Genomic DNA, 53,914 nt, shown 5'->3' with positions numbered 1-53,914 from the left:
CCTCCGATGTTAGTACTTTTTAAAAGTGTACCACTCCGAAGGTGTTTTATATTGTCTCAAAATTTTAGGTTAGCCCACTCTCTATTCAAGAGAAGAATCGCCATATATCACATGCATGAAACCGACGCAATCGCGTCGGTTTTTTGATTCTCTAGCACTTGACCCCTTACCTCTTACGACTCTGATCGGACCCCGTTGATCCCAAGGTCACACTGCACTAAATCCGCATACGTTTGACGGCGGACGACTTCGCGGGATTCCCCGTCCCGGACGAAGACAAGTGCCGGACGTAAAAATTGGTTATAGTTGCTTGCCATCGAAAAGTTATATGCTCCTGTTCCAAACACAGCAAGCGTATCGCCACCATTCGGTTCGACCAACTGTGCTTTTTCAGCGACCAAATCACCTGATTCACAAGCTGCTCCGACGACCGTCACTTCCGTCGTTTTACCCTTCATCCGGTTCGCGATGACCGTTTCATAGACTGCCCCGTAAAGTGCCGGACGGATGTTATCCGTCATCCCACCGTCGACGGAGAGATACGTCCGGACGCCTTCGATTTCTTTGATTGCGCCAACCGTATAGAGGGTCGTGCCTGCATTCGCGACGACCCAACGTCCTGGCTCGATCCCGATTCGTGGTCGTTCGATACCAAGTCGCTCCGTTTCCGTCTCGATCACGTCCATGACACGTGCAATCGTCGCTTCAAAATCAAGCGGTTGATCGTCCTGTGTATAGGCAATTCCGAAGCCACCGCCCACATTGACTTCGCTGACCGTAAAACCATGCTGGGCACGAATCGTTTCGACGAAGCCCATCATCGTCCGAGCTGTCTGTTCGAATAGTGACGGATCTTGGATTTGCGAACCGACATGACAATGGATGCCGAGTAACGACAGATGTTCTGATGCCAAAATCGCTTCGATCGCGTCCAAGTAATCGGATGCATGTGTCGAGAAACCGAATTTTGTATCGACACCACCCGTCTGGATTTTCGCATGTGCTCCCCCGATGACTTGTGGCACGATCCGGATCAGGACATGCACCGTTTGATCAGCTTGCGCTGCGATGGCTTCGAGTTGTGCGATTTCGGCAAAGTGATCGATGACGATTCGTCCGACACCTTCCTCAACGGCATATTGAAGATCAGCCGTTGATTTATTCGAACCATGGAAATAGATTCGTTCTGCCGGGACACCGGATTGACGAGCGATGAAGAGTTCTCCTCCCGTAACGACATCGATGCCGAGACCATGACGCACGACTTGTTCGTACACCGCACTGACGGTCAGTGCTTTTGAAGCAAACGATGCATACGTATTCGGATACTTATCAAGGAAGTGTTCCCGGACGGTCGCCAGTCGATCTGTCAGCTCCCGCTCCGCCATCACGTACAACGGTGTTCCGTAATGTGTCGCAAGATCGGTCGCTGCGACACCATCGATGTGCAACGTATTGTTTTCTTCTGTCAGGTACTGACTTCCATACATAATAAGTTCCTCCTTATAGATACTGATGCGTCAAACGCCACGACCGGGCACACATCTGCTCTGAATTGTTCGCTGCTCCTGTCCGGGTAATATCGTCAATTTCGACGCCATCCCCGTATAGCACGACTTCGTCTCCGAGCTCAACCGTTCCATCGACAGCAACGAACGTATGACTCATGAATAGTTTATTAATGACTGGATAAGGCTTTCCTTTAATGTGAACAGGCAGCGCGGCACGCCCACGAACGACACCGTCTCCATAGCCGACGGGTAAAATAGCAATTCGCATCGGTTCTGTACTCGTAAAGTTCGTACCGTATCCCACATGCTCACCTGGTCCGATTTCACGAATTTCAATGACTTCTGTCGTCATCCGAAGTGACGGCACGAGCCAGTCCATCTTCTCAATCGGCGAATAACCGAATAAGAAAATTCCAGGGCGGACATAGTTACAAAACGCGAGACGCGGATCGTGTTTGACGATCGTCGCACTGTTTTCCGAATGGATATACGTAAACGTATGGCGCTTTCGTAATGCATCGGCAATGGCGACGAAACGTTCGACTTGTCCGTCATGATCCGCATCCGGCTCATCGGCAAGCGGAAAGTGTGTATATAAACCTGTTAAATCAAGCGAATCTGCTTGCGCAAGCGCAAGGACAGCTTCCGCCTCTTGAAGCGAACTGACACCAAAACGGTTCATCCCGACGTTGATCTTCAGATGTAACTCGATTCCCTGCAGCTGTTCACTGTGTAGGGCGAGCCATTCTAGCGATGAGACACCGAGCGCGATTCCGAAACGTCGTGCTGTTTCAAAATCCTCCGTCGGATTCATCACCAGTACATAACTGTCTGGAAAATTCGTTTTGATTTCAATGGCTTCGTACAACTCGGCGACAGCAAAATGTTGCACATCAGATGCCATCAGCGTCTCGACCATCTCGAGCATACCTAAGTTATACGCATTGTTCTTGACCACGGCAAAAATACGTTTACGTGACCGAGCGAAGACCGATGCGACGTTCTGTCGCACCGCCTTCCGATCGATCGTGACGAGTGTACGTGTCGTCATTCCGCGACAGCTGGTGTCACATGCGTCAACCAATCCGCATATTGCGGCAATTGACCTGTGACGGCTTGACGGTAAAGGTCGAGCAACTCATCTGCGACGTTCCGTGTTCCGCCGTTGATTGAGATATGATCGATTTCACCGACACTCGTGATTTCAGCAGCTGTTCCTGTTAAGAAGATCTCATCTGCGACATACAACTCATCGCGTCCGATGTGACGTTCGACGACAGGATAGCCTTGATCTTGTGCCAAACGGATGATGACTTGGCGTGTGATCCCGTCGAGTACTGAACAATCGAGCGACGGGGTATGAATCGTTCCGTTTTTAAGAAGGAAGAGGTTCGCGACACTCGCTTCACTGACGTTTCCGTTCATGTCGAGTGCGATGGCTTCATCAAAACCATCACGGATTGCTTCACCTTTTAAGAGTTGTGAGTTCATATAGTTCGCAGCCGCTTTCGCCTGCATCGGCATCATTGTTGATGAGACGCGGCGGTATGATGCGACTTTGGCACGGATGCCAGCGCCTTTATCGAAGTATTCCCCAAGTTCCCAGCAAGAGATCCCGACGTGAACCGTCGTATCTTTCGCCATCAATGCTTGCCATGGCGTACCGAGGAACACGAATGGACGGATATAACAAGATTCGAATCCGTTTTTCGCAACGAGATCAATCGTCGCTTGGACGAGTTCCTCAACCGTATACGGAATCGTGACGTGGTAATACGCACAACTGCGGAAGAGACGTTCGATATGTTCCTTCAATTGGAAAATCGCCGGTCCGTCCGGTGTCGCGTAAGCACGAATTCCTTCAAAGAATCCACTACCATAGTGAATCGCATGTGACATGACGCTTGTATTCGCATCTTTCGGATCATGAAAGACTCCATCTAACCAAATTGCTTCTCCATACTGTGTATCCACTGCCATGTGTTTTCCTCCTCTTCGACGTCAATCAGAGTGAACGTAAATCATCCACCAATTGCGTCTTCTCTTCTGTTTTCGCATCTTTCTGTTTGATGACACGTGCAGGTGTTCCAGCAACGACACTTCCAGCAGGTACGTCTTCTGTGACGACACTACCAGCAGCGACGACGGCATCTTTACCGACTTTGACGCCTTCAAGGATGACTGCATTTGCACCAATCAAGACACCGTCTTCAATGATGACAGGTGTTTTTGAAGGTGGTTCGAGGACACCCGCGACCACGGCACCTGCGCCAACATGAACGTTTTTCCCGATCGTCCCACGTGCACCGACGACAGCGTTCATATCAATCATTGTACCATCTCCGATTGATGCACCGATATTGATGATCGCACCCATCATGACGACTGCGTTATCACCGATGACGACATGATCACGAATCCATGAACCTGGCTCGATGCGCGCATTCAAGTGACGTGTATCAAGCATTGGTACCGCACTGTTGCGACGGTCATACTCCACGTGAACATCCGTGATGCGATCTGAATACTTTTCTAAGAAAGTAGCCGCAAGTCCTGCATCCGCGAAGAAAATCTTTGATTCATCTGATCCGAACGCTGTTGCGCCTTCGATCGTCAAGCCCGCCAAGTCACCATTCACGTAGAGTTTAACCGGTGTTTGTTTTTTAGCATCTTTAATGAATTTAGCAATTTCGTAAGCATCAGTGAGTAACATGTGAATCCTCCTGTGTGTAGAGCGTCTCTAATGTATAGAGTCCCGCTGTTTTTTGAATGAGTGCCTCAGCTGCTTTGATCGCACCAGAAGCAAATACTTTTTTCGATAATGCCGTATGTTTGATTTCAATCAATTCGTCGACACCGGCGAATAAGACTTCGTGTTCTCCGAAGATTGTTCCACCGCGCATCGCGTGCATCCCGATCTCGTTCGTCTCTCGCTTCTGCCGCGTTTGAGACCGGTCATACACCGGTGTGACGTCACGTGCCGTCTGAATCGTTTGCAATAACAACTCCGCCGTTCCGCTTGGCGCATCGACTTTTTGGTTGTGATGTTTCTCGAGCAATTCGATGTCATACGCTCCTGCTAGTGGTACGAGTGTCTTCAGCAGTTGCTGCACCATCGCGATGCCGTACGACATGTTGTACGACTGGAAGATCGGAATTTCTTTTGCGGCGTCCTTGATCGATGCCAGTTCTGCCTCCGAAAAACCAGTCGTCGCGATGACGAGTGGTGTTTTGGTCGCCAGCCCATATGCGAGCAGATCCGGTAACAAACTCGGATGTGAGAAGTCGATGATTGCATCGACTTCCTCTGCCATCTCCGTTAGTTCTGCGTATGATGCAATCGTATCCGACGACTTCGTCCGGTCAACGATTGCCACGACACTTTGTGGTGCGAGTTCGACGACGTATTGTCCTGTCGCCCCATAACCGTGTAACGCGAGTTTCATCGAACCACTCCTTTGTAAGCCCGCATCGTTTCGAGTAAGTGCGCGTGACCGGCTTCCGATTGACGGACGAGCGGCAAGCGCGGCGCACCGACTGCAAAGCCGAGTTCTTCAAGCGATGCTTTGACTGGAATCGGATTGACGTCGCTGAACAAGGCACCGATGACCGGTAACAAGTCTGCCTGAATCCGGCGCGCCGTCACGAGATCTTGTGCCAGTAAGGATTCAGCCAGTGCTTGTGTCTCTGCCGGGTACGGATTCGAGAGGACCGAGATGACACCTTGTGCGCCCCATGCCATATAAGGCAGGATTTGATCGTCATTTCCACAGAAGACCGCGAAGTCTTCCGGAATCGCTGCCATCAGTTCGCCCATGAAGCTGACGTCTCCACTCGCTTCCTTAAACGCTTGGATGCGTGGATGACGTGCTAACGTCACTGCGGTTTCGACTGCGATTGCAACGCCTGTCCGCGACGGAACGTTGTACAGCATGATCGGTAATTCGGTTGCATCAGCGACCGCCGTGAAGTGCGCGACGAGACCGGCTTGTGATGTTTTATTGTAGTACGGTGTGACGAGCATCGCTGCATCCGCACCAAGGCGTTCTGCGAGTAACGTCTTCTCGATTGTTACTGCCGTGTTGTTCGAACCCGTTCCGGCAATGACGGGTACTCGTCCTGCTGTGACTTGAACGGCAGTCGTCAGGAGTTGTTCGAATTCCGCATTCGTTAAGGTCGAACCTTCTCCTGTCGTCCCTCCGACGACAAGTGCCTGAATCCCCGCTGCGAGTTGTTGCTCGATCAAGCGTTCGAATACGTGTAGATCCAACTCGCCTGCTTCATTAAATGGTGTGACGAGCGCTGTACCTGCTCCTTTGAACATGAAGAACTCCTCCTTTGTTATGAATGAATCGACTGTTCGATGGCTTGGCGTGCGACTTGTACGGCGTTTGACGCGGCACCTTTTCGGATGTTGTCGGCTACACACCAGAGATGGAATGTGTTCGCGAGACTATCATCTTGTCGAATCCGACCGACGTAGACGTCGTCCGTCCCGCTTGCGTCGAGCGGCATCGGATAACGTGTATTCGCGACATCATCGATGAGGACGACGCCCGGTGCGCCTTCCAGTGCTTCACGGATTGCTGTAACCGTCGTCGGTTGTGTAAACGTGACGTTGATTGCAACCGAGTGAGAATTCGTGACCGGCACCCGGACGCACGTCGCACTGACTGGTAATGCTGGAAGATTGAAGATTTTCCGTGTTTCATCAATCATCTTCTGCTCTTCTTTCGTATAGCCGTTCTCAAGGAACACATCGATATGCGGCAAGATGTTATCGTGAATCGGATGTGGATAATTGACGGGCTCTTCTCCGCGTGCCCCGCGTGCCAGATCCTCGATTCCTTTTTGACCAGAACCGGATACGGCCTGATACGTCGTATAGTTGATCCGTTCGAATCCCAGTGACTGGAGCGGTGCTAACGCGACGACGGATTGAATCGTCGAACAGTTCGGATTTGCGATCAAGCGGTTCGTTGCTTGAATCGCTTGCGGATTGACTTCTGGCACGACGAGTGGAATCGTCTCCTGCATCCGGAAGGCACTTGAATTATCGACGACGAGTGTTCCGTTTTCAGCTAGTAACGGGGCATATTGCTCACTGATCGTTCCGCCTGCTGCGAACAACGCGACATCGATTCCGTCTTCCGTGATGTTTGGCGTCAGCGCTTGGATCGTAATATCTTCTCCTTTGAACTGCACCGTGTTGCCTGCTGAACGAGCAGAAGCGTAAGCGGACAAGCGGCTGACCGGGAAGTCCAGTTCTGCGAGTACTTGTAACATTTTTTGACCGACGGCGCCGGTTGCTCCGATGACGGCTACGTGATACATCCTGTTTTCCTCCTTATAACTCGAACGCGTTTGCAATCGCTGCAACCGTCCGTTCAATATCGTCTTGTGCAATCGTGTATGAGATGCTGATTTCTGACGTCGTGACTTGATAGAACGGGATGTTCTCTGCTCGGAAGATTGCGAACAATTTCGAAGCAACACCTGTCGCATCGCGCATTCCGATTCCGACGACAGACAATTTCGCGTGTTGATTATGGCGATCGACCTTCGCTGTCGTGAAGCGATCCATGATGTCTTTTAAGGCTTCATCGAGGAACTCTTCCTCATCGAGTGGACATGAGAACGATAAGAAGATGTCGCTGTCGAACGTCGTTTGACTGATCATGTCGATGTTGACGTGGCGGTTCGATAACAGTTCGAAGATATCGGCTACTGCCGCGTTCGTTTGTGGTACGTGCTTGATCGACACCGTCAAGACGTTCTTCGTCACGCTGACACTCGTGACCGCTTTTTGTTCCATTGTTTCCGTCGCTTCCATGATCCATGTTCCCCTTTTCGATTCAAGTGTTTTCCCGACGAAGATGTGTACGCCGTATTTTTTCCCGAGCTCGACACTCCGCATTTCCATGACCTTCGACCCGAGGGCGCTCATCTCCATCATCTCATCATATGAAATGTGCGGAATTGGTTGAGCAGCGGCATGGATTCGTGGATCAGCCGTGTAGACACCGTCGACATCGGTATAGATTTCACAGCGTTTATCAAGGACTGCAGCTAAGGCAACTGCTGTCGTATCCGATCCGCCCCGTCCGAGTGTCGTGACGTCCCCGAGTTCATTAACCCCTTGGAAACCGGCGACGATGACGACATCGTACGTTTCGAGTTTTTGCCGTAACAGATCTCCATCAATCTGTTTGATCTTACTTTTCGTATGCAATCCCATCGTACTGATTCCCGCTTGTGCGCCCGTTTGCGATAACGCTTTGACGCCGAGCGAGTTGAGGGCGATGCTGAGTAATGAAATCGTCTGTTCTTCTCCGATGGCAAGCAGTCGATCGAGTTCCCGTCGCTCAGGGCGGTCCGTGATGGCTTGCGCCTGTGCGATCAAAGAATCCGTCATCTTGCCCATCGCCGAAACGACGACGACGAGTTTTTCACCTTCGGCTGCGCGACTCTTCAAATAATTCGCAATAGACTGAATCTGTTCGACAGTCGCAACCGAGCTTCCACCAAATTTAAGTACAGTTGTCACAATCCTATCTCCTTTGTCCCGATACAGAAAAAAACGACGGGCCGGTAGGAGCGTTCCTACGGCCCGTCGTTATCACGATCGGACAAACGAAGACAAAGTCGTTCGTTCTTTTACGTAAGATAGCGCTCCGAAACATCGGTTTCGGCAGTACAACGGATCTTAACCGTTGTACCAGCAAATAAGAAGAAGCATCTTCTCGTTCACTTCGGCGGACTTCCCCTTTCACATCATTCGGCATGCTTGCCTTCAAGAATGATGCTACTCATGTCGTCCGCGCCTCTATCTGTCGGTTGTTAGTTACAGTTATAGCAGACATCTTTTGTTAAATCCAGTCATTTGACTGATTTTTTTCAAAATCCGTCAATTCGCAAGATGCTGTTTTGCGAGTTCGAGTTGCTCCGAAACGGCAGCAAACCCTGTACCGCCGTAACTTGTCCGGCGGGCTACTGCTTGAACCGGATCGAGGAGCGGATAGACTTCTTCCGTGATATCCGGATGGAAGGTTTGATACGTCTCGAGGTTCAAATCTTTCAGGAAACAGCCCTTCTGTACACAGTAAAGGACAGCCTTCCCGACGATTTCGTGCGCTTCCCGGAATGGTATGCCTTTCGTTACGAGGTAGTCGGCGAGTTCCGTTGCATTCGAGAAGTCTTGCATTGTCGCCTTCTTGAGCGCTTCGGTCTTAAACGTCGCGGATTCAATCATTCCGGTGAAGATTTGGACGGACTGAAGGACGGTATCTGCTGTATCAAAGACCCCTTCCTTATCCTCTTGCATGTCTTTATTGTAAGCGAGTGGTAATGCCTTCATCGTCGTCAGGAAGCCCATCAGGTTGCCGTAGACACGACCCGTTTTCCCGCGAATCAATTCAGCGAAATCCGGATTTTTCTTCTGTGGCATCATGCTCGACCCTGTCGAGAAGGCATCGGACAACTCGATGAAGCCGAATTCCTGTGACGCCCAAATGATGATTTCTTCACAAAAACGCGAGAGATGCATCATGACGGTCGAAGCGATCCCGAGGTATTCGATGACGAAGTCGCGGTCGGAGACCGCATCGAGGCTGTTCGGATAGATCGACTCGAAACCGAGCAACTCGGCAGACCGGAAACGGTCGATCGGGAACGTCGTCCCAGCGAGCGCGCCCGCACCAAGCGGTGATTTCCGGATCCGTTTTTGATTGTCCGTCAACCGTTCGACGTCCCGTTCGAACATCCAGAAGTACGCAAGCAAGTGATGCGCGAGCGAGATCGGTTGTGCCCGTTGTAAATGCGTATACCCCGGCATGACCGTCTCGATATGTTGCTCGGCCTGTTCCGTGATGACAGATTGAAGTTCGCGTAATGCCGTCGTCAACGCTTCGACGTGCTGCTCCATCCATAGATGCAAATCGGTTGCGACCTGGTCGTTTCGACTCCGTGCCGTATGCAGTTTCCCTGCGACCGGACCGATCTGTTCCGTCAACAAACGCTCAAGGTTCATATGAATGTCCTCATCCGCTAACGTGTAGGAATGGTCGGCTAACGTCACTTCCAGTTGCTTTAGTCCTTGCTCGATGTGCGACCACTCGTCTTGGTCAAGAATTCCTTGTTCGAACAACATCTGTGCATGTGCGAGACTGCCTTTTAAATCGACGCTCGCTAATTTTTGATCGAATGCAATCGATGCTCCGAAGGCTTCCGCTTGAGCGGAAGCACTTTCCGTAAAACGTCCGCCCCAGAGTTTGGTCATTTCGTCACACCCGCCTGACGATGAACGCTCGCATGCGTCGAAACGGCAAGCCCGTGCAATTTGATGAAGCCTTTTGCTGCTTCATGATCAAACGCATCTTCTTTTGTATACGTCGCAAGTTTCTCATCATAGAGTGAGACAGCCGACTGACGACCCGTCACGGTTGCGTTTCCTTTGAACAGTTTGACCCGAACTTCTCCCGTGACATCCTGCTGTGTTGCCGTCAAGAAAGCTTTCAGACCTTTCGTCAACGGTGCGTGGAAGAGACCGTTGTAGATCGTTTCTGCATATTGTTTGCTGAGTAACGGTTTAAAATGAGCGACGTCCTTCGTCAATGTGATCGTCTCGAGTGCAGCATGTGCTTTCAGTAAAACTGTTGCCCCTGGGCACTCGTAGACTTCCCGCGATTTGATGCCGACGAGACGGTTCTCAACGTGGTCAATCCGTCCGACGCCATGCGCTCCAGCGATGATGTTCAGTTCCGTGATCAGTTTTGCGAGTGGATACGTCGTTCCGTTAATCGAGACCGGAACGCCTGCTTCAAAACCGATGATGACTTCTTCCGCCTGATCCGGAGCGTCTTCCGGTGCTACCGTCAACGCGTAAGCGTCTTGCGGTGGCTCTGTCCATGGGTTTTCTAAGACACCACATTCGTTACTCCGTCCCCACAGGTTCATATCGATCGAATATGGGCTGTCGAGGTTGATTGGAATCGGCACGTTGTTTTCTTTCGCATAGGCGATCTCTTCTTCCCGTGACCATTTCCATTCCCGAACCGGTGCGATGACTTCGAGTGATGGATCAAGCGCTGCAACCGAAACTTCGAACCGGACTTGGTCATTCCCTTTTCCGGTACAGCCGTGTGCGACAGCCGTTGCACCATGCTGATGCGCGACTTCGACGAGCTTCTCTGCGATCAACGGACGTGAGAGCGCTGAAATCAACGGATAGGCATTTTCGTAATGGGCGCCATATTGAAGGGCCGGCAAGACGAACTCTTGGGCGAATTCTTCTTTGACATCGAGGACGATCGATTCGATTGCTCCGACGAGAAGTGCTTTTTCTTTGATGACGGATAAATCTTTTCCTTCCCCGACATCCATGCACAAGGCAATGACATCATAGTCCTTGCTCAACCATTTGATGGCTACCGATGTATCGAGTCCCCCAGAGTACGCTAAGATCAATTTTTGTTTCGACATGTATAATTCCCTCCTGGTTTTTAATTCATCTGTCTGTATAAAAATTCATTATGAATTATATATATACATAGAAAACAAAAAAAAGAAACCCTTTTTGCAGGATTTCTTTCAAAATGATTTACATTTTTTTCTCCATCGTCCGGTGCGGGATACCTGCATCGTCGAATTCATCAGAGACGATCGTATATCCGAGTCCTTGGTAGAACGGGATTGCTTGGACTTGTGCACCGAGCGTCAACAGTTGTTTCCCTTCACGTCGTGCGACACGTTCCATTGCTTGCATCAACTCGCCACCGTATCCTTTTCCTCGGGCTGTCGACAGCGTCGCGACACGTTCCACTTTCATCCGTTGATCGTCATACGGACGTGTACGACCTGTCGCGACCGGACGGCTCTGTTCATCGAGGACAAGCAGATGAATCGCTGTCTCATCGTGTGTATCGTATTCAAGATGGCGTGGTACGCCCTGTTCCTCGACGAAGACACGTTCCCGGATCATCCGGACGGCTTGATGTTGTTCTGCTGTACGTACTTGAATGACTGTCATGACTGATATTCCTCCCGTAATCGATCGACATATGCCATCGCATCATCCCGATTCGTAAATTGTGCTTGTGCCTGGATCGCGTTACCGCCACCGCGTCCATTGAAAGATTGGACATGTGCTTTTGCGAATTTGCCGAGATGTAGTTCCCCGTTTCCGCTCATTAGCAGTTTTGTCGTCGTTGCGTTGAAGACGACACCTGTCCGATTTGCCTCCTGAATCGCTTTAGCAAGTCGTTCAGAGAGTCGAATTTCTTCTTGCTCGTGTTCGATCACGAGTAATCCCTCATGTTGCTGAAGAGCGTTAATCAGTTCGAGAGTGACGAGTTGTCCCTCTGTTTGTTCGATTTGTTTCGCTAAACGTTTCTGTTCATCCTGTAACGCATGGACGGCTTCTATAATCTGAACCGGTTTAATCGATAAAGCTTGTGCTGCTTCACGTAAGGCTTGCCGTTCTGCTTGCACGAGTCGATACGCCCGCTCTTTTGCGACGTAGGAGAGACGAATGTTTCCTCGAATCCGTTCGACACCCGTAAAGAGTATTAGCTCGAGCTGTGCCGTTGAATCAAGGTGCGTCCCACCACAGGCGCTATAATCGAGTGTCCCGATTTGAACGACACGAATGCGGCCCTCGACTTGTGGTGTTTTCCGTAATGGTAATTGAAGGACTTCTGCCTCATCATATTCGGTCGCCGTGATCGGCAATCCTTGTTCGATCACGTGACGTAACCGTCGTTCCAACTGTTCTTGTTGCAGAGCTGTCCATTCGGGTGTCTCGATATCAAGCGTCGAGACCTCACTTCCCGTCCGAAAGCTGAGTGTTTTGATCTGAGCCTCATCTTGTAAGATCGCAGAGATGACATGTTGCGCTGTATGCTGAGCGGCATGATCCATCCGGACCGCATCATCTACGATACCTGTAACCTCACCAGTAATCGGTGCAGCCAGTTGATGCCAAACGATGCCTTCCTCAATTTGAACATCGAGGACCGGTTGGTCGTTCAATGTTCCGCAATCTGCTGGTTGTCCACCACTTTCAGGATAGAAGTAACTTTTTTCCAAAGCAACCCAATATCCTTCTGTTTCTTTCGTTGACTGAATGGATGTCTGAAACGTTCGGACACCGGATTCAAGTTGTTCAGGGCGCATGCCTCGACCACCTTTCTCTGTCAGTTTCACTTTGTATTATGTCATATTTCATCCAGAATCGTTTGTCGACTTGCCCTTTTCCTAGTACACTAGACGAAAGACTACCGATCGCGAAGGGACGAAATGCCGTGATTCAGCACATCAATAAAAATTCACCACTCCCCATCTACTATCAAATCGAAGCTGCCTTAAAACAACAAATTGAAAGCGGAGTCCTGCAACCGGGCGATTTAATTCCGTCCGAGCGTGAGTTCGCCGAAGCGCATCAAATCAGCCGGATGACCGTTCGTCAAGCGATTTCAAACTTAGTGAATGCTGGTTACTTAATTCGTCAAAAGGGCCGTGGAACATTCGTCGCAAATAAAAAAATCGTCATGCAATTATCTGGACTGACGAGTTTTTCGGAAGAGATGGAACATCTTGGACTAGAACCGACGAGTGCTCTGCTCTCTTATCAAGTCATCGAGGCATCGATGACGATTGCAAATAAGTTAGGAATTCGCGAAGGCGCATCGGTCTACGAACTGAAACGGTTACGGATTGCCGATGAACAAGCACTTGCGCTCGAGACTGTCTATATCCCAGAACAGTTGCTGCCCGGACTGGATCAAGACGTCGCGACAGCATCGCTGTATGCATTCGCCGAAGCAAGCGGTCTGAACCTCGGACGTGCCAGTCAAACGTTTGAATCGCGCTTGGCAACAAAAGAGGAAGCCGCACATCTCGGCTTGTCGACAGCCTCACCTGTCTTATCAGTGGAACAACTGACATATCTCGCAACAGAACAGCCGTTTGAATATGTCACTTCCGCTTACCGAGGTGATCGTTATACCTTTACAGTCGAAATGCAACGCCAGCGTTAAAACCCCCTCGAATCGCCGTATCGTGACGGTGGCTCGAGGGGGTTTTACTCTTATTGGGCAGGAACGGCGTCTGTTGCAGGCGCCTGCTCTGTCGTGCCTTGTGCAGGGTCCGTCTCATCCTTGATCGGTTCGACTTCCTGTCCTTTCATCGCTTGTGCCAAGTTCTTTTTCACCTGTTCCAGTTGAGTTGGATCAAGGTGATACTCCCATTTTCCGCTGATACCGATATAGCCTTCTCCAGCGAGTTGATACTCTGTCGTATTACGAAGTGCAGTCGTAAAATCTGCTAAACGCGTATAATCATTCGGTCCAAGATTCGTTTCGACATTGTCTCCAACAGCATCGAGAATATCACGATATGCACCAAGTGAACGGAAACTAGCCGCTTCCTTCGCGACCGCTTGAATGACCTGCATCTGCTTTTGACCTCGTCCGATATCACCGAGTGGATCATCATGACGGTTCCGGACATACGCTAGCGCCTGTTCGCCCGTCAGATGTTGCATCCCTTTATCGACGGTGACGGTTCCGGCTTTACGTGCTGAATCCTGCTCCTTGAACGCATAGCGGACATCGATGTCCACCCCATCCAAAGCATCGATCAATTGGACGAACCCTTGGAAGTTGACCTTAACGACGTGATCGATTTGGATGCCGAGCAGATTTTCTGTCGTTTCACGTGCCAGCTTGATTCCGTTGTACGAGTTCGATTTATCCATCGATCCGAAATAGTGGGCATGTGTGATTTTATCCTGCTCCACCCCTGTCTTACCGTAAGGAATATCGTATTTCGAATAATCGATGTTGACGAGTGAATCCCGTGGAATACTCGTCAGCACGAGTTGCTCGGTCTTTTTGTTCAAGATTCCGACGATCATGACATCCGAACGGGCCGGTTCATGACGTTCTTTACTTTTTTTCGTTTCATCCGTTCCAAGAATCAAGAATGATTCTGACGGAACGTCATCATATTTAGAACTCACTTTCGAGCCGGGAATATTAATTTGTGTCTTTGCCAATGTTTCTTGCGTTTTAATAAAAACAGCTCCAGCGTAACCAGAACCGATGACTGTGACAAGCAGGACGAGTGCAGCGATGACTTTCAAGAACATCTTGCCGGCACTAGGCTGCCTCTTTCGTGCAGATCGTGTTTCCATCATGTAAACCCTCATTTTCATGTAAATTTTCCGTAAAGTTCGCTAATCTCCATTATCCGTACATTTAATGAAATGTCAATTTACGTTTCAATTAAAAGAACTGCCAACACACCATTCTATTCCCTACTGCTCAAGCGCACTGCCAGATTATCGCTCGATTTAATCGTCTTGTCGATTCTTATCCCCGTATTAGTGGAGTGTTTTGATTGAAAATATAAAATCGCATGATGCTAGTCCTTCGTCTTCTATTGCTTAAACGAAAAAAGGACGAAAACGATCCATCGACCGTTTTCGTCCCTTGTCTTGTTTGATACTAAATCTCCAATCGACCGTCACGCTTTCATGAAATTCAGATATGCTGCACGTCCTGTACGTTTAGCGTCATCTGACAATAAAGATGCAGCTTCTTCGTCTAAGATCACCATGACGTCCGCGTGACGTTTGAGTACGGTCGCTGGACAATCCATTGTCGCGATGCCTTCCATCATGTCGCGGACCGCTACTGCCTTTCGTTCACTAGAAGCGACGAGAAGAATCTTTTTAGCTTCCATGATCGTTCCGATACCCATCGTGATTGCTTTTGTTGGTACCTCTTCTAGTCGATCAAAGAAACGCTGGTTTGCTTCCCGTGTCGATTCCGTCAATGCCGTCACGTGTGTTTTCGCATCAAATGGCGTACCTGGTTCGTTAAACGCGATGTGTCCGTTCGCACCGATACCGAGCAATTGAATATCGATACCCCGACTGCGAACAAGCGCTTCATACCGTTCACTTTCCTGGACAGAATCGTCCGTGTTACCGATCGGCACGAACGACTCCTTAAAACGTACGTCATTGAACAAATGTTCTTGCATGAACGTATGGTAACTTTGCGGATGCTCCGGACTGAGACCGACATACTCGTCTAGATTAACTGTCGTCACATGTCGACAGTCGAGCGAATCCTTCCGCCATTCTTCATAAACACCGACCGGCGAACTGCCTGTTGCAAGACCGACCGTCAAACCTTCCGGGTGTCGCTCGATCTCCTGTTTTAAAAATCGATACGCAACTTGCGCTAATTCTTCTCCTTTTTCTACGATCATCCATTTCATGAGGTAGACTCCTTTCCGTTCGTGATCCGGTGACGCGTACCACGATGAATCGTTTCTTGAACCTGTAAGGCCTCATCGAGCAACACGATATCTGCATCCTTACCGATCGCAAGGCTTCCCTTTTGTGTCAATTGAAGCTCATTTGCCGCATTGACCGATGTCATGCGGACAGCGTCCTCAAGCGTACACCCGGTGTAGGCGATGATGTTGCGAAGCGCAGCATCCATCGTCAGGACACTTCCGGCTAAACTGCCGTTCGCGAGGCGCGCCGCACCGTCTTGAACGAAGACGGCTTGACCGCCTAACTCATATTCACCGTCCGCTAATCCTTTTGCGCGCATCGCGTCCGTAATGACAATTAGCCGTTGTGCACCTTTCATCCGGTAGGCGAAGTCGACCATTTCCGGTGCGCTATGAATGCCATCCGGGATGATTTCCGTATGAACTTCAGGCGTTAGTAGGCAATACCCGACCGTTCCCGGTTCCCGGTGGTGAAGGGCGCGCATTTGATTGTAGAGATGGGTACCATGCAAGACACGACCTGCTTGATTTTGAGTATATGTCGCGTCCGTATGTCCGGCAGATGGAACCGCACCGGTCAATCGCACCGCCTCTTCAAAAGCGCGTGCTCCCGGACGTTCTGGGGCATATGTCACAAGCTTGATCGTGTTCCCTGCTGCTTCCTGCCATTTCAGGAACTGCTCGACATCCGGTTCGACGATGTATTCGTGCGGTTGTGCCCCCGCATAGTCCGGATTGATGAACGGTCCTTCAAGATGAACACCCACGATCGTCGTTTCTTCTTGTTCGATGACCGTCCGCACTGTCTCAAGCGCCCGTGTGATGTTGTTCCACTCTTGAGTGATCGTCGTCGCTAAGAAAGACGTCACGCCTTCTTGAAGCATTTGACGACTCAAGCGTCGAAGACTATCCGCGTCTCCATCCATCACATCGACATCGTATCCTCCATGAATATGCACATCAATCATGCCTGGAATGACGGGTTGATGGTTTGCATCAATCGTTTCTTCACCCGCTATTGCTTCAAACGCTGACATGTAATCGATTGCCTCAATCGTTTTTCCGAAGCGGATGAAGCCATCTTCTATCGTCTTCTCGCCGGTGTAAATCCGGGCATTGATGATCACTGTCATGTGTCGTCATCCTTTCTCGTTTCCGTTCTTTGACTTGCTTCGTATCTAGTATAACGCGATTAAAGCTAGTTGTATAGACCTTTGTACATTTCGATGAATAAACTAAAAAAGGCGACATCCATTGTCGAAAGACTTGGTGTCGCCTCTTTATACCCAATCGCCCTACCCTTTATGCGTGTGAAGCTTACGGTAGTAAAATACGATCTTTTTTTCGAGAGATCAACCGCGTGGCTTTTAGGATCGCCATCGGTAACGATTGACGCTTCCGGTAAGCCAAATAGCGTCCTTCCCATTTCGGATCGTACTTTTCCTTATACCGCCGTAACCCTGTGAAGCTGTACATATAACGGATATTATTGAAAACATCCGCCGCGACGCGCTCTTGCCAGAAGGACGTTTCGTCCTCTCCTACGGATGACAGCGGAGCCATCCCCATATTAAACGTATGGTATCCTTCTTCTTTTGCATATTCGAACAACCGAATGAACATTGCATCCATGATCCCATTCGGTCCGTCCGGTCGAAAACGCATCAAATCAATCGAGAGGACTCCTTCTTGATAGGCAGGCATGAATGTCATGAAGCCGATCAACTGACCTTCTGCGTCACGCATGATCCCGATCGGTGCCCGGTTGAAGTAAGCAGCATCGAAATAGCCAAGAGAAAAGCCTTTCTCGGATTTCCCACCTAACCATTCGTCGGACACTTCTCGAAGCTCCGAAAGCAGTGTATCCGAAAATGGTGGTTCAATGACTTCAAATGTCATTCCCTCACGTTCAAAGCGATTTTTGATTGATCGAAGACCAGCCCGTTTTTTCCCTGATACGGTGAAGGACGGAATATCGACGATCGCTTCTTCCCCTAGTTTAAAGAAGTTGAAGCCAAAGTCATGGTAGAGCGACATGTTTTGTGCCTGGATCTGATAGATATTCGGAATATAACCGAGATCTTCAACACGTCGCAGGAAAGAGGCAATGACTTGTGAATGCTCTGCCGGATCGCCGCTCGGATCGCCGAGTACCATGATCCGATTGCCGGTTTGACTGAACTGGATGAACGAACGGCCTGTTTCTGAGAAAAAGAACCGCTTATCTCCGAGAAAAGCCAAATGACTTAAATAATTTCCTCCATGCTCGCTCAGTACCTGCTCGATTTTTTCAGCATCGAAACGTTCGCCAAGTACGGGTTGATTGAATGTATTGAACAGGCGAATGAAGACAAGGCCATACACGAGCGCAAAAATCGTCGCACTGGCTGCGAACATGAAGATTTCATGAGACGGATATACTTTCGTACCATCTGCTGATCCAAGCGTGTAAAAAGCATATCCGAAAAAGACGAACCCACCGATATACAGGAAACCAACGATCGCTACCCGTATGAATCGGGTTGTCGTGATGAGTGTCCGCTCTCGTTGAAACGCTTTTCGAGACATCAGCAGTAAAGCAAGCACGATGATGACGGCAAGGAAAGAAATCAGGTTAAAACCACGAAGCGCCATGCCGATCAAGGCGAAGAACGATGCGCCATACATCATGTAAAGCGACCGTTTCGTCCGTCGATAAAGAGCTGTCGACAGCAGGACGAATAACAACCCTCCCATTAAAAAGAAGCTGTTCGCAAGCAACAGTGCTTCGTGTGGCAATTTGGATTCTAAGTATTCGTATTGCGCGGAGACCGGCGGCAGAATCGCAATTCCCCAGATCGTAATACCGGCGACGAGTGTGATCAAGGCGAGTGTAAAGTGCCGGATCTTACTAAGGAATCGCATCTGAAGACGCCAGATCACTCCACCGACTTCTACCGATGGACCGACGATCGGTTTGTCTTCGATCATCTTAACGACAGGACCACTGAACTCACGGGCCGAGAAGACGACACCGATCAAAAATGGAATCAAGTAGTAGACGAGACGATAGATCAATAGACCGGTCAACACGATTCCTTCCTCGACTCCGGCGCGCTGCATTCCGATCAAAAAGACCAGGTCGAACGACCCAAAACCACCTGGTACCATCGAAATCAATCCGGCGGTTGCCGCAATGATGAAGACACCGATGACTTTCGCAAAACCAACGTCCGTTCCGAGTGCCACAAGGATCAGATAGACGACGACACCGGCACTGAACCATTCTGCTAGTGAGACGATCGAATATAAGGCAATTGATTTCGGATGAATACTGCTATTGCTACGACGGAAGGAAAACAGGAAATACAGAGGAAAGAACAACGCGACGCCAATGATGACCGGCCAAAGCCACTTCTTCAAATCGAGTACTTCAAAAGCCGGAAAGACATGCAACAGCGATAGTGCCGACAAAATCGACAACCCGCTGATCAACGTCGGCGCCATCCATCCGATTGCCTTCAATAGACGCCCGCCTTCAACAAACGGACGGTATAAGGCTGTTCGAATCGCCATTCCTGCAAGACCGCCGAATCCGATGATGCCGTTAAAGGAGTTTGCAATCCATGAGGCACGGAAAATCAGACCGACCGGCACTTTCGCGTCAAGCGAGCGTAACAGGAAGAAGTCATAAAAGAACATCGTCGAGACTGCTGCTAGACCGGACAGAATCAATAGAATGAATTGCCATGATGGCACCTGACGAATCGCCCGAATGGAATCCTGAAGGGATAGACTCCGTAATTCATTTTGTCCTTGATAAAAGATGAACCCGATCAAGACGATCGGCAAGATGATTTTCGCAATCGTCAAAATGCGTTGTTTGGAGAATTTCAAGATGCCAGCCTCCTTGATTTACGGATTAAATGCATGAGACGAACCAGTAATAGCGTCGCTCCGACCGCAAGACCGATGATCAATCCCCACCAGTAACCATCCGGACCGAGCGCTGTGTAACGTTCGAGGTAAAAGCCTAATGGCAGTCCAATGACCCAGTAAGCTATGATCGTCAACAGGAACGTGACGTTGACATCCTTGAAGCCGCGTAATGCGCCTTGGGTCGGTGCAGCGACGGCATCCGACAATTGAAAGAAAATCGCGAGAATCATGAAATGAGCTGCTGCTTCGATGACTTGAGGGTCCCGACTATATAAGGCCGCGAGTTCCTCGTTTTTCACATACAACAAGATACCTGAGAATAAGGAAACGGCAACACACATCGTCAAGCCGATTCCGACGTACTGCACGGCATCCTTGATACGCTTGGCTCCGACTTCAAAGCCGACTGTGATCGTTAAGGCAGAGGCTGCAGATAATGGAATCATATAAACGAATGACGCAAAGTTGATCGCTGCCTGATACGCACCGATGATGACATCACCGTAGGCACCGAGCAATAAGGTCACGGCAGAAAAGATGCTGACCTCCGAGAAGATGGCGAGTCCGATCGGCGCCCCTAACAAGATCAATTCCTTGATCCGTCTGACATCTGGTCGATAAAAGCGGCGGAGAATCCCAAGACGTTGAAATAATTCACCTTTCAGGATGACACCGATGATCGCTGCGCAGAGAATCCAGTACGTAATGGCAGTCGCGACCCCTGCCCCGACCCCACCAAGCTCCGGAAAACCAAAGCTTCCGAAGATGAACAGATAATTGAAAAGGACGTTAATGGGTAAAGAGATTAATAGTAAGACCATCGTGATATTCGATTTACCGAGTGAATCGACAAGTGTCCGAAGAACGAAGAAGACGAACATCGGAATGATTCCAAGTGCAAGCATCACCAGATAATTACGCGCGACTTCACGTGCCTCCGCTGACAACTCCATCTTACTAAGAATCGGATTGACGGCAATCAAACCGATGATGACAGTCACACCAATGATGACAATCGCCACGTATAGCGCCTGCATGACGATGCGTTTGACTTCCCGTTCACGCTTCGCACCCATTGCTTGGGAAACGAGTGGTGCAACGGCAAGTAAGATACCGGTCAACCCTGTGTAGACAGGTGCCCAAAGACTAGCTCCAACGCCTACTCCCGCTAAATCAGCAGAACCATATCGCCCGGCCATGACCGTATCAAAAAAACTAATTAAATAAAACGCGACTTGCGTTACGAGAATCGGAAAGAAAATTTTCATGAATTGCTTCATCTTTCCTGAGAACGTAACCGTTTCTAACATACTTCCACCACATTCCAGGAGGGGTCCTCCATAATTTTAAAACTTACTTCATAATATCCTACGAAAATTTTTCAAGGAGGGATTCATTTTATGAACCATCGTGATACTGAAAATTTAACGTTCGAATTGCTAGAGACGTGGTCTACATTTAATCATTATGCAAAAGAGGCGCAACATTTCGAAAATCCTGAAGACGTTCACCAGGCACGGATTCGCTTGCGTAAATTGATCACCTTCGCCCGATTGGTTGATTTGACAGAGGAACCAGTCTATTTAATTTGGAAGCGTCTCATGCACGCCTTTGGTGAAGTCCGTGATTTAGACGTCCAGTTAGAAGCGACCTCAAACAAGACAGAGATGGATCAGTTATTTGCCAATCATATCGCCTTACAGCTTCAAGGAAAACGTTCGACCTTGATCGAGACGATGCATCTCTTGATCTCAAATGAACTGGATCGTTCGGTTCGTCGCTTTTTAGCCGGTCCGATGACGAAACAGTTGCGCCGGATGTCCGAGAAGGAGTTGATCCAATCGGCAGAAAAGCGCTATGAGAAGAAACGGGAACACTTTGAAAAAGTGCAACGGAAGGATGGCGCGAAACGAATCGAACGGATGCACGAGTTGCGACTCGCGACAAAAGCATACCGCTATGCCGTCGAATACCTCCGCCCTTACACAAAACAGCCAAAATCTGCGGTAGATCGGTTAAAGGCAACCCAAACACGGCTCGGTCAAATCAATGACACGTATCAACTGCTGGAAAGATGGCGTTCGTTCGAAGTTCCGACTGCCTATCAAAAGGAGCGCCTGCGTCAAATCGAGCGCTTAGAGGATGAATTACGTACGTCTCTTGACCAAGTCGAAATCGCTCACGGATGACGTTGGACGAGTAATTCGAGCATCTTGGTTCCCGCAATCGAGTTTCCCTTGGCGTCAAGCGATGGACCAAACACACCGATTCCGAGATCCGCCATATCAAAATCACTTCTGCCACAGGCAACGACTGCACCAGAGACTCCACTTTTTCCCGGAAGTCCAACCTGTACGGAAAATTCTCCCGACGCATCGTACATGCCGCATGTCGTCATGATCGCCCGGATGATCCGAGCATTTCGACGTGAGATGACTTGACGCCCTGAAGGTGTCTTACCTGAGGTGCTTAGAATCTTGCCCATCATGGCGAGACCTTTACAGTTCGTCAAGATCGCACATTGCTTCGTGTAGACATCAATGATTTCCTCGACATTTCCTTCGATGACGCCATGGTAGCGCATGAAGTACAGTAACGCCCGGTTCAAATCCGTCGTTTCGAATTCCGATTCGGCGACATCTGCGTCATATTTTACCATTTCTACTTCGATATCCAATAGTTTTGCGATGAATTGACGCAATTGAAGTAATTTATCAGCAGCATCCGTTCCCGGCAACATGCTAGTGACCGCTAATGCGCCCGCATTGATCATCGGGTTGAGCGGTTTCGTCGGAATCGTCTCCTCGAGTTTGGCGATGGAATTAAAGGCGTCCCCTGTCGGCTCCATTCCGACCTTCGAGAAAACGTAGTCTTCCCCAAACGTCTCGAGAACAAACGCAAGGGTAATGATCTTCGATACACTCTGAAGTGTAAACATCGTCTCTGCATCTCCCGCTGAAACAAATGCTCCATCGGCATTACAAACTGCAATACCAAGTTGTGTTGGATCGACTTTAGCGAGTTCCGGAATATAGCTTGCGACCTGTCCTAAAACGGTATAAGGACGGCATTCTTCAATCAACTCCTCGAGTTGTGCTTGTGTGACATTCATGGCGTTCCCTCTTTCTTTTTCTTTTTTTCTAGCTTATCACGCATCCGTCGCGTGCGGATATGCTTCTTCTTCAAACACAAACAGGAGCTGACTCGAATTACATCGAATCAGCTCCTGTTGTTCAGCCGTGTACGACGAGTTCTCCGCCTTCTGCATCGATCGAGATGCGGGCACCGTCTTGTATCGCTCCACTGATCAGAGCACGTGCAAGTTTCGTCTCAATCGTCCGTTGCATATAACGATTGATCGGGCGAGCACCATATTGTGGTTCGAATGCTTCTTCGAATATCAGTGTTTTTGCTGCATCCGTGACATCAATCGTAATACCTCGTCCCGATAAGCGGTAAGACATCTTCTCGACTGCCTTATCGATGATCCGTTCGATTTCTGAACGATGAAGCGGATGGAACAGGATCGTATCATCGACCCGGTTCAAGAACTCCGGTCGGAAGTGACGCTTCAACTCTTGACGGACCGCTTCTTCTTCAGCAGCATCAATGACACCATCCTTCGCCGCTTCCAGTAAAATCGGTGCACCGATATTTGAAGTCATGATGACAATCGTGTTCTTGAAATCGACGACTCGTCCTTGTGAATCCGTCAGTCGACCATCATCGAGCAGTTGCAAGAGAATGTTAAAGACATCACCATGTGCTTTTTCGATCTCATCGAATAAAAGAACTGAATACGGGCTCCGACGAACGGCTTCCGTCAATTGACCGCCCTCTTCATATCCGACATATCCAGGAGGCGCACCGACGAGACGGGAGACGTTGTGTTTTTCCATATACTCCGACATGTCGATCCGGACGATATGATCTTCACTGTCGAACATCGCTGCCGCTAAGGCTTTCGCGAGTTCGGTCTTTCCGACTCCTGTCGGACCGAGGAATAGGAATGAACCGATCGGTCGATTCGGATCCTTGATTCCCGCACGTGCCCGGATGACAGCGTCCGCGACGAGACGGACTGCTTCATCTTGACCGAAGACACGCTCATGAAGCGTATCCTCGAGATAAAGTAATTTTTCCCGTTCGCCTTGTGCAAGGCGCGCGACCGGAATGCCCGTCCATTTGGAGACGATATCGGAAATCTCTTCTTCCGTTACCGCTTCCCGGACGAGTTCGTGCGAAACGTGTTCAGACGATTCTTCTGCGACTGTCAAACGTGCCTCAAGATCGGGGATTTGACCATACTTGATTTCGGATGCCCGGTTCAAATCATATCGTCCCTCTGCTTCTTGTAACGCTAATTTCGCTTTCTCAAGATCCGCACGTAATTGTTGGACACTTTGCGAACTTTCCTTCTCCCGCTCCCACCGTGTCCGAAGCGCGCTTTCATCTTCACGGACTGAACTGAGCTCTTGTTGTAAGACGGTAAGTCGTTTCCGGGATGCCTCATCCGTTTCTTTCTTTAATGCCGCCTCTTCGATTTCGAGCTGCATGACCCGACGAACGAGCGAATCGAGTTCGGCTGGCATCGACTCCATATCCGTCCGGATCATCGCACATGCCTCATCGACGAGATCAATCGCCTTGTCCGGCATGAAGCGATCGGTAATATACCGATTGGACAACATCGCTGCCGCAACAAGTGCATTGTCATGGATCCGTACACCGTGATGAATCTCGAACCGTTCTTTTAGCCCGCGCAGAATCGAAATCGTATCTTCTACATCCGGCTCCGCGACGAGGACTTGTTGAAAACGGCGTTCGAGCGCCGGGTCCTTCTCAATATACTTCCGGTACTCGTCAAGTGTCGTTGCACCGATACAGTGCAATTCCCCACGGGCAAGCATCGGCTTGAGCATGTTTCCGGCGTCCATTGCGCCGTCTGTTTTTCCGGCACCTACGATTGTATGGAGCTCATCGATGAACAGTAGAATCTGTCCTTCCGCCTCTTTGACTTCGTTCAGAACCGCCTGCAGGCGCTCTTCGAACTCACCCCGGTATTTTGCACCAGCGACGAGTGCACTCATGTCCAAACTAAACAATTGCTTATTCTTCAGGCTTTCTGGTACATCACCCCGGACGATTCGTTGCGCGAGTCCTTCAACGATCGCTGTCTTCCCGACACCGGGTTCTCCAATCAGGACGGGATTATTTTTAGTCTTCCGACTTAAAATCCGGATGACGCGCCGAATCTCATCATCACGACCGATGACCGGATCCGTTTTCCCAGACCGGAAGTCCGCTACGAGATCACGTCCATATTTTTTCAGCACATCAAACGTCTCTTCTGGATTTTTTGTCGTGACCTTCCGGTTACCGCGCATACTGACGATTGCTTCCCGAAGTGTCTCTTCCGTGATGCCTTGGCGTCGTAAATACTGAGCTGCTGGACTGGATTGTTTCATCAGTGATAACAGCAAGTGTTCGACGGAGACGTAATCGTCTTGCATCAGACGTGCTTCTGTCTCTGCTTCCGTCAACACATTCAGCAATGAACTGCCGATACGGGGAGTCGTCGCCTGCGACAAGGCAGGGAGTTTTCCAATCGCAGCATCGATATCTGCATTCAGTGTTTCGATTCGTTGATTCAGTTTTTCAAAGACGACGCGTGCGATTCCTTCTTCTTGAGCAAGCAAGGCGAGCAGCAAGTGCCACTCCGTGATTTCACTATGACGACGTTGTTTGGCAATGGCCTGGGCAGAGACGATTCCCTCATGTGCCCGGTCCGTTAAACGTTCAAAATCCATCTTTGATCACTCCTTCACCGCAAGTTGACGTTCCCACTCTTCATAAAAGGCATGGTCCATCTCAGGTAACTTGACTTCGAGTTGGACAAGTAATGCTCCGCGATGACCGTTTGGCTGACTGAGACCACGATTTGGAATCCGTAGTCGTGCCCCTGGTTTGGTTCCCGGTTTGATTTTTAATTTGATTCGTTTTCCTTCAAGTGTATCCGCAACGACTTCTCCTCCGAGGACGAGCGTCGTCGGATGGACACGAACGATCGCAATGACGTCTTGGTCGACCCGTCGGAACTGGTCGTCATCCTTCAGATGAATCGTCACGTAGACGTCTCCGGCGATACCTTGTCGGTTACGCATCGAACTTTTTCCACGCAATCGTACTTTTTTACCGTCATAGACGTCTTTCGGAAGCGTCAGTTGAATTGAACCGGTCGCGAGACGCACCGTGACTTTTTCGTTCGTACTGAGGTGCCCGAGCGGTACCGTCAATTCAAGTTCTTCATCCGCCGATACCTCTTCCTGACTGAAGAATGAACCGAACATGTCTTCAAATCCGAACGATTGTCCAGGTCGTGTCCGTCCACCACCGCCTCCGAACTGGCGGAATAAATCCTCGTAATCTCCAGCACCGCCGGCTCCAGCACCTGCCATCTGATCGAAGTTACTGCCGTATCGATCGTACTGTGCTCGTTTTTCCTCGTCACCAAGCACATCGAAGGCTTCTTGAATATCTTTGAAACGCTGATCCGCACTCGCTTCCTTATTGACGTCTGGGTGATACTGCTTCGCTAGTTTACGGTACGCACGCTTAATATCTTGATTCGATGCATCCTTTGCGACACCGAGAGTTTGGTAATAGTCTTTTGCCATTCGAATTCACTTCCTTTTCCAATACTTCATTACCTTAATTATAAAAGTCGCGCCTTAATTGGTCAAATATAGTCAAACTTTTTTTCTGACATTCTGTACTCTTTTCACTTTACGTCCTTGCGACAAACAAGTTTCATGGACTGAACCATGTTATACTGAGAGCCAAATAGGAAATGAACGACGGGAGGATTTACAGATGGACGGTAAAACACGCAAAAACATCACACCCGGTCTTAAAGTCAGCATCGTGCTGAAGCAAGATCAACGAACCGGTAAACGAACAGAAGGAATCGTCAAGGACCTTCTCACGAAATCGCCGCAACACCCGCACGGCATTAAAGTACGTCTAGAAGACGGTCAAGTCGGTCGTGTGCAAGAAGTTTTAGGTTAAGAAGACAACAATCGCTCGCCCTGATTCCTTTTCGGAGTCACGACGAGCGATTTTTTCATGCTTCAATAGCTTGTTCTAAATACCGCCACGTTGCTTCGACGAGAATACGGGCTGCGTCGAGCATCGCCGGCTCCTTGAAATCAAACTGTGGATGATGATGTGGTGGATACGAAGCATCCCCGGCTCCCGTGAAGAAGAAGGCACCGGGTACGTGTTGCAGATAATAGGCAAAGTCTTCGCCACCCATCGTCGGTTCAATCTCAAACACGCGATCGTCCCCTAAGACATCACATGCAACGGATTCAATTAATGCGGTGGGTGCAGCATGATTGACGACAGCCGGATACCCTTTTTCGTACGTAAACTGATACGTCGCTCCGACCGCCTCACAGATTCCTTTGATCGTCCGTTCCATCCGCTCGATGATCTCACCTGCCGTTGCTTCATCAAATGTCCGGACCGTCCCCGTCAATGCGGCCTGATCGGCAATGACATTAAACGTATTTCCGGCATGCAACGTTCCGACCGTGATGACTGCCGGCTCCAGTGGGTTGAGCTGACGGCTGACGATCGATTGCAACTCCTTAACGATCGTTGCACCAAGCAAGACGGCATCAATCGTCTCGTGTGGTTTCGCACCGTGTCCGCCTTTCCCGTAAAGAATCAGCTCGAATTTATCGGCAGCCGCCATGATTGGACCCGTTCGCACACCGACGTGTCCTACATCGATCGTCGACCAGAGATGCGTTCCAAAGATGACATCGACGCCTTCAAGACAACCGTCCGCAATCATATCGCGCGCACCACCCGGGACGACTTCCTCCGCATGCTGATGAATCAGAACGACGTTCCCCGGTAACGATTCCCGCTGGTGCATGAGCGTCTCCGCGACAGCGAGTAACGTCGCCGTGTGTCCATCGTGGCCGCACGCATGCATCACCCCTGGTACTGTCGAACGATAGGCAACGTCTTTTCCATCCGTAATCGGTAACGCATCAAAATCGGCGCGTAGCGCTACGGTCTTGCCCGGTTGCCCGCCACGGATGTACCCGACGACACCACGTCCGCCTACTCCTGTCCGGACCTCGACCCCAAGAGCTTCGAGGTGTCGCGCGATATAACGTGGTGTTTCGACTTCTTGAAACGACAACTCTGGATGCTGATGGAGATAGCGACGTCGTTCTACCATTTCCGGATATAAGGCAGTGATTCCGGCAGTTCTCTCCGACATATATGTATCCCCCTTATTTCTTTTGATGCAGTGTCTTGACGCTCTCCCGCGTAAATTGGAGACGTTCGAGCGTATCTTCATAATGTCCCGCAGCATAGGATAAGAACAAAACATCGATCGCAAACAGCTGGGCGAGTCGTGAACTGAGTGCGGCACTGCGAAGCGGTGCTTCCGGTGCACGCGATGTCCAGAGCGCGATATCCGCTAGTTGGCTGATCCGATTGTCCCCGAAACGTGTCAGACTGATGACCTTTAGTCCTTGGACTTTCGCCAAACGAATCAACTCGATGACCTCTTCTGTTTCACCGCTGTAGGAAATCGCAAAAAAGACATCTTCTGGACGGGCATTCGCCAAAATCGTCGCCAGCAGATGCTGGTCGGTTTCCTGAATCGCTAGTTTTCCAACACGGGTCCATTTTTGCGCGGCATCTTCTGCTACGACATGCGATGCCCCGATTCCGTAAAAATAGATTGCCCGTGCCTGATCGATGACATCGATCGCTTCCGCAATCCGGTCATCGTTCAACTGCTTCGCGGTATCCTGCAACGCTTGAATACTATTGCTGAGCGTTTTTTCAATCAGATCAACCGGACGTTCATCTTTTTCAATATCGTGATACCCTTTTAAATCCGTCCGCGCCGTATCAGCGGAAATCCGCATCCGAAGTTCTGGATATCCTTTTAGTCCGAGCGCGCGACAAAAACGAACGACCGCAGCGGCACTCGTATCCGATTCCTCTGCTAGCTGGTGGATTGTCATGCGCGCAATTTGGTTCATGTGCGTCAAGACGTAGTCTGCGACTTTCCGTGAGGACGATGGTAGTTCCTCCCGAACTGCACCGATTTGTGAATAGATACCGCCTTTCATCTGAATCTCCCCTTTATCATCTTCTTTAAACGAACTGACGATCCACGTCCCCGTCTATAGAACTGTTCTTCTTCCATTATGCTCTCTCCTACTGGCTTTCGTAAATCTAAAAAATGGGAGTTTGAAACAAAATGCCATTCTTCTTCCATACCCTTCCTATCCCATTCATACGCTTGTCGCTTTTCAGCAGTCGTCCTACAAAAAAAGCGACATTCCACTTCATCGGGAATGTCACTTCGTAAAGTTAAGGCAAGGGATGACACTGATGAAGGGATCAGCGGATCTTGACGATTGGTTTCTTCGTTTCCGGATCGAGGAACAGCATGGCTTCCGTATCACCGTTCAAATTGGTGACGGTAATCGTCGTCGGGATGTTTCGGTTATACTCCCAGCGATTCTCAAGCAAGTAGGTCACGTACTGAACGAACGCAACGAGTTCTGCCTTTCCGTAAAATTGAACAGGAATTTTCATCTCGAGCTTCTTGAGCTCCCCTTCTTGATAAAATCCTTCTCCCATCATACCGGTGTAGTTCGGGAAGTAATCCTCAAGGCGATCCTTGAAGAGATCGAATTTTGCAGCATCATCGCGCACATCGTTCGTCGCGCGTGCCGACGGATAATAATAGTAGCGTTCATCATAGTTCTTCCAGTCGTTCGAACTAATTTGGTTTCCACGACCGATGAAGGCAGACGATAAATAGTGACCGGATACTGGCGAACCTTCTTTTTCCTGTAAGTAGAGTGCAACATGAATCGGTGTCGTCTTCATGCCATCCGTCTTCCGCATCTTCTTGACTAATTCGTTCGCCATCCGTTTTCCTTCGGCGATGACTTTTTTCTCATCGAGTTTAACCGTATAGGTCGGACCGTAATTCTCATCTTGGAAGACATATTCGCTGTTGAGAACGAGTGCAATCGATGTCCCACCTAGCTCCAGTTTCTTATCTTCCTCGAGCATGTAGTCTTGTTCTAGGATATGCGATAGAATCAAAGGTGACTTTTGATTCTTTTCCTTGTAGGACTTACCGCTTGTGTAGGCTGGATTGAGACCTTCCGGATCGCTAGCACCATCGCCCGCTTTCCCTTTCCGGAGCAACCATTTGGCGATTTGATCCGCTTCAAGGAGTTGTCCTTCTTGGTAATAATATTTTTCAGGATCAAAAAATTGTGTGGAATGACGCATCAGACCGGTTTCGATCTCATCGAGTTCCAGCCGCGAACTGACACGTTTTTGTGTCATCCCGCGTGCAACGCTTGGCCGAAACGGTAAGACCGTCCGGTAATAGGAATCCGTCGTATCGATCGCCGGGCTGACGACGGCCTGGACTTCTTTCCCTTGTTCACTTTCCGTAATGACTTCTTTTGTATCGTTACTTGGCGAAAGGTCAAACGAACACGCACCTAAAAATAACGTGCTCGATAACGTCAACGCTACTGCTGTTTTATAGTTCATCTCTATTTGCACCCCATGTTTTCAAATCGTTCTCTTTATCATAACAGAATCGTTTTCCATCGGGGAAGGACAACTTTTCCCCTATTTTTCAAAAAAGAAGATGCGCTTCGGTGCATGCGAAAGGACGCACACTCATGACACGTCGTAAATTCATCGGACTACTTTTATTGATCGCCGGCATCACTTTGATTGCTTGGCCATTCGTCAGTGACTATCAGCGTGAACAAGCAGCTGCTGATTTGAAAGAACAATGGAAGCAAAGTCTAAAGACCGTCGCGGCGAAAGAGACGAAACAACCGCTCGCGAAATCCGGTGTCGGGCTACTCTCGATCCCAAGTATTGATTTCGAGCAAGTCATCTTAGAGGGTTCTTCTACTGCCGTACTTGATCGCAGCATCGGTCATATTCCGAAGACCGGCGCACCGGGCAAGGGGAATTACGCGCTTGCTGGGCACCGGAGTTTTACGGAAGGACTGCATTTCAATCGACTACCTGAGGTTAAAAAAGGTGATCACATCATCGTCACGACAAAAACACATCGGTATACATACCGCCTCACGTCAAGTCGTCTCGTCACACCGACGACGTTATCCGTCCTTGACCAATCTGTTGCTTCTCCGACGATTACATTGATTACCTGCGATCCACCGGAAACGGCGACGCATCGCCTCATTAAACAAGGCACCTTAATCCGGAGCGAGACGATTGCTTCGTGACAAGGATGAACACGAAAAAAGGAAGGCGGAATTCCGCCTTCCTTTGAAACTGAAGATAGTGTGCAATTTTTCTCTAACGAGAAGGATTGCGCTTTTTTGTTCGTCTCGCATCGTTTTCCTGGGACAAGCATCGCGTCGCTTCGCTTCGCTGCAGGGTCCCTCTTGCTTGTTTTTCCCTAGGAAGCGATGTCGAGGGAACAAAACGCTTCTCTGATACTTCTTCCCGGTATAAAAAGAATGACGCATTACACGCCACTCCTACAGGAAAAAGCGCAATTTTGCGCTGTCAGAGACAAACAAGACCCGTTTTCCTGCTCGAATGGAGCGGGAAAACGGGCTTGTGTCTCGCCTGAGGAAAGGGCGTGAAAAGACACGTCATTTTTGGGAGTCAGCCTTTTTGTCTATAGTCTGAAAGGAAGGCGGAATTCCGCCTTCCTTTTTATTTGATTGTTCTCATTCACTCTGCTCACGCTTCGTGTTTAGCGAGTTCTTCTAACAGACGCGCTTCATCCCAAATTTCGATACCAAGCGATTCAGCCTTCGTCAGTTTGGAACCTGCCTTCTCACCCGCGACGAGCACATCCGTCTTTTTACTGACGCTTCCCGTCACGTCGGCACCTAGCGCTTCGAGTCGTTTACCGGCCTCTGACCGTTTCAGGCTCTCGAGTGTTCCCGTCAGGACGATCGTTTTACCACCAAGCGGTGCATTTGTCTGATCGACCCGTTCGCCGAGGAACTGTTGGTTGACACCCAGTTGCTCCAGATCACGAATCAATGCCTGTGCTTCCGGATGTTCGAAGTACTTCACGATTGAATCTGCGATTTTCCCACCGATGCCGTCAATCGCGACGATTTCCTCGTAGGTTGCTGCCGCAATCCCTGCTAACGAATCAAAACGTTCCGCTAGGAGATACGCCGCTTTTTGACCGACAAGTCGGATTCCGAGACCAAACAAGAGACGCTCGACCGAGTTCTGTTTCGAAGCTTCGATTGCCGCAAGTAACTTATCGACGGACGTCTCACCCATTCGGTCAAACGTCAATAACTCGTCGCGATCGAGTCGGTATAAATCGGCAATCGTCCGGATTGCCTCGTGATCATACAATTGACGGACGACTTTTTCTCCGAGACCATCGATGTTCATCGCCTGACGCGAGACGAAGTGAATGATGCCTTCCATCAATTGCGCCGGACATTCCGGACTGACACAACGGATGTCGACTTCGCCTTCGAGACGGACGAGTTCCGACGCACATGCCGGACAATGGGTCGGGAAGACAATCGGTGTCTCTTCCCCTGTCCGTTCCGCTGTGACGACCTGTACGACTGCCGGAATGACATCACCCGCTTTTTTAATGATGACCGCATCATGTAACCGGATATCCTTTTCAGCGATGAAATCAGCGTTGTGTAGTGTCGCATACGTCACTGTCGATCCTGCGACGACAACCGGTGCAAAACGGGCACGCGGTGTGACTTTCCCCGTCCGACCGACACTGAAGTCAACGTCTTCGACCGTCGTCATGACTTCTTCCGCCGCGAACTTATAGGCTGTCGCGAAACGGGGACTTTTTGCCGTGAAGCCGAGCTCTTCCTGATCATCGTATCGATCGACTTTCAAGACGATGCCATCGATCTCATATGGCAGGCTCGCGCGTGCTTCCGTCCAATGTGCGATGTAGGCAAGAATCTCTTCCACCGTCTCACACGTCTGCATATGTTGATTGGTCGGTAACCCCAGTGAAGCGAGTTGTGCCATCGCTTCGCTGTGTGAACGGGCCGTCAACGTATTGACGCCGACGCCATAGACGAAGAGCGACAGATTGCGCGACGCCGTGATTGATGAATCAAGCTGACGCAAGCTGCCGGCTGCCGCGTTACGCGGGTTTGCGAACAATGTCTCTTCCCGGCTTGCCCGGTCTTCGTTCAAGCGTTCGAACGATTGTTTCGGCATGTACGCTTCCCCGCGCACCTCAACGGTCTCTTCCGCCTGCAGACGAAGCGGTAACGCTTTGATCGTCCGTAGATTCTGCGTGATATTCTCACCTACTGTTCCATCGCCCCGCGTTGCCCCACGGACGAACCGGCCGTCTTCGTATTTCAGCGAAATGGCCAGTCCATCGAATTTCAATTCGGCAACATACGTCGTCGAACGTCCGAGCGACCGTTCGATCCGGGCGACCCATTCGCGAATTTCCGTTTCATCAAAGACGTTTCCGAGTGATAACATCGGTAAATCATGCGTCACCTTCTCGAACGCTTCGAGCGGTGCTGCGCCGACACGTTGCGTCGGCGAATCTGGCGTAATCAGTTCCGGGTGCTCTGTTTCTAACTCCGTCAGTTCACGAAGCAGTTGATCGTACGTCGCATCCGGTACCGTCGGTTGATCCAGTACGTAGTATTCGTAGCTGTATCGGTTCAATGTTTGACGAATCTCGTCTATCCGTTGGCTTGCGTCCATCTGAGGTCCTCCCGTCATACCTTTTTAATCGGTGCGAATTTCGCTAAGAGTCGTTTGATTCCGACTGATGGGAAAGCAATGTCGATTTCAAGATTATCCCCTTCACCACGTGTCTGAACGACGGTGCCGAGTCCCCATTTCCCATGTTCCGCCTTATCGCCGACCGACCAACCGAGCGTTTCCGCACCGGACGTCTTCATCGCCGTCGGTTTGTTGATTGAACGACCGATGACCGCTTTCCCTTGCGGAACTGGACGATCTTCCCACGGAAGCGGCTTCGCTTTTTTACCGGTCCGCTCGATGACGACTTCCGGCAGCTCCGCTAAGAACCGTGATTCTTGGTTCGCGTTCGTCCGTCCGTACAGAGAGCGCATCCGCGCGTGTGACAGGTAAAGACGTTTCTCGGCACGCGTGATGCCGACATACGCGAGACGGCGTTCCTCTTCCATTTCGTCTTCATCTTGAAGCGACCGGCTATGCGGAAACAATCCTTCCTCCATCCCGATCAAGAAGACGACCGGGAACTCGAGTCCTTTTGCTGAGTGGAGCGTCATCAACGTGACCTGTTCTTCCGGATCCGTCTCATCGAGGGAGTCGACGTCAGCGACGAGTGTCAAGTCGGTCAGGAAGGCGATGATCGTCCGGTCTTCCGGATCGGCTTTTGCGGTCTCCTTCTCGAAGTTTTGCGCAACGGTAATGAACTCGTTGATGTTCTCAAGACGGCTCTGTGCTTCCAGCGTCTTATCTTCCTTCAGGACTTGACGGTAACCCGATTTTTCGAGTACTTCTTCAACCAGTTCCGAAATGCTGATGAATTCTTGCATCTGGCTGAGTCCAAGAATCATCGTCCGGAAATCCGTCAATTTCGCTGCCGTTTTCGGCGCGATGCTCGACAATTCGATATCACGGATTGCTTCCATCAGAGACACGCCCTGCAGGTCAGCAAAATCACGCAACTTATCAATCGTCGTCGCACCAATCCCGCGTTTTGGTTCGTTGACGATCCGCGCAAAGGACAGGTCTTCGTCCGGATTCGAGATTAAACGGAGATACGCCAGGACGTCCTTGATCTCTTTACGATCGTAGAACTTCGTACCGCCGATCATTTTATAGGGAACATTTGATTTAAGCAACGTTTCCTCGATCGCACGCGATTGTGCGTTCGTCCGGTACAGAATCGCGATATCACTCAGTTTCATCCCGTAGCGGAGTGAGTTCCGGATCTCCTGCACGATGTAAAAGGCTTCTTCGCGCTCATTGTCCGCCGTATGGACGATCAGCTTCTCGCCTTCGTCATTATCCGTCCAGAGTTTCTTATCTTTACGTGTTGAGTTGTTTTGAATGACATGGTTCGCTGCCTCTAGAATCCGTTTCGAAGAACGGTAGTTTTGCTCAAGTAAGATGACGGCTGCATTCGGATAGTCCTCTTCGAATGAGAGGATGTTCGCGATGTCAGCGCCACGCCAGCGATAGATCGACTGATCCGAGTCCCCGACGACACAGAGATTCTGATGCCCTGAAGCTAACAGGTTGACGAGATCATACTGGGCTTTGTTCGTATCTTGATACTCATCGACATGGATGTAGCGGAATTTCTTCTGATAATAAGCAAGAACATCCGGACTCTTTTTAAATAGTTCCGTTGTTTTCCCGATCAAATCATCAAAGTCGAGTGCGTTATTCCGGCGTAAGACCGCTTCGTATCCTTTATAGATTTCAGCAACCGTCTTCTCATACGGGCTCGTCACGATCGAGGCGTAGAATTCAGCACTGCGTAATTCATTCTTTTGTGACGAGATAATCGTCAGCATCGAACGCGGATCCCATTTTTTCGGATCTAAGTTTTGCTCCTTCAAGACGAGTTTGATCGCCGACTGCTGATCACTCGAATCAAGAATCGTGAAGTTGCGATCGTATCCCAGCTGATCGATATCGCGACGTAACATCCGGACACACATCGAGTGGAAGGTCGAAACCCAAATATCATTTGCGACGCCACCGACCAAGCGACCGATCCGGTCCCGCATTTCCCGCGCCGCCTTGTTCGTGAACGTAATCGCTAGGATATTCCACGGTGCGACTTGTTTAGCCGCCATCAAATAAGCGACCCGGTGTGTCAGGACGCGTGTTTTCCCGGAACCGGCTCCTGCCATGATCAGCAGTGGTCCGTCCGTATGTTTGACTGCTCTCGCTTGCTCGGGGTTTAGTCCGCTGACGAGCTGTTCACTCAAATTAAACATATCAATAGCCTCATTTCTTATATTCCGAACTTTTGTTCCTATATTTTATCGTGTCGCTGCGACAGTCGCAAGCGCTGCTTTTAAATCCTCATAAATGACGTTCCCGACGACGACCGTATCCGCATACTGTAACATTTCACGTGCCCGCTCCTCGGAGTCGATGCCACCACCGTAAAAGAGGCGTGCCTGCTTCAAGACATCACGCACGGCTGCGACTCGTTCCGGTTCCCCGTACATGCCGCTGTATTCGAGATACACGACCGGCAGACGGAAGACACTGTCCGCTAACTGCGCATAGGCAACGGTCTCGTCAAGCGTTAACGGTTTTGCCTGTGTCACGTGCGCAACTTTCGCATCAGGATTGAGGACGATATACCCTTCCCCGACAAGATCAGCGTGCGCCAGCATATGACCGACTTGTTCTAACGCTTCGACCTGTTTTTCAACGACATACTCTAACGTCCCGGCATTCAGGACCGTTGGTGTCAAATACGTATCGAACCCCATCGTCGCGGCTTCAAGCTCTGAAATTTCAAGTGCCACTGCAACCGGGTACCGTCGTAACCGCATCAAAAGATCAAGCGTCGCATCAAGGGTGATATCATCCGTTCCACCGACGAGAATCGCATCCGTCCCGGATGTTGCGATTGCCTGCAGGCTCGCATCATCGATTGGTTTTGCAGGATCTAGTTTAAAGACGTGTCGCCACTCATTAAAAGGTAATAACACAGTTCGTCCCATCCTCTCTTTCTCATTCCACATTCAGTATAAAACAAAAAACCATCTCGCGCAGGGCGGGATGGTCATGCTTGTGTCCGTCGCTTCGTCAAGAGCGACGCAAGCACCAAAGCAAAAACGGCATACACCGGCACGAACGCCCATGGTTCAGCTAAAAAGAAACCGAGGACCGGGACGTCGAGCAACGGTGAATCCGGCGAACAGAGTGCCCGACCATTGACGATTGCTAAAAATGGCAGGACAGGAACTGCAAAAATATAGGCGAAGTTGATCCAAAAGGCACGTTTCATAAAAGAGCCTCCTTATCCGATGATGACGGATTCCTTCGGATAGTTATAGTTTCGTTTCGGTTGGTTCGCCTTCAGGAGAAGAACGAACGAGATGACACCGATTCGACCGATGAACATCAAAATGGACAAGGTCCATTTGCCGACATCCGATAACTGATCCGTGATACCAAGTGATAGACCGGTCGTTCCGAACGCTGAACACGCCTCAAAAAACAGCACCAGGAACGGCGCATCCTCAACGAGTAGCAGCACGATCAGACCGATCATCGTCACACCGGTCGAGACGACGATGACGACGAATGCTTTCCAAATATCCGATTGTCCGATTTCACGACCGAAAATTTTAATGCCGTATTCACCGCGAATAAAGGCAACAACACTCAAGATAGCGACGGCAAACGTCGTCGTCCGAATCCCCCCACCGACCGAAGACGGTGACGCCCCAATGAACATCAAGAGCGATAAGACGAAAATCGATGCCTGCGAGAAGGAGGTGATGTCGACGGTCGTCAATCCACCGTTTCGCGTCGTGACGGATTGGAACAAGGCGTCAACGATTTTCTCATTGACCGGTAGTCCCTTAAACGATTGATTCCATTCGAACAACAACAACGATGCCGTTCCGAACAGGACAAGAATCAAGAACGTCGACGCCGTCAATTTCGTAAACAGTGAAAAGTGGTACGGCTGACGCGTCGCTTGGCGCGTCGCCCGGTACGAGATATAGCGCCGGACTTCGACGAGTACCGGAAAGCCGATTGCGCCGAGTGTCAGTAACAGTATTTGCATGAAGACGACGAACAGGTCTCCCCGAAACGGCAGGAGTGATTCACCCGTTATATCAAAACCGGCATTCGTCGTCGCACTGACCGACCCGAATAATCCTTGAAGCATCGCTTCACCAAGAGTCGGAAAATATTTCGTGTAATACAGACCGAGAATCAATGCCCCGATCAATTCAATCGAGACGATGATCAGGATGACTTCCCGGATGTATTTGACGACCCCTTGCATCGTCGTCTGGTTCTGATCTCGAACAACGAGTTGACGTTCCCGAAAACCGATCCGTTTTCCGAGAATGACCCACATCGCGATATGAAGAGACATCAAACCAATCCCGCTGACTTGCACTAAAATCATGATCATGAAGTAGCCGAACGTCGTGAACGTATCCGACACCGACACCGTCGTCAAACCGGTCACACTGACACAACTGACCGCCATGAAGACGAGGTCCGTGAAATCCCAGTCATAGTTTCCTTTCGTCGACCACGGCAGACCGAGCATGATGATCCCGATGATGACAGCGACGAAGTAAATGATGACGAGCGACTGGATGGGCGTCAGCCTCCGGATGAAATGTTGAATTTTATGTTGTAACGCAAAATCCAATGCGGTACGCCCCCCTTCACAGAAGTAGCGGATAACATTAGTTATCCGCTACTTCCTGCTCGATAAGACCTAGGCGGGCAAGCGCCAGGTCATAACCGCCCGAACCGTAGTTCAAGCAACGTTTGACACGCGAGATCGTTGCCGTCGAGGCGCCGGTCGCTTTTTCGATTTTGTGATACGTATTGCCTTCACGAAGTTGACGCGCAACTTCTAGCCGTTGTGCAAGCGCCTGGATTTCGTTGACAGTCGCTAAGTCTTCGAACAACGTATAACAATCTTCTAATGAATCCATCTTCATGATGGCCGTAAATAACTGATCTAATTCTTTTCCACGCAATTTATCGAGTTGCATCTTGTGACTCCCTTTCCCATTCAATTGCTCTTTAATAGTTTAAAGCGCGACGTTTTAAAATTCAAGCGTCATCGCAAAATCGCTGGGAAAAGGACTTTTTTCCGAAGCACTTCATATATTCCCTGCGGTGTGATCCGGACGTACGGCAAGTGGGTCGAGGCCAGGAATAGCAGTGTATAGACGGGATCTTCAAACGCATATCCACGGGCAAACAAGGCTTCGCGTAACGCTGTTTCTTGGGTAATCAAATCCTCAAGTGGTAGATCTGATGTCTGCCCCATCAAGGTCAACGGAACTTCAGCGATGACTTCCCCGTCCTCGACGAGAACGATTCCGCCACCGAACGCTTTCATGCGATCAAACGCGACTTGCATGTCTCGTTTCGACTTCCCGATCATCAGAATATCGCCGCTGATTGAATACGAACTGACGAGACCGCCGACTTCTGTCGCAAAGTTCTTCAGAACGGTATTTAAGCGCCACTTTCCTTCCCGGTCGAGTAACATCAAAAACGATTCATCACAACCTGCCGGTAACACAGGCACACTCGTATCGTGTTCGACCTGATAGAGTTTCATGATGACGGAATTGACCATCTCAAGACCAACCGGCATACTAAATGAAAAATCCTGTTCCGTTAAGGAAACCTGGACTTCCGAGCGCGGCATGAGGGCATAGACAGCATCGAGCGCTTCTGCCGGATAACAAGGGATGTCGGCTTGACGGACCCAAGTGCCGCGTGCAAGGACGGCGACTGGTGTCGGAGCATCTTTTGCTTCGAGGAAGTTGAGATGGGCAATCCGTCCTGGTGCGATACTTCCGAGTAAATGATCGAGATTGAAATGACGGGCTGCATTGTACGACGCGATTCGGTACGCTTCTTCGACGGGAATACCCGCTTCAAGCATCAGTCGGATCGTCTCATCCATCATGCCCGCCTTATAGAAGGACGGCGTTGAACCATCTGTCGTCACGAGTACCTTATCGAACTGCGTCAACCCTGCTTCGACGAGCCCCTTAAAGATATCCGGTAGATCCGGACGAATCGATGAATAACGAATCGTCGTCGTATAACCAAGTTCAAGACGTGTCATCGCCTCTTCGACCGTCATCGCTTCATGATCACTCGTTACGCCGTATAACGCCATCTTCGTCAGCGTCTTCGCTGAAGCCCCAGGAAAATGACCTTCGATCGGTTTTCCGAGTTTGATCGCATCCTGCATCCAGTGAAGCAGTTCATCGTCTCCTTGTGAGAGACGTGGCCAGCCCGTCAACTCACCCGCTTGGATGACTTGTGGATGCTTGAGCCACGCTTGAATCCGGCGATTATCGATTGAGATACTGTCGGCATCAAGCTCGGTCTGTGCGTCGAGTCGTGCCCACCAGTACATCGAGGTCGGTAAGTCTGCTAGCGCCTCGACTTGAGCAAACGCTTGCTCCGTCGGCTCTAATAATAGCAACATGTTGTCGTTGACGAGCGTCGATGTTCCCCGCTCCGCCGCGAATTTCGCAAGACTCGCTGGATTGTAAAGTTGGAACGGATGGGCATGGGGTTCAATGTAACCGGGTACGATATATTGACCTGTTGCGTCATGGTACGCATCGGCTTGTTCCGGCATCTCTGGACCGACATAGACGATCCGGTCGCCACTAATCCAGATGTTCGCCGTCCGCCAGGCTTTGACACCATGATTCAGGTAAGTGGCATTCTGTATGACAAGTGTCGGTGCAAGCTTTCCGCTGATGACCGCTTGGTGTGTCCGTACTTCAGATTTCGTCCAAGGGGATCTTCCACAATTTTTTTTCACGAAAGCTCGACCTCCTTTGTTTTATTGAAAACGCTTTCTTATAGTTCTTATACTAAAATGTTGCTAAGTAAGTTTCAAGAAGTTTTGCCCTGTTCCGGATTCATTTGGTCAAAATAACACAAATTCGCCATGGAAGACAAATCTTTTCGTGCACTTCGCCAAAAAACAAAAAACCAGACGCAACTCTTTCGAGCACGTCTGGTTCAGATATTACGATTCGTATGAGGTACGAAAGGCTTTTTGCGCGATATCGGTCCGGTAAAAGAACGGCTGATCCGTCACGTCTGGTAAGTTAGCATAGACCTGTTCGACCGCTTGCTCGATTGTCTCAGCACGGCTGACACAAACGAGAACACGTCCACCTGCTGAGACAAGTTGATCGTCTCGTTCTGCCGTTCCGGCATGAAAGACGAGAAGACCGTCCCCGATCTGATCAAGTGGAATCGCTTGTCCCGTTTGAGGCGCTTCCGGATATCCTTTTGCTGCGACGACGACACCGACAGCTGCTTGGTCCGTCCAAGCGACTTCTGGTATCTGTCCGTCCATCAGCGGCATGATGACATCAAGTAATGGTGTCTCTAAGCGTGGAAGAATGACTTCCGTCTCCGGATCACCGAACCGGGCATTGAACTCGATGACGAATGGTCCTTGTTTCGTCAGCATCAGACCGGCATAGAGGAAACCGGTGAACGGAATGCCTTCACTAGCCATCTGATCGACGAGTGGCTGAATGATGCGTTCAACAGCTTCTGTCGTCAACGCAGCCTCATCCCACTGAGGAAGCGGAGAATACGCCCCCATTCCTCCTGTGTTCGGACCTAAGTCACCATCAAACGCCCGTTTATGATCTTGTGATAACACCATTGGGATGACGGTCTCTTCGTGAACGAATGCCATCAACGAACACTCTTCCCCGACCAGACACTCTTCGATGACGACACGGCTTTGTTGTCCGTATTCCCCGGCAAACGTATCGTGGATCGCTTCAAGTGCCTGATCAATCGTTTCTGCGACCGTGACACCTTTTCCGGCAGCGAGACCGTCGGCTTTAATGACAATCGGTGCACCCGCTTTGCGAACATACGCTTCTGCCTCTGCTGCTGAAGTAAAGACGGCGTGAGCAGCGGTCGGAATACCGGCACGCGCCATCAATTCCTTCGCGAACTGCTTACTTCCCTCGATTGCCGCTGCTTCCCGTGTCGGACCAAAGATCTGCAGTCCCGCTGCCTGAAAGGCGTTAACGACTCCAAGAACAAGTGGTCCTTCTGGTCCAACGATTGTCCAATCAATCTGTTCGTCTTGTGCGAACGTTACGAGTTCATCGATGGCATCTTCGGCGATCGGAACACATGTGGCTTGTGTCATCCCGGCATTTCCGGGCGCAGCATACACTGTCTCGATCCGTTCATCCTGTGCCAGCTTCCAGACGAGCGCGTGTTCACGCCCTCCTTTACCAATCACCAATACCTTCATTCAAATCGCCTCCGCTTAGTGTTTGAAATGTCGAACGTTCGTAAAGACCATCGTGATGCCGTGTTGGTTACACGCATCAATCGACTCTTGATCGCGAATCGAGCCGCCTGGTTGAATGATTGCTGTAATGCCAGCTGCTGCTGCCGCTTCGACCGTATCGCCCATTGGGAAGAAGGCATCGGAAGCAAGGGACGCGCCGATCGCTTTTTCTCCAGCTTGCGTGATTGCAATGTTCGCTGAACCAACACGGTTCATCTGTCCTGCACCGACACCGACGGTTACTTCGTCTTTTGCAAGAACGATCGCATTCGACTTGACGTGTTTGACAGCGCGCCATGCGAGTTTCAAGTCTTCCCATTCCGCTGCTGTCGGTTTGCGGTCTGTCACGACACGTGCTGCTGCATCATCTAATGTCTCATCGTCACTGTCTTGGACGAGCATACCGCCGGCAACTGCTGTATAGCGGATCGCTTGGACACGTTTGACGTCGAGTTCAAGCAGACGAATGTTCTTTTTCGCTGACAATAAGGCGAAGGCTTCTTCCGTGAAGGACGGGGCAATGATGATCTCAAGGAAGATACCGCTTAGTTGTTCTGCTGTCTCTAGGTCGACTTCACGGTTCAAGGCGACGATGCCTCCGAAAATTGAAACCGGATCGGCTGCATGAGCGCGGCGGAATGCCTCTCCGATCGTTGGACCGACGGCAACACCACATGGGTTCATGTGTTTGACGACGACGGCTGCTGCTTCACGAAACTCGTCGAGAATTTCGAGTGCGGCGTTCGCATCTTGAATGTTGTTATACGACAACTCTTTACCGTGTAACTGTTTCGCTGAAGCGAGGGAAGCCCCACGGTAAATCGGTGTTTTATAAAAGGCTGCTTCTTGGTGTGGATTTTCTCCGTAACGGAGATCCTGGACTTTCTCAAGCGTGATCGTCAACTGGTCCGGGAACTTCTCGCCTGTTTGTGTCAAGAAATAATCCGCGATCAACGCATCGTACGCCGCTGTATGACGGAAAGCTTTCGCTGCAAGACGTTGGCGTGTCTCAAACGTTGTTCCACCTTCACGAACCTCAGCAACGACTGTTTCGTAATCAGCTGGATCGACGACGACCGTCACAGCCGCGTGGTTCTTCGCTGCAGATCGCAACATGCTTGGACCACCGATATCGATGTTCTCAATCGCATCCGCATACGCAACGTCTTCTTGTAAAACTGTCTGCTTGAACGGATACAAATTGACGACGACGAAATCAATTGGTTGAATCTGTTGCGCAGCCATCTGTTCGCGATGGGATTCAAGATCACGACGACCAAGTAGTCCACCGTGGACCATCGGATGAAGTGTCTTGACACGTCCATCAAGCATCTCTGGGAATTGTGTGACTTCACTGATACCAATGACCGGAAGCCCAGCTTCCTCTAATGCTTGATGTGTTCCGCCTGTCGAGACAAGCTCGATCCCTGCTTCATGAAACGCTCGTCCTAGTTCGACGATCCCTGTTTTATCCGACACACTAATTAACGCTCTCATACGTTTGCCTCCTCTTTCATCCACTCTTCGATGACTTGCGGATACAGTCTATGTTCGACACGCTGAATCGCTTGTTGCAACGTTTCACGCGTCATCTCTTCTGTAATCCGAACGGCTTCTTGAGCCATGATCGGTCCTGTGTCCATGCCTTCATCGACTATATGAATTGTAACACCTGTGATTTTAACTCCGCCACGAAACGCTTGTCCGATCGCATCTTTTCCCGGGAACGCCGGAAGCAGCGACGGATGAATGTTGACAATTCGCCCTGCGTATCGTCCGAGCAACTCTTCCCCGATCAAACGCATGTACCCGGCAAGGATGATCCGTTCAACACCTTTTGCTTCAAGACGAGCGATGATCTCCCGCTCAAAGCTCGGTTTATCCGGATAGTCCTTCGCCCGAAAGACGAAGACGTCACATCCGCGTCGTTTCGCTCGCTCGATGACTCCTGCGTCCGGTTGATCGCAGACGATTAGTTCGATCGAGGCATGTAACGCTCCTGCCTCGATTGCTTCAAAAAGTGCTTCGACATTACTACCGCTTCCTGATGCAAAACAGGCGATCTTCATGCGTCGACTCCTTGAATCCGGACACCTTCTTGATCGGTCACGTGACCAATCACGTACGCCGTCTCATTTTCACGAGCGAGGCGTGCTGTCACTTCCGCGACATCTTCCGGTTTGACGATCAACATGAAACCAATGCCCATATTGAAGACATTATACATATCATGTCGTGGCAAATCACCCGCTTGCTCGAGCCAGTCGAAGACTGGTAACGTCGGCCACTTTTTCGGGTCGAACGATGCGCCAAGACCTTCTGGCAAGACGCGTGGTACGTTCTCGTAGAAACCACCACCCGTAATATGGACCATCGCTTGAATCTTTTCCGTCTCAAGGGCAGCTTTGACCGCTTCGACGTAGATACGTGTTGGCATGAGGAGCGCATTACCAAGTGTATGACCGAGCATCATGACTTCATCTTCGTAGCTAAGACCACTCTCGGCGACAATTTTACGGACAAGTGAAAAGCCGTTCGAATGGACACCGGACGAAGCAAGACCGAGAATGACATCGCCTGCTGCGACCTTGTCACCGGTAATCAATTTTTGCTTCTCAACGGCACCGACGGCAAAACCAGCGATGTCGTATTCGCCATCCGCATACATCCCTGGCATTTCTGCCGTCTCACCACCAATCAACGTACAGCCCGCTTGGACACATCCTTCAGCAACACCGGCGACGATCCGTTCGATCTTCGCTGGAATCGCCTGACCGAGCGCGATGTAGTCGAGAAAATAAAGCGGTTCTGCACCTTGGACGATGATATCGTTCACACACATCGCAACACAGTCGATTCCGATCGTATCGTGTTGTTCGAGTGCGAAGGCAAGCTTGAGTTTCGTACCGACCCCGTCTGTCCCACTGACGAGGACCGGTTCTTTCAACTGCAATTGGCTGAGGTCGAACATCGCACCAAAGCTACCGAGTCCCGTCAATACTTCTTTGCGCATCGAACGGGCGACGTGTTTTTTCATTCGGGTGACGGACTCATATCCTGCTGTCAGACTCACACCTGCTGCTTCGTAATGTTTGCTCATGTTCTTCCCCCATCTATCAAAGTTTAGCTTCTAACTCGAGCGAACCGAGCGGTGTCGGATACTCTCCTGTGAAGCAAGCGGTACATTGTCCTTTTAACGGTCCATCGAACGGGCGATCGATGGCATCGACCATGCCCGGTACAGTCAAGAATTCAAGTGAATCCGCACCGATTTCCTGACGGATTTCTTCCGGCATCAACCGGGCAGAAATCAGTTCTTCCTTCGATGAAGTATCAATCCCGTAATAACATGGATTCGTAATCGGTGGTGCCGTGATGCGGACGTGGACTTCCGTCGCACCCGCTTCCCGTAACAAACCGACGATACGACGACTCGTCGTTCCCCGGACGATTGAATCATCGACCATGATGACACGCTTTCCTTGTACGACACCGCGTAACGCAGACAACTTCATTTTGACCCCACGTTCCCGTAACTCTTGTGACGGCTGGATGAACGTCCGTCCGACATACCGATTCTTGATCAATCCCATTTCATATGGAATACCACTCGCTTCCGCGTAACCGATCGCTGCCGAAATACTTGAATCCGGCACTCCGGTAACGACGTCTGCTTCGACCGGTGCTTCTTCATACATCTTTTTCCCAAGTGCTTTGCGAGCTGTATGGACGTTGACGCCATCAATGATTGAATCCGGACGTGAGAAGTAGATGTATTCCATCGAACACATCGCCCGTTCACGTGGTTCCATGTATTGACGAGACGACATGCCGTGTTCTGTGATCGTTACGAGCTCCCCTGGCTCGATATCACGAATGAACTCCGCGCCGACGATATCAAAGGCACATGTCTCTGACGCGAATACGATGCCGCCGTCCGGTGTCTTCCCGAGTGACAGTGGACGCAACCCGTGTGGATCAACCGCCACGAATAACGTGTCTTCCGTTAAGAAAAGAAAAGCGAATGCCCCGACGAGACGCGCGAGACTGTCAGCAATCCGGTCTTCGAGTGTCTCGAGCTTACTGCGTTTAACGAGATGGGCGACGACTTCCGTATCACTCGTCGTCTGAAAGATGGCACCCTCTGCTTCTAACAGGTGCTTCAGTGAATCGGCGTTGACGAGGTTTCCGTTATGTGCGAGGGCGAGATCTCCCGTCCGCGATTTGAAATGCAGCGGTTGGGTATTCTCAAGCGTGTTTCCTCCTGCTGTCGAATACCGGACATGTCCGATTGCATGATGTCCTTTCAGATTCGTCAGTGTCTCTTCCGAAAAGACTTCCGTTACGAGTCCTTGCCCGCGGTGCGGGAAGAGGTCGTCACCGTCACTCGTGACGATGCCTGCCCCTTCCTGTCCCCGATGTTGCAAACTATGCAAGCCGTAGTAAGCGAGTTGCGCTGCATTCGGTTGTCCGAAGATCCCGAAGACGCCACACTCCTCATTTAGTCCTTTGATGTCATATAACACGCGATTGCTCCTTCCCAGTCTCCCTGTAAGGTCGAACGGTCTGCTTCGATCCGCGTCTCTGCCGTTTCGATGACAAGAAGCTCATCGTTCGTGACGACACCGATCGATTGAGCACCGGTCCGTTGTTCGAATGCTGCAACGTGCGTTTGTGGCACAGTGACGACGAAACGTGATTGCGATTCACTGAACAGATGTAACGTTGGTCCATCAAACTGAACCGTCAACCCAAAGTTCGTTCCAAACGTCATCTCAGCGAGGGCGATTGCGAGACCACCTTCTGATACATCATGCATCGCATTGACTTCACCTGCTTGTACTGCCTGCTGTAACAATTGTAAGCGTGCGTGTTCGACGGCTAAATCGATCTGTGGTGCGCGACCGAACGATTTACCGAATTGCATATATTGAAGCTCACTGCCACCAAACTCGGCTGTCGTTTTGCCTAACAGATAGATCTGGTCACCTGCTTGTTTGACGTGTTGCGTTGTGATCCATTCCGTTTGCTCGTGTAAGCCAACCATTCCGACGACCGGTGTCGGGTGAACCGCTTGACCAGCTGACTCATTGTAGAGCGAGACATTTCCACCGATAACAGGTGTCTCAAGGACACGACATGCTTCTGCCATACCAGCTGTTGCTTGTTGCAACTGCCAGAAGCCTTCTGGTTTATCCGGATTTCCGAAGTTCAGACAATCCGTGATGGCGAGTGGTGTCGCCCCACTCGCGACGATATTACGGGCTGCTTCTGCAACGGCAATCTGTCCACCGACGTATGGGTCCAAGTAGACGAAGCGGCTGTTGCAGTCGGTCGTCATGGCGAGTGCCTTGTTCGTACCGCGGACACGGATGACGGCTGCATCTGATCCCGGTGCGACGACCGTCGATGTCTGGACCATATGATCGTACTGATCGTAGACCCAGCGTTTTGAAGCGATCGTCGGCTGACGGAGTAGTGCTCGCCATGTCTCAACAACGTCCTCGACGACTGGAAGCGTCTCTTCCATCGCTTGAAATTCTTCATAATAAGCAGGAACGCGAGATGGTTTTTCATAAACTGGTGCTTCTTCCGCTAACGCGTCAACCGGAACTTCCGCCACGATATCCCCATGATGGATCAACCGTAAGACTTTCTCTTCAATGACTTCTCCGACGTGAACGGCATGGAGCCCCCATTTGCTGACGATTGCTTCAATCTCTGCTTCGCGCCCCCGTTTGACGACGAGTAACATTCGCTCTTGTGATTCTGAGAGCATCATTTCGTATGCTGTCATCCCTGTCTCCCGTTGCGGGACGTCATCGAGGTGCATCTCGATGCCCATGCCTGCTTTTGAAGCCATCTCTGCTGAAGAAGATGTTAGTCCAGCAGCGCCCATATCCTGCATCCCGACCAATGCTGGATGACCAACGATCTCAAGACAAGCTTCAATCAATAGCTTCTCCATGAATGGATCACCGACTTGAACAGCTGGACGTTTTGCTTCCGTATCTTCTCCGAGATCTTCCGAGGCGAACGTCGCACCATGAATACCATCGCGCCCAGTAGCTGCACCGACGTACATGACTGAGTTCCCGACACCTTTTGCCTGACCTTTTTGAATATCGGCATGGTTGATCAGACCGATACACATCGCGTTGACGAGTGGATTGCCTTCATACGAACGATCAAATCCAATCTCTCCACCAATTGTCGGGATCCCGACACAGTTACCGTAACCGGCGATTCCGGCGACGACTTGTTCGAACAGTTGATTGACACGCGGTGTACCAAGATGACCGAAACGGAGCGAGTTCATGAGCGCGACCGGACGTGCACCCATCGAGAAGATGTCGCGAATGATTCCGCCGACGCCTGTCGCAGCGCCTTGGTACGGTTCAACGGCTGATGGGTGATTGTGGCTTTCAATCTTAAAAACGACAGCCTGCTCATCGCCAATATCAACGACACCTGCTCCTTCCCCCGGACCCTGCAAGACACGTGGTCCAGTCGTCGGGAATTGACGGAGGACAGGTTTTGACGTTTTGTACGAACAATGCTCGGACCACATGACTGAGAACAATCCCGTTTCCGTGTAGTTCGGTTGGCGTCCGAGTAAATCGACGACCATCTGGTACTCTGTATCACTTAAGCCCATCGTGGCATAGACGCGTTGCTCTTGAATCAATTCTGGTGTTGGTTCAGACTGTTGTTTTAGCATGATGTGCCCCCTGTTTGACGAGTGAAGTAAAGAGTTTTAGTCCATCTGTTCCGCCGGTCAAGAGTTCGACCGCTCGTTCCGGGTGTGGCATCATCCCGAGAACGTTGCCGGCTTTGTTCGTGATCCCGGCGATATCACCGCGCGAGCCGTTCGGGTTATCGACATATGTGAAGGCGATTTGCCCGTTTGTTTGCAGCATCGCGTAAGTCGCATCGTCGCAGTAGTAGTTTCCTTCACCGTGCGCGATCGGAATCGAGATCGTCTCGCCTGGCGTATAATCCGACGTAAACCGTGTCTTCGTATTCTCAACCTTTAGTTCAACCGTCCGGCACATGAACTTCAGACCGTTGTTTCGATGCAAGACACCTGGTAAGAGTCCCGCTTCGACAAGAATCTGGAATCCATTACACACTCCGAGGACTGTTTTCCCTTCTGCCGCGAAGCGTTTGACTTCTTCCATGATTGGTGAGAAGCGCGCGATCGCGCCGCAACGAAGGTAATCTCCGTAAGAGAATCCGCCCGGCAGTAGGACGCCGTCGTAGCCTTCAAGTGATGTTTCGGTATGGAAGACATATTCCGCTTCTTCTCCGAGCGCATCCTTGACCGCATGGTACATATCTAAATCACAGTTCGATCCCGGAAAGACGATGACCGCGAACTTCATGCTGGCGTCACCTCTTCGATCGTAATCTGGTAGTCTTCCATCACTGTGTTGACGAGTAGTTTTTGACACATCTCATGAATCATCGCTTCTGTCGTTTCCGTTTCAACGAGCAGTTCAATCTGTTTTCCGATTCGGACACTCTCGACACCCGTAAAACCAAGCTGTTGCAATCCGCCTTTTACAGCAACTCCTTGTGGATCTAAAATGCTTTCCCGTAATGCGATCGATACGATGACTTTTTTCATTGTGTGTTTCCCCCTAGGCGATTGAATAGTGTTTGGTAAGTCTCTGTCAGTGAACCGATATTACGACGGAAGACATCTTTATCGAGATGTTCTCCTGTCGCCTGATCCCACAGCCGGCATGTATCGGGTGAAATCTCATCAGCCAGTAAAATCGTTCCGTCTGCCGTCTTGCCGTATTCCAGTTTAAAATCAATCAACGTGATTCCGTTCTGACGGAAGTAAGGTTGGAGTACTTCATTCACGCGAAGTGCTTTATCCGACAGCTCTTCTAGCTCTTTTGAAGTCGCAATCTTCAGTAAATTGATGTGTGATGAGGTGACGAGCGGATCGCCTAACGTATCATCTTTATAGTAGAACTCAACGATTGGTGTTTCGAGCACCGTACCTTCTTCGATACCGAGCCGTTTACTCAAGCTCCCCGCGACGACGTTTCGGACGACGACTTCGAGTGGAATGATAGTGACACGACGTACGAGCTGTTCGCGCTCCGAGACACGTTCAATGAAATGTGTCGGAATGCCCGCTTGTTCGAGGATTTCAAAAAAATGACTCGTCAATCGGTTGTTTAATTCGCCTTTTCCAGCAAAGACTTCTTTTTTCTCGCCGTTGAATGCCGTGGCTTCGTCTTTATAGACGATCCGGAGCACATCCTGCTCCTGCGTCGTGTACAATCGTTTTGCTTTTCCTTCATAAAGTGGTTGCATCGCTTTCGTCCCCCATGATCCTAAGATGTAGACGGGGCATGTGCCCCGTCTCAGGTTGATTAGTTCAAGCCACACCGTTCAAAGATTTCATCGACGCGACTCGTATGGTACGTCGGATCGAAACACGCATCAAGCTCTTCTTCTGTGAAAAGCTGTTGAATCTCTTCTTCTTGCCACAATAAGTCACGGAACATGATTTGTTCTTCCCACGCCTGCATCGCACGCGGTTGAACGAAATCATACGCCGATTCACGCGACCAGCCTTTTTCGATTAAAGCGAGTAAGACATGTCCCGAGAAGATGACCCCGAACGTCCGGTCCATGTTCCGCTTCATGTTGTCCGGGAAGACCGTCAAGTTCTTCACGATGTTTCCGAAACGGTTCAACATATAGTTGAGTAGTCCTGTCGCATCGGGAAGAATGATGCGTTCTGCCGAAGAATGCGAGATATCCCGTTCGTGCCAGAGTGAGACGTTCTCGTACGCCGTCACCATGTGTCCACGGATGACTCGGGCAAGACCTGTCATGTTCTCTGAACCGATTGGATTCCGCTTGTGCGGCATCGCCGATGATCCTTTTTGACCTTTAGCGAAGAATTCTTCGACTTCACGTGTCTCCGTCTTTTGCAGACCCCGGATTTCCGTTGCCATCTTTTCGATCGATGTCGCGATCAGAGCAATCGTCGACATATAGTGTGCATGACGATCACGTTGTAACGTTTGCGTTGAGACCGGAGCCGGCTTTGTTCCTAACTTTTCGCAGACATACTTTTCAATGAATGGGTCGATGTTCGCGAATGTTCCGACGGCACCTGACATCTTGCCGTATTCGACCGTCTCACGTGCTGCTTCGAAACGGACTTTGTTTCGTTTCATCTCTTCATACCAAAGCGCTAGTTTCAGACCGAACGTCGTCGGCTCTGCATGTACGCCATGTGTGCGTCCCATCATGACCGTATATTTATGTTCGTTCGCTTTGACTTTTAAGATGTCGATGAATCGATCGAGATCTGCAGCGAGAATGTCATTTGCTTGCTTCAACAGATACGAGAGTGCTGTATCGACGACGTCCGTTGACGTGAGTCCGTAATGGACCCATTTACGTTCTTCTCCAAGTGTCTCAGAGACAGCACGCGTGAAGGCGATGACATCATGACGTGTCTCTTGCTCGATCTCAAGGATGCGGTTGACATCAAAAGAGGCATTGTCCCAAAGCAACTGAACGTCCTCTTTCGGGATGACACCTAGTTCACTCCATGCTTCACATGCAAGAATCTCGACTTTTAACCAAGCCTCAAATTTGTTTTGTTCGGTCCAGATCGCTTTCATCTCAGGACGTGTATACCGTTCGATCATTGAACTGTCTCCTTCCATATCGACAGGCGTTCGACTTCTGCCAAAGCATCGTCGACAGTGTCCGCAAGAATGTTTAAATGCCCCATCTTGCGCCCTGTCTTGGCTTCTGCTTTTCCATATAAGTGAACTTTCGTCCGAGCGTTTAGTCTCGGCAGTTCCTCGTATAATGCTGTGACATGCTGACCCAGGATGTTCGCCATGACGACCGGTGTCGTCAGACGGGTATCACCGAGTGGGAGACCACTGATGGCACGGATATGTTGCTCGAATTGGGATGTTTCACAAGCATCGATCGAATAGTGACCCGAATTGTGTGGTCGTGGTGCTAGTTCATTGACGATTAGTCGAGAACCAACGACGAACAGCTCGATTGCTAGTGTACCGATTAACCCGACGGCATCCGCGATCGATTCGGCGAGCGCAATCGCTTCTTGTTCGAGCGATTCAGAAATCCGTGCCGGTACGATCGATAGATGCAAAATGTTTTCTCGATGTATGTTCTCACTGACCGGGAAGACATGAGTCTCTGTTGCGCTTCGAGTGACGATGACGGAAATTTCCTGATCAAACGGTAACCATTGTTCCGCGACATACTCTGTCGGTTCGAATCGTTCGATTGCCGCTTGAAACTGTTCTTCTGTCCGAATGACGGTCTGTCCTTTTCCGTCATAGCCGAATCGTGCCGTCTTCAAGACGAACGGTAACCCGAGTCGTTGCTTTGCTTCCTCTAAGTCAGAAGGACGTGTTACCGAGTAATAAGGAGCGACGGAGTGTCCGATGCGTTCAATCATCTCTTTTTCGCGTACCCGGTGTTGCGTTTGAAAAAGAAGATCTGTTCCATGAATCAGTTTTGTTCCGATTGCTTCAGCGACTTCCGTCGAGATGTTCTCGAATTCGTAGGTGACGACATCTGATTCAGCTGCGAGCTGTTTGGCTGCCTCGACATCCGTAAAGGGAGCTTGAATATGTTGGTCCGCCACTTGCGCACATGGTGCGTTGTCCGTTGGGTCGAGTGTCAGAATCTCAAAACCCATCTCACGGGCGGACAGTGCCATCATCCGACCAAGTTGACCGCCACCTAGTATCCCGATTCGTTTCATAACAGGTTTCCTCCAGATGCAATGACGTCTCCTTCTAGTTCGACTCGCATATGATCGAGCTTGCGGGCAAGTCGTTCATCTTGAATCGAAAGAATTTGAGCAGCTAGTAATCCGGCGTTTTTTGCACCTGCTTCTCCGATGGCAACCGTTGCGACCGGTACACCACCTGGCATTTGAACGATTGAGAGCAAGGAATCAATTCCTTGGAGCGCTCTACTCTTCACAGGAACACCGATGACGGGCAATGTCGTTTTAGCGGCGACCATGCCCGGTAGATGAGCAGCACCGCCTGCACCGGCAATGATGACCTTCAGTCCTCGTTCACGTGCTGATTCAGCATAACGAAACATCAGATCCGGTGTCCGGTGTGCGGAAACGACTTTCTTTTCGTAAGGAATCTCAAGTTGCTCCAACACATCGCATGTATGTTTCATCGTTTCCCAATCCGATTGACTTCCCATGATGACGCCGACTTCTACATTTCCCATCGCTGTTTCCTCCTTTATGCATAAAAAAAGCCCAAACCACGGCTAAAAGGGTGGCTTAGGGTATAAAAAGGTACGCCAAAGAAATATCGACGAACATCCATATACCCCATAGTCCAACGATTTAGGGTCGTTGGGTAGAAACTTGCAAGCCATATCCCTGCTATTATACGAGGTGTTTATATTCAATCATCCTGTCACGACTTCATCTTAACAAGTCCATCCCAAGGCGTCAACCAAAGGCGAACAATTTAATTTTCTGAAAATTTATCGTTCGGTTTTAAAAGGTGTTTTTCTGATTTCATTTAGTGTCCATTCGGAGTTTATTTCTTGGGAGGCATTAAATGAAATGAAGTATAAAAAAAAAGCATCGTCCGAATGAATCGGACGATGCTTGAGGAGTTATTCGCTTTCTTTCACTTTGCAATCGAAGACGATTTGCTGACGAATTGGATATGGTTCGCCATTCGCGTCTAATCCAAAGATCGGCTCTTCTCGTCGGACCGTCGGGCGGTATCCCATGGCATCGATACGATCCAGACAAGCACCAATCGTCTCGTTCTCTTCGACGGCTACGCGTAGTTTCGTTTTTTTCGCCATATCCCTGTTCAGTCCCTTCATTAAAGTGGATGCATGTCTTTCTACAAAAAGACACAAAAAAGCGGCGGCCCTTGAGCGTATGCTCCAGAACCACCGTTTGCCTGGCAACGTCCTATCCTCACAGGGGGAAGCCCCCAACTACTTTCGGCGTTCAAGTGCTTAACTTCCGTGTTCG

47 protein-coding genes and 2 riboswitches are annotated in these 53,914 nt (G+C 50.1%); of the genes, 4 read left to right on the top strand and 43 right to left on the bottom strand.

Going from position 1 to position 53,914, the window contains the following annotated elements:
- Window positions 1–173: 173 nt before the first annotated feature.
- The 12 genes from lysA to ACRPK8_RS13990 form a co-directional block, all read right to left on the bottom strand.
- Window positions 174–1,490 (bottom strand): diaminopimelate decarboxylase, encoded by a 1,317-nt coding sequence (gene lysA / locus ACRPK8_RS14045; protein ID WP_432238711.1) that lies wholly within the window; start codon window positions 1,488–1,490, stop codon window positions 174–176.
- Between the two features lie 13 nt (window positions 1,491–1,503).
- Entirely contained in the window at window positions 1,504–2,562 is a 1,059-nt protein-coding gene (gene alr / locus ACRPK8_RS14040) for an alanine racemase (RefSeq protein ID WP_432238710.1), read from the bottom strand.
- Window positions 2,559–3,491, bottom strand: coding sequence for a branched-chain amino acid transaminase (locus tag ACRPK8_RS14035; RefSeq protein ID WP_432238709.1), 933 nt, complete (start codon window positions 3,489–3,491; stop codon window positions 2,559–2,561). Before ACRPK8_RS14035 ends, alr begins: the two co-directional genes overlap by 4 nt.
- A 25-nt stretch (window positions 3,492–3,516) precedes the next feature.
- On the bottom strand, window positions 3,517–4,224 hold the full coding sequence (gene dapD / locus ACRPK8_RS14030; protein ID WP_029340774.1) for a 2,3,4,5-tetrahydropyridine-2,6-dicarboxylate N-acetyltransferase: 708 nt from the start codon (window positions 4,222–4,224) through the stop codon (window positions 3,517–3,519).
- Window positions 4,211–4,957 carry a 4-hydroxy-tetrahydrodipicolinate reductase gene (dapB, locus tag ACRPK8_RS14025; protein ID WP_432238708.1) on the bottom strand — a complete coding sequence of 249 codons (747 nt, stop codon included), beginning with the start codon at window positions 4,955–4,957 and terminating at the stop codon, window positions 4,211–4,213. The genes dapD and dapB overlap by 14 nt, the downstream gene beginning before the upstream one ends.
- On the bottom strand, window positions 4,954–5,835 hold the full coding sequence (dapA, locus tag ACRPK8_RS14020) for a 4-hydroxy-tetrahydrodipicolinate synthase (protein ID WP_432238707.1): 882 nt from the start codon (window positions 5,833–5,835) through the stop codon (window positions 4,954–4,956). Before dapA ends, dapB begins: the two co-directional genes overlap by 4 nt.
- A gap of 17 nt (window positions 5,836–5,852) precedes the next feature.
- Complete coding sequence (locus tag ACRPK8_RS14015) at window positions 5,853–6,845, bottom strand: aspartate-semialdehyde dehydrogenase (RefSeq protein ID WP_432238706.1); 993 nt, start codon at window positions 6,843–6,845, stop codon at window positions 5,853–5,855.
- A gap of 13 nt (window positions 6,846–6,858) precedes the next feature.
- On the bottom strand, window positions 6,859–8,058 hold the full coding sequence (locus ACRPK8_RS14010) for an aspartate kinase (RefSeq protein WP_432238705.1): 1,200 nt from the start codon (window positions 8,056–8,058) through the stop codon (window positions 6,859–6,861).
- 112 nt (window positions 8,059–8,170) lie between these two features.
- Window positions 8,171–8,348: riboswitch (Lysine riboswitch) on the bottom strand.
- Window positions 8,349–8,418: 70 nt separating this feature from the next.
- Window positions 8,419–9,789 (bottom strand): argininosuccinate lyase, encoded by a 1,371-nt coding sequence (argH, locus tag ACRPK8_RS14005; protein ID WP_432238704.1) that lies wholly within the window; start codon window positions 9,787–9,789, stop codon window positions 8,419–8,421.
- Window positions 9,786–10,991 carry an argininosuccinate synthase gene (locus ACRPK8_RS14000; protein WP_432238703.1) on the bottom strand — a complete coding sequence of 402 codons (1,206 nt, stop codon included), beginning with the start codon at window positions 10,989–10,991 and terminating at the stop codon, window positions 9,786–9,788. The genes argH and ACRPK8_RS14000 overlap by 4 nt, the downstream gene beginning before the upstream one ends.
- A gap of 118 nt (window positions 10,992–11,109) precedes the next feature.
- Complete coding sequence (locus ACRPK8_RS13995) at window positions 11,110–11,538, bottom strand: GNAT family N-acetyltransferase (protein WP_029340768.1); 429 nt, start codon at window positions 11,536–11,538, stop codon at window positions 11,110–11,112.
- Window positions 11,535–12,683 carry an alanyl-tRNA editing protein gene (locus ACRPK8_RS13990; RefSeq protein WP_432238702.1) on the bottom strand — a complete coding sequence of 383 codons (1,149 nt, stop codon included), beginning with the start codon at window positions 12,681–12,683 and terminating at the stop codon, window positions 11,535–11,537. The genes ACRPK8_RS13995 and ACRPK8_RS13990 overlap by 4 nt, the downstream gene beginning before the upstream one ends.
- 128 nt (window positions 12,684–12,811) lie before the next feature.
- Here ACRPK8_RS13990 and phnF point away from each other — a divergent pair, with 128 nt between their 5' ends.
- Window positions 12,812–13,546, top strand: coding sequence for a phosphonate metabolism transcriptional regulator PhnF (gene phnF, locus ACRPK8_RS13985; RefSeq protein ID WP_432238701.1), 735 nt, complete (start codon window positions 12,812–12,814; stop codon window positions 13,544–13,546).
- 50 nt (window positions 13,547–13,596) lie between these two features.
- On the opposite strand, the gene ACRPK8_RS13980 is transcribed toward phnF, so the two are convergent.
- From ACRPK8_RS13980 to ACRPK8_RS13960, 5 genes are all read right to left on the bottom strand, one after another.
- Window positions 13,597–14,706 carry an LCP family protein gene (locus ACRPK8_RS13980; protein WP_432238700.1) on the bottom strand — a complete coding sequence of 370 codons (1,110 nt, stop codon included), beginning with the start codon at window positions 14,704–14,706 and terminating at the stop codon, window positions 13,597–13,599.
- A 329-nt stretch (window positions 14,707–15,035) separates the two neighbouring features.
- On the bottom strand, window positions 15,036–15,797 hold the full coding sequence (nagB, locus tag ACRPK8_RS13975) for a glucosamine-6-phosphate deaminase (protein ID WP_432238699.1): 762 nt from the start codon (window positions 15,795–15,797) through the stop codon (window positions 15,036–15,038).
- Window positions 15,794–16,951 carry an N-acetylglucosamine-6-phosphate deacetylase gene (gene nagA / locus ACRPK8_RS13970; RefSeq protein ID WP_432238698.1) on the bottom strand — a complete coding sequence of 386 codons (1,158 nt, stop codon included), beginning with the start codon at window positions 16,949–16,951 and terminating at the stop codon, window positions 15,794–15,796. The genes nagB and nagA overlap by 4 nt, the downstream gene beginning before the upstream one ends.
- A 184-nt stretch (window positions 16,952–17,135) precedes the next feature.
- Window positions 17,136–19,694: a bifunctional lysylphosphatidylglycerol flippase/synthetase MprF gene (gene mprF / locus ACRPK8_RS13965; protein ID WP_432238697.1), complete on the bottom strand. Its 2,559-nt coding sequence runs from the start codon at window positions 19,692–19,694 to the stop codon at window positions 17,136–17,138.
- Complete coding sequence (locus ACRPK8_RS13960; RefSeq protein WP_432238696.1) at window positions 19,691–21,046, bottom strand: MATE family efflux transporter; 1,356 nt, start codon at window positions 21,044–21,046, stop codon at window positions 19,691–19,693. Before ACRPK8_RS13960 ends, mprF begins: the two co-directional genes overlap by 4 nt.
- A 90-nt stretch (window positions 21,047–21,136) precedes the next feature.
- Between ACRPK8_RS13960 and ACRPK8_RS13955 the strand changes: the two genes are divergently transcribed.
- Window positions 21,137–21,925 (top strand): CHAD domain-containing protein, encoded by a 789-nt coding sequence (locus ACRPK8_RS13955; protein ID WP_432238695.1) that lies wholly within the window; start codon window positions 21,137–21,139, stop codon window positions 21,923–21,925.
- Here ACRPK8_RS13955 and glsA read toward each other — a convergent pair.
- The 3 genes from glsA to ACRPK8_RS13940 all read right to left on the bottom strand — a co-directional run bounded on the left by glsA (window position 21,916) and on the right by ACRPK8_RS13940 (window position 26,413).
- Window positions 21,916–22,848, bottom strand: coding sequence for a glutaminase A (gene glsA, locus ACRPK8_RS13950; RefSeq protein WP_432238694.1), 933 nt, complete (start codon window positions 22,846–22,848; stop codon window positions 21,916–21,918). The genes ACRPK8_RS13955 and glsA overlap by 10 nt on opposite strands.
- Before the next feature lie 121 nt (window positions 22,849–22,969).
- The gene (gene clpB / locus ACRPK8_RS13945) at window positions 22,970–25,546 is read right to left on the bottom strand and encodes an ATP-dependent chaperone ClpB (protein WP_432238693.1); all 2,577 of its coding nucleotides are present in this window, start codon (window positions 25,544–25,546) and stop codon (window positions 22,970–22,972) included.
- Window positions 25,547–25,552: 6 nt separating this feature from the next.
- Window positions 25,553–26,413, bottom strand: a complete 861-nt coding sequence (locus ACRPK8_RS13940) for a DnaJ C-terminal domain-containing protein (protein WP_432238692.1) — start codon at window positions 26,411–26,413, stop codon at window positions 25,553–25,555.
- A gap of 196 nt (window positions 26,414–26,609) precedes the next feature.
- Between ACRPK8_RS13940 and ACRPK8_RS13935 the strand changes: the two genes are divergently transcribed.
- Window positions 26,610–26,804 carry a YwbE family protein gene (locus ACRPK8_RS13935; RefSeq protein WP_432238691.1) on the top strand — a complete coding sequence of 65 codons (195 nt, stop codon included), beginning with the start codon at window positions 26,610–26,612 and terminating at the stop codon, window positions 26,802–26,804.
- Between the two features lie 55 nt (window positions 26,805–26,859).
- On the opposite strand, the gene ACRPK8_RS13930 is transcribed toward ACRPK8_RS13935, so the two are convergent.
- From ACRPK8_RS13930 to ACRPK8_RS13920, 3 genes are all read right to left on the bottom strand, one after another.
- The gene (locus tag ACRPK8_RS13930) at window positions 26,860–28,035 is read right to left on the bottom strand and encodes a M20 metallopeptidase family protein (RefSeq protein ID WP_432238690.1); all 1,176 of its coding nucleotides are present in this window, start codon (window positions 28,033–28,035) and stop codon (window positions 26,860–26,862) included.
- A gap of 13 nt (window positions 28,036–28,048) precedes the next feature.
- Window positions 28,049–28,903, bottom strand: coding sequence for a MurR/RpiR family transcriptional regulator (locus tag ACRPK8_RS13925; protein WP_432238689.1), 855 nt, complete (start codon window positions 28,901–28,903; stop codon window positions 28,049–28,051).
- Between the two features lie 274 nt (window positions 28,904–29,177).
- A complete protein-coding gene (locus tag ACRPK8_RS13920; RefSeq protein ID WP_432238688.1) occupies window positions 29,178–30,356 on the bottom strand; it encodes a CamS family sex pheromone protein in 1,179 nt (392 codons plus the stop codon).
- A gap of 134 nt (window positions 30,357–30,490) precedes the next feature.
- Between ACRPK8_RS13920 and ACRPK8_RS13915 the strand changes: the two genes are divergently transcribed.
- Window positions 30,491–31,072 carry a class D sortase gene (locus ACRPK8_RS13915; RefSeq protein ID WP_432238687.1) on the top strand — a complete coding sequence of 194 codons (582 nt, stop codon included), beginning with the start codon at window positions 30,491–30,493 and terminating at the stop codon, window positions 31,070–31,072.
- A gap of 466 nt (window positions 31,073–31,538) precedes the next feature.
- Here the strand turns inward: ACRPK8_RS13915 and ligA are convergent, their stop codons facing one another.
- The 20 genes from ligA to ACRPK8_RS13815 form a co-directional block, all read right to left on the bottom strand.
- Entirely contained in the window at window positions 31,539–33,533 is a 1,995-nt protein-coding gene (ligA, locus tag ACRPK8_RS13910) for an NAD-dependent DNA ligase LigA (RefSeq protein WP_432238686.1), read from the bottom strand.
- Window positions 33,534–33,547: 14 nt separating this feature from the next.
- Window positions 33,548–35,773: a DNA helicase PcrA gene (pcrA, locus tag ACRPK8_RS13905; protein ID WP_432238685.1), complete on the bottom strand. Its 2,226-nt coding sequence runs from the start codon at window positions 35,771–35,773 to the stop codon at window positions 33,548–33,550.
- 45 nt (window positions 35,774–35,818) lie between these two features.
- A complete protein-coding gene (locus ACRPK8_RS13900) occupies window positions 35,819–36,514 on the bottom strand; it encodes a heptaprenylglyceryl phosphate synthase (protein WP_432238684.1) in 696 nt (231 codons plus the stop codon).
- A 62-nt stretch (window positions 36,515–36,576) separates the two neighbouring features.
- Window positions 36,577–36,801, bottom strand: a complete 225-nt coding sequence (locus ACRPK8_RS13895; RefSeq protein ID WP_432238683.1) for a hypothetical protein — start codon at window positions 36,799–36,801, stop codon at window positions 36,577–36,579.
- 12 nt (window positions 36,802–36,813) lie between these two features.
- Window positions 36,814–38,193 carry a TrkH family potassium uptake protein gene (locus ACRPK8_RS13890; RefSeq protein ID WP_432238682.1) on the bottom strand — a complete coding sequence of 460 codons (1,380 nt, stop codon included), beginning with the start codon at window positions 38,191–38,193 and terminating at the stop codon, window positions 36,814–36,816.
- Window positions 38,194–38,230: 37 nt separating this feature from the next.
- The gene (locus ACRPK8_RS13885; protein WP_023467078.1) at window positions 38,231–38,545 is read right to left on the bottom strand and encodes a YerC/YecD family TrpR-related protein; all 315 of its coding nucleotides are present in this window, start codon (window positions 38,543–38,545) and stop codon (window positions 38,231–38,233) included.
- Window positions 38,546–38,613: 68 nt separating this feature from the next.
- Window positions 38,614–40,353, bottom strand: coding sequence for an adenine deaminase C-terminal domain-containing protein (locus ACRPK8_RS13880; protein WP_432238681.1), 1,740 nt, complete (start codon window positions 40,351–40,353; stop codon window positions 38,614–38,616).
- Window positions 40,354–40,563: 210 nt separating this feature from the next.
- Window positions 40,564–41,826, bottom strand: a complete 1,263-nt coding sequence (gene purD / locus ACRPK8_RS13875) for a phosphoribosylamine--glycine ligase (RefSeq protein ID WP_432238680.1) — start codon at window positions 41,824–41,826, stop codon at window positions 40,564–40,566.
- A gap of 15 nt (window positions 41,827–41,841) precedes the next feature.
- Window positions 41,842–43,362: a bifunctional phosphoribosylaminoimidazolecarboxamide formyltransferase/IMP cyclohydrolase gene (gene purH, locus ACRPK8_RS13870; RefSeq protein WP_035412295.1), complete on the bottom strand. Its 1,521-nt coding sequence runs from the start codon at window positions 43,360–43,362 to the stop codon at window positions 41,842–41,844.
- The gene (gene purN, locus ACRPK8_RS13865) at window positions 43,359–43,934 is read right to left on the bottom strand and encodes a phosphoribosylglycinamide formyltransferase (RefSeq protein ID WP_432238679.1); all 576 of its coding nucleotides are present in this window, start codon (window positions 43,932–43,934) and stop codon (window positions 43,359–43,361) included. Before purN ends, purH begins: the two co-directional genes overlap by 4 nt.
- Window positions 43,931–44,965, bottom strand: coding sequence for a phosphoribosylformylglycinamidine cyclo-ligase (purM, locus tag ACRPK8_RS13860; RefSeq protein WP_035412289.1), 1,035 nt, complete (start codon window positions 44,963–44,965; stop codon window positions 43,931–43,933). The genes purN and purM overlap by 4 nt, the downstream gene beginning before the upstream one ends.
- 16 nt (window positions 44,966–44,981) lie before the next feature.
- Window positions 44,982–46,391 carry an amidophosphoribosyltransferase gene (purF, locus tag ACRPK8_RS13855; protein WP_214861329.1) on the bottom strand — a complete coding sequence of 470 codons (1,410 nt, stop codon included), beginning with the start codon at window positions 46,389–46,391 and terminating at the stop codon, window positions 44,982–44,984.
- Window positions 46,367–48,586, bottom strand: coding sequence for a phosphoribosylformylglycinamidine synthase subunit PurL (purL, locus tag ACRPK8_RS13850; protein ID WP_432238678.1), 2,220 nt, complete (start codon window positions 48,584–48,586; stop codon window positions 46,367–46,369). The genes purF and purL overlap by 25 nt, the downstream gene beginning before the upstream one ends.
- Window positions 48,567–49,250, bottom strand: coding sequence for a phosphoribosylformylglycinamidine synthase subunit PurQ (gene purQ, locus ACRPK8_RS13845; protein ID WP_053452344.1), 684 nt, complete (start codon window positions 49,248–49,250; stop codon window positions 48,567–48,569). The genes purL and purQ overlap by 20 nt, the downstream gene beginning before the upstream one ends.
- On the bottom strand, window positions 49,247–49,495 hold the full coding sequence (purS, locus tag ACRPK8_RS13840; RefSeq protein ID WP_023467069.1) for a phosphoribosylformylglycinamidine synthase subunit PurS: 249 nt from the start codon (window positions 49,493–49,495) through the stop codon (window positions 49,247–49,249). Before purS ends, purQ begins: the two co-directional genes overlap by 4 nt.
- Window positions 49,492–50,199, bottom strand: coding sequence for a phosphoribosylaminoimidazolesuccinocarboxamide synthase (purC, locus tag ACRPK8_RS13835; RefSeq protein WP_432238677.1), 708 nt, complete (start codon window positions 50,197–50,199; stop codon window positions 49,492–49,494). Before purC ends, purS begins: the two co-directional genes overlap by 4 nt.
- A 59-nt stretch (window positions 50,200–50,258) precedes the next feature.
- Window positions 50,259–51,554, bottom strand: coding sequence for an adenylosuccinate lyase (gene purB, locus ACRPK8_RS13830; RefSeq protein ID WP_432238676.1), 1,296 nt, complete (start codon window positions 51,552–51,554; stop codon window positions 50,259–50,261).
- On the bottom strand, window positions 51,551–52,654 hold the full coding sequence (gene purK / locus ACRPK8_RS13825; RefSeq protein ID WP_432238675.1) for a 5-(carboxyamino)imidazole ribonucleotide synthase: 1,104 nt from the start codon (window positions 52,652–52,654) through the stop codon (window positions 51,551–51,553). The genes purB and purK overlap by 4 nt, the downstream gene beginning before the upstream one ends.
- Complete coding sequence (gene purE, locus ACRPK8_RS13820) at window positions 52,651–53,142, bottom strand: 5-(carboxyamino)imidazole ribonucleotide mutase (RefSeq protein WP_058704939.1); 492 nt, start codon at window positions 53,140–53,142, stop codon at window positions 52,651–52,653. Before purE ends, purK begins: the two co-directional genes overlap by 4 nt.
- An 89-nt stretch (window positions 53,143–53,231) precedes the next feature.
- Window positions 53,232–53,333: riboswitch (purine riboswitch) on the bottom strand.
- A 208-nt stretch (window positions 53,334–53,541) separates the two neighbouring features.
- Window positions 53,542–53,739, bottom strand: a complete 198-nt coding sequence (locus tag ACRPK8_RS13815; protein WP_029340738.1) for an NETI motif-containing protein — start codon at window positions 53,737–53,739, stop codon at window positions 53,542–53,544.
- Window positions 53,740–53,914 lie beyond the last annotated feature (175 nt).

The organism is Exiguobacterium sp. TDN 0502, assembly GCF_050846835.1.
Taxonomy (GTDB): domain Bacteria; phylum Bacillota; class Bacilli; order Exiguobacteriales; family Exiguobacteriaceae; genus Exiguobacterium_A.
This window is presented reverse-complemented; position numbering and strand designations above follow the sequence as displayed.

What these genes read in the sequence shown, in the direction of transcription:
- lysA (WP_432238711.1), bottom strand. Translation starts at nt 1,490, where the DNA reads ATGTATGGAAGTCAGTACCTGACAGAAGAAAACAATACGTTGCACATC.
- alr (WP_432238710.1), bottom strand. Translation starts at nt 2,562, where the DNA reads ATGACGACACGTACACTCGTCACGATCGATCGGAAGGCGGTGCGACAG.
- ACRPK8_RS14035 (WP_432238709.1), bottom strand. Translation starts at nt 3,491, where the DNA reads ATGGCAGTGGATACACAGTATGGAGAAGCAATTTGGTTAGATGGAGTC.
- dapD (WP_029340774.1), bottom strand. Translation starts at nt 4,224, where the DNA reads ATGTTACTCACTGATGCTTACGAAATTGCTAAATTCATTAAAGATGCT.
- dapB (WP_432238708.1), bottom strand. Translation starts at nt 4,957, where the DNA reads ATGAAACTCGCGTTACACGGTTATGGGGCGACAGGACAATACGTCGTC.
- dapA (WP_432238707.1), bottom strand. Translation starts at nt 5,835, where the DNA reads ATGTTCAAAGGAGCAGGTACAGCGCTCGTCACACCATTTAATGAAGCA.
- ACRPK8_RS14015 (WP_432238706.1), bottom strand. Translation starts at nt 6,845, where the DNA reads ATGTATCACGTAGCCGTCATCGGAGCAACCGGCGCCGTCGGTCAAAAA.
- argH (WP_432238704.1), bottom strand. Translation starts at nt 9,789, where the DNA reads ATGACCAAACTCTGGGGCGGACGTTTTACGGAAAGTGCTTCCGCTCAA.
- ACRPK8_RS14000 (WP_432238703.1), bottom strand. Translation starts at nt 10,991, where the DNA reads ATGTCGAAACAAAAATTGATCTTAGCGTACTCTGGGGGACTCGATACA.
- ACRPK8_RS13995 (WP_029340768.1), bottom strand. Translation starts at nt 11,538, where the DNA reads ATGACAGTCATTCAAGTACGTACAGCAGAACAACATCAAGCCGTCCGG.
- ACRPK8_RS13990 (WP_432238702.1), bottom strand. Translation starts at nt 12,683, where the DNA reads ATGCGCCCTGAACAACTTGAATCCGGTGTCCGAACGTTTCAGACATCC.
- ACRPK8_RS13980 (WP_432238700.1), bottom strand. Translation starts at nt 14,706, where the DNA reads ATGATGGAAACACGATCTGCACGAAAGAGGCAGCCTAGTGCCGGCAAG.
- nagB (WP_432238699.1), bottom strand. Translation starts at nt 15,797, where the DNA reads ATGAAATGGATGATCGTAGAAAAAGGAGAAGAATTAGCGCAAGTTGCG.
- nagA (WP_432238698.1), bottom strand. Translation starts at nt 16,951, where the DNA reads ATGACAGTGATCATCAATGCCCGGATTTACACCGGCGAGAAGACGATA.
- ACRPK8_RS13960 (WP_432238696.1), bottom strand. Translation starts at nt 21,046, where the DNA reads ATGTTAGAAACGGTTACGTTCTCAGGAAAGATGAAGCAATTCATGAAA.
- ACRPK8_RS13955 (WP_432238695.1), top strand. Translation starts at nt 21,137, where the DNA reads ATGAACCATCGTGATACTGAAAATTTAACGTTCGAATTGCTAGAGACG.
- glsA (WP_432238694.1), bottom strand. Translation starts at nt 22,848, where the DNA reads ATGAATGTCACACAAGCACAACTCGAGGAGTTGATTGAAGAATGCCGT.
- clpB (WP_432238693.1), bottom strand. Translation starts at nt 25,546, where the DNA reads ATGGATTTTGAACGTTTAACGGACCGGGCACATGAGGGAATCGTCTCT.
- ACRPK8_RS13940 (WP_432238692.1), bottom strand. Translation starts at nt 26,413, where the DNA reads ATGGCAAAAGACTATTACCAAACTCTCGGTGTCGCAAAGGATGCATCG.
- ACRPK8_RS13935 (WP_432238691.1), top strand. Translation starts at nt 26,610, where the DNA reads ATGGACGGTAAAACACGCAAAAACATCACACCCGGTCTTAAAGTCAGC.
- ACRPK8_RS13930 (WP_432238690.1), bottom strand. Translation starts at nt 28,035, where the DNA reads ATGTCGGAGAGAACTGCCGGAATCACTGCCTTATATCCGGAAATGGTA.
- ACRPK8_RS13925 (WP_432238689.1), bottom strand. Translation starts at nt 28,903, where the DNA reads ATGAAAGGCGGTATCTATTCACAAATCGGTGCAGTTCGGGAGGAACTA.
- ACRPK8_RS13920 (WP_432238688.1), bottom strand. Translation starts at nt 30,356, where the DNA reads ATGAACTATAAAACAGCAGTAGCGTTGACGTTATCGAGCACGTTATTT.
- ACRPK8_RS13915 (WP_432238687.1), top strand. Translation starts at nt 30,491, where the DNA reads ATGACACGTCGTAAATTCATCGGACTACTTTTATTGATCGCCGGCATC.
- ligA (WP_432238686.1), bottom strand. Translation starts at nt 33,533, where the DNA reads ATGGACGCAAGCCAACGGATAGACGAGATTCGTCAAACATTGAACCGA.
- pcrA (WP_432238685.1), bottom strand. Translation starts at nt 35,773, where the DNA reads ATGTTTAATTTGAGTGAACAGCTCGTCAGCGGACTAAACCCCGAGCAA.
- ACRPK8_RS13900 (WP_432238684.1), bottom strand. Translation starts at nt 36,514, where the DNA reads ATGGGACGAACTGTGTTATTACCTTTTAATGAGTGGCGACACGTCTTT.
- ACRPK8_RS13895 (WP_432238683.1), bottom strand. Translation starts at nt 36,801, where the DNA reads ATGAAACGTGCCTTTTGGATCAACTTCGCCTATATTTTTGCAGTTCCT.
- ACRPK8_RS13885 (WP_023467078.1), bottom strand. Translation starts at nt 38,545, where the DNA reads ATGCAACTCGATAAATTGCGTGGAAAAGAATTAGATCAGTTATTTACG.
- purD (WP_432238680.1), bottom strand. Translation starts at nt 41,826, where the DNA reads ATGAAGGTATTGGTGATTGGTAAAGGAGGGCGTGAACACGCGCTCGTC.
- purH (WP_035412295.1), bottom strand. Translation starts at nt 43,362, where the DNA reads ATGAGAGCGTTAATTAGTGTGTCGGATAAAACAGGGATCGTCGAACTA.
- purN (WP_432238679.1), bottom strand. Translation starts at nt 43,934, where the DNA reads ATGAAGATCGCCTGTTTTGCATCAGGAAGCGGTAGTAATGTCGAAGCA.
- purM (WP_035412289.1), bottom strand. Translation starts at nt 44,965, where the DNA reads ATGAGCAAACATTACGAAGCAGCAGGTGTGAGTCTGACAGCAGGATAT.
- purL (WP_432238678.1), bottom strand. Translation starts at nt 48,586, where the DNA reads ATGCTAAAACAACAGTCTGAACCAACACCAGAATTGATTCAAGAGCAA.
- purQ (WP_053452344.1), bottom strand. Translation starts at nt 49,250, where the DNA reads ATGAAGTTCGCGGTCATCGTCTTTCCGGGATCGAACTGTGATTTAGAT.
- purS (WP_023467069.1), bottom strand. Translation starts at nt 49,495, where the DNA reads ATGAAAAAAGTCATCGTATCGATCGCATTACGGGAAAGCATTTTAGAT.
- purC (WP_432238677.1), bottom strand. Translation starts at nt 50,199, where the DNA reads ATGCAACCACTTTATGAAGGAAAAGCAAAACGATTGTACACGACGCAG.
- purB (WP_432238676.1), bottom strand. Translation starts at nt 51,554, where the DNA reads ATGATCGAACGGTATACACGTCCTGAGATGAAAGCGATCTGGACCGAA.
- purK (WP_432238675.1), bottom strand. Translation starts at nt 52,654, where the DNA reads ATGAAACGAATCGGGATACTAGGTGGCGGTCAACTTGGTCGGATGATG.
- purE (WP_058704939.1), bottom strand. Translation starts at nt 53,142, where the DNA reads ATGGGAAATGTAGAAGTCGGCGTCATCATGGGAAGTCAATCGGATTGG.
- ACRPK8_RS13815 (WP_029340738.1), bottom strand. Translation starts at nt 53,739, where the DNA reads ATGGCGAAAAAAACGAAACTACGCGTAGCCGTCGAAGAGAACGAGACG.